The 57010-nt window shown below is 70.0% G+C and carries 51 protein-coding genes, 1 tRNA gene and 1 other RNA gene (2 of these 53 running past the window's edge); 27 read left to right on the top strand and 26 right to left on the bottom strand.

Annotated elements, in window-relative coordinates; genetic code table 11:
- The 4 genes from ACIQH8_RS11090 to ACIQH8_RS11075 all read left to right on the top strand — a co-directional run.
- On the top strand, positions 1 to 1845 hold the 3' portion of the coding sequence (locus tag ACIQH8_RS11090; protein WP_400998451.1) for an ATP-binding cassette domain-containing protein. It extends 540 nt beyond the left edge of the window; the window shows 1845 of its 2385 coding nt (coding positions 541–2385); its start codon lies off the left edge, out of view; the stop codon is at positions 1843 to 1845.
- A gap of 35 nt (positions 1846 to 1880) precedes the next feature.
- Positions 1881 to 2015: a hypothetical protein gene (locus tag ACIQH8_RS11085; RefSeq protein WP_400998449.1), complete on the top strand. Its 135-nt coding sequence runs from the start codon at positions 1881 to 1883 to the stop codon at positions 2013 to 2015.
- Positions 2008 to 2451: an iron chaperone gene (locus ACIQH8_RS11080; RefSeq protein ID WP_400998446.1), complete on the top strand. Its 444-nt coding sequence runs from the start codon at positions 2008 to 2010 to the stop codon at positions 2449 to 2451. The genes ACIQH8_RS11085 and ACIQH8_RS11080 overlap by 8 nt, the downstream gene beginning before the upstream one ends.
- Before the next feature lie 224 nt (positions 2452 to 2675).
- The gene (locus ACIQH8_RS11075; protein ID WP_400998445.1) at positions 2676 to 3395 is read left to right on the top strand and encodes a hypothetical protein; all 720 of its coding nucleotides are present in this window, start codon (positions 2676 to 2678) and stop codon (positions 3393 to 3395) included.
- A gap of 231 nt (positions 3396 to 3626) precedes the next feature.
- On the opposite strand, the gene ACIQH8_RS11070 is transcribed toward ACIQH8_RS11075, so the two are convergent.
- The 4 genes from ACIQH8_RS11070 to dhaK form a co-directional block, all read right to left on the bottom strand.
- The gene (locus ACIQH8_RS11070; RefSeq protein ID WP_400998442.1) at positions 3627 to 3956 is read right to left on the bottom strand and encodes a hypothetical protein; all 330 of its coding nucleotides are present in this window, start codon (positions 3954 to 3956) and stop codon (positions 3627 to 3629) included.
- 140 nt (positions 3957 to 4096) lie between these two features.
- Positions 4097 to 4798 (bottom strand): dihydroxyacetone kinase phosphoryl donor subunit DhaM, encoded by a 702-nt coding sequence (gene dhaM / locus ACIQH8_RS11065; RefSeq protein ID WP_400999794.1) that lies wholly within the window; start codon positions 4796 to 4798, stop codon positions 4097 to 4099.
- Between the two features lies 1 nt (position 4799).
- Positions 4800 to 5447 (bottom strand): dihydroxyacetone kinase subunit DhaL, encoded by a 648-nt coding sequence (gene dhaL, locus ACIQH8_RS11060; protein ID WP_400998440.1) that lies wholly within the window; start codon positions 5445 to 5447, stop codon positions 4800 to 4802.
- An 11-nt stretch (positions 5448 to 5458) separates the two neighbouring features.
- On the bottom strand, positions 5459 to 6460 hold the full coding sequence (dhaK, locus tag ACIQH8_RS11055) for a dihydroxyacetone kinase subunit DhaK (RefSeq protein ID WP_400998437.1): 1002 nt from the start codon (positions 6458 to 6460) through the stop codon (positions 5459 to 5461).
- Between the two features lie 220 nt (positions 6461 to 6680).
- On the opposite strand from dhaK, the gene ACIQH8_RS11050 reads away from it, so the two are divergent.
- The gene (locus tag ACIQH8_RS11050; protein WP_400998434.1) at positions 6681 to 7454 is read left to right on the top strand and encodes an MIP/aquaporin family protein; all 774 of its coding nucleotides are present in this window, start codon (positions 6681 to 6683) and stop codon (positions 7452 to 7454) included.
- A 114-nt stretch (positions 7455 to 7568) separates the two neighbouring features.
- On the top strand, positions 7569 to 9083 hold the full coding sequence (glpK, locus tag ACIQH8_RS11045; protein ID WP_400998431.1) for a glycerol kinase GlpK: 1515 nt from the start codon (positions 7569 to 7571) through the stop codon (positions 9081 to 9083).
- A gap of 54 nt (positions 9084 to 9137) precedes the next feature.
- Here the strand turns inward: glpK and trpD are convergent, their stop codons facing one another.
- Positions 9138 to 10190 (bottom strand): anthranilate phosphoribosyltransferase, encoded by a 1053-nt coding sequence (gene trpD, locus ACIQH8_RS11040; protein WP_400998428.1) that lies wholly within the window; start codon positions 10188 to 10190, stop codon positions 9138 to 9140.
- A gap of 130 nt (positions 10191 to 10320) precedes the next feature.
- Here trpD and ACIQH8_RS11035 point away from each other — a divergent pair, with 130 nt between their 5' ends.
- Genes ACIQH8_RS11035 through ACIQH8_RS11010 form a run of 6 tightly spaced genes read left to right on the top strand, consistent with a single transcriptional unit; the run spans position 10321 to position 16091 of the window.
- A complete protein-coding gene (locus ACIQH8_RS11035) occupies positions 10321 to 10959 on the top strand; it encodes a heme-copper oxidase subunit III (protein WP_129233265.1) in 639 nt (212 codons plus the stop codon).
- Positions 10960 to 11009: 50 nt separating this feature from the next.
- Positions 11010 to 11801 (top strand): c-type cytochrome, encoded by a 792-nt coding sequence (locus ACIQH8_RS11030; RefSeq protein WP_155051251.1) that lies wholly within the window; start codon positions 11010 to 11012, stop codon positions 11799 to 11801.
- Positions 11802 to 11833: 32 nt separating this feature from the next.
- Positions 11834 to 12910 (top strand): ubiquinol-cytochrome c reductase iron-sulfur subunit, encoded by a 1077-nt coding sequence (locus ACIQH8_RS11025; protein WP_155051252.1) that lies wholly within the window; start codon positions 11834 to 11836, stop codon positions 12908 to 12910.
- Positions 12907 to 14511 (top strand): cytochrome bc complex cytochrome b subunit, encoded by a 1605-nt coding sequence (locus ACIQH8_RS11020; protein WP_400998425.1) that lies wholly within the window; start codon positions 12907 to 12909, stop codon positions 14509 to 14511. The genes ACIQH8_RS11025 and ACIQH8_RS11020 overlap by 4 nt, the downstream gene beginning before the upstream one ends.
- 32 nt (positions 14512 to 14543) lie before the next feature.
- Positions 14544 to 15386, top strand: coding sequence for a putative RNA methyltransferase (locus tag ACIQH8_RS11015; protein WP_400998423.1), 843 nt, complete (start codon positions 14544 to 14546; stop codon positions 15384 to 15386).
- Positions 15387 to 15437: 51 nt separating this feature from the next.
- Positions 15438 to 16091 carry a methyltransferase domain-containing protein gene (locus tag ACIQH8_RS11010; protein ID WP_400998419.1) on the top strand — a complete coding sequence of 218 codons (654 nt, stop codon included), beginning with the start codon at positions 15438 to 15440 and terminating at the stop codon, positions 16089 to 16091.
- Between the two features lie 52 nt (positions 16092 to 16143).
- Here the strand turns inward: ACIQH8_RS11010 and ACIQH8_RS11005 are convergent, their stop codons facing one another.
- The 5 genes from ACIQH8_RS11005 to ACIQH8_RS10985 all read right to left on the bottom strand — a co-directional run bounded on the left by ACIQH8_RS11005 (position 16144) and on the right by ACIQH8_RS10985 (position 21322).
- Positions 16144 to 16566, bottom strand: coding sequence for a cytochrome c oxidase subunit 4 (locus ACIQH8_RS11005; protein ID WP_155051255.1), 423 nt, complete (start codon positions 16564 to 16566; stop codon positions 16144 to 16146).
- Positions 16567 to 18303 carry a cytochrome c oxidase subunit I gene (ctaD, locus tag ACIQH8_RS11000; RefSeq protein WP_400998417.1) on the bottom strand — a complete coding sequence of 579 codons (1737 nt, stop codon included), beginning with the start codon at positions 18301 to 18303 and terminating at the stop codon, positions 16567 to 16569.
- Positions 18300 to 19202, bottom strand: a complete 903-nt coding sequence (gene coxB / locus ACIQH8_RS10995) for a cytochrome c oxidase subunit II (protein ID WP_400998415.1) — start codon at positions 19200 to 19202, stop codon at positions 18300 to 18302. Before coxB ends, ctaD begins: the two co-directional genes overlap by 4 nt.
- A gap of 199 nt (positions 19203 to 19401) precedes the next feature.
- Positions 19402 to 19752 carry an iron-sulfur cluster insertion protein ErpA gene (erpA, locus tag ACIQH8_RS10990; protein WP_155051258.1) on the bottom strand — a complete coding sequence of 117 codons (351 nt, stop codon included), beginning with the start codon at positions 19750 to 19752 and terminating at the stop codon, positions 19402 to 19404.
- Between the two features lie 100 nt (positions 19753 to 19852).
- Positions 19853 to 21322 (bottom strand): dipeptidase, encoded by a 1470-nt coding sequence (locus ACIQH8_RS10985; protein WP_400998412.1) that lies wholly within the window; start codon positions 21320 to 21322, stop codon positions 19853 to 19855.
- Between the two features lie 42 nt (positions 21323 to 21364).
- On the opposite strand from ACIQH8_RS10985, the gene ACIQH8_RS10980 reads away from it, so the two are divergent.
- Positions 21365 to 21946, top strand: coding sequence for a DUF3043 domain-containing protein (locus ACIQH8_RS10980; RefSeq protein WP_400998410.1), 582 nt, complete (start codon positions 21365 to 21367; stop codon positions 21944 to 21946).
- Positions 21947 to 22012: 66 nt separating this feature from the next.
- Here the strand turns inward: ACIQH8_RS10980 and ACIQH8_RS10975 are convergent, their stop codons facing one another.
- Positions 22013 to 23158, bottom strand: a complete 1146-nt coding sequence (locus ACIQH8_RS10975) for an alkaline phosphatase family protein (protein WP_400998408.1) — start codon at positions 23156 to 23158, stop codon at positions 22013 to 22015.
- A 77-nt stretch (positions 23159 to 23235) separates the two neighbouring features.
- On the opposite strand from ACIQH8_RS10975, the gene ACIQH8_RS10970 reads away from it, so the two are divergent.
- On the top strand, positions 23236 to 25704 hold the full coding sequence (locus ACIQH8_RS10970; RefSeq protein WP_400998405.1) for a DNA topoisomerase (ATP-hydrolyzing) subunit A: 2469 nt from the start codon (positions 23236 to 23238) through the stop codon (positions 25702 to 25704).
- A gap of 25 nt (positions 25705 to 25729) precedes the next feature.
- Here ACIQH8_RS10970 and ACIQH8_RS10965 read toward each other — a convergent pair whose 3' ends face one another.
- Entirely contained in the window at positions 25730 to 27808 is a 2079-nt protein-coding gene (locus ACIQH8_RS10965) for a type IIA DNA topoisomerase subunit B (RefSeq protein WP_400998402.1), read from the bottom strand.
- A gap of 145 nt (positions 27809 to 27953) precedes the next feature.
- Here ACIQH8_RS10965 and ACIQH8_RS10960 point away from each other — a divergent pair, with 145 nt between their 5' ends.
- Positions 27954 to 28187, top strand: a complete 234-nt coding sequence (locus ACIQH8_RS10960) for a hypothetical protein (RefSeq protein WP_155051263.1) — start codon at positions 27954 to 27956, stop codon at positions 28185 to 28187.
- A gap of 75 nt (positions 28188 to 28262) precedes the next feature.
- On the opposite strand, the gene ACIQH8_RS10955 is transcribed toward ACIQH8_RS10960, so the two are convergent.
- From ACIQH8_RS10955 to ACIQH8_RS10940, 4 genes are all read right to left on the bottom strand, one after another.
- A complete protein-coding gene (locus ACIQH8_RS10955; protein WP_400998398.1) occupies positions 28263 to 29003 on the bottom strand; it encodes a type 1 glutamine amidotransferase in 741 nt (246 codons plus the stop codon).
- Positions 29000 to 30256 (bottom strand): Mur ligase family protein, encoded by a 1257-nt coding sequence (locus ACIQH8_RS10950; protein WP_400998395.1) that lies wholly within the window; start codon positions 30254 to 30256, stop codon positions 29000 to 29002. The genes ACIQH8_RS10955 and ACIQH8_RS10950 overlap by 4 nt, the downstream gene beginning before the upstream one ends.
- 7 nt (positions 30257 to 30263) lie before the next feature.
- Positions 30264 to 31628 (bottom strand): RNA polymerase sigma factor, encoded by a 1365-nt coding sequence (locus ACIQH8_RS10945; protein WP_400998392.1) that lies wholly within the window; start codon positions 31626 to 31628, stop codon positions 30264 to 30266.
- A gap of 284 nt (positions 31629 to 31912) precedes the next feature.
- Positions 31913 to 32830, bottom strand: a complete 918-nt coding sequence (locus ACIQH8_RS10940; protein ID WP_400998389.1) for a proteasome assembly chaperone family protein — start codon at positions 32828 to 32830, stop codon at positions 31913 to 31915.
- 115 nt (positions 32831 to 32945) lie between these two features.
- Here ACIQH8_RS10940 and ACIQH8_RS10935 point away from each other — a divergent pair, with 115 nt between their 5' ends.
- From ACIQH8_RS10935 to sucB, 3 genes are all read left to right on the top strand, one after another.
- A complete protein-coding gene (locus ACIQH8_RS10935) occupies positions 32946 to 34415 on the top strand; it encodes a leucyl aminopeptidase (protein WP_400998386.1) in 1470 nt (489 codons plus the stop codon).
- 94 nt (positions 34416 to 34509) lie between these two features.
- Positions 34510 to 35883 carry a dihydrolipoyl dehydrogenase gene (lpdA, locus tag ACIQH8_RS10930; protein WP_400998383.1) on the top strand — a complete coding sequence of 458 codons (1374 nt, stop codon included), beginning with the start codon at positions 34510 to 34512 and terminating at the stop codon, positions 35881 to 35883.
- A 67-nt stretch (positions 35884 to 35950) separates the two neighbouring features.
- Positions 35951 to 37492, top strand: a complete 1542-nt coding sequence (gene sucB, locus ACIQH8_RS10925; protein ID WP_400998380.1) for a 2-oxoglutarate dehydrogenase, E2 component, dihydrolipoamide succinyltransferase — start codon at positions 35951 to 35953, stop codon at positions 37490 to 37492.
- Here sucB and ACIQH8_RS10920 read toward each other — a convergent pair.
- Positions 37489 to 38982 (bottom strand): hypothetical protein, encoded by a 1494-nt coding sequence (locus tag ACIQH8_RS10920; RefSeq protein ID WP_400998377.1) that lies wholly within the window; start codon positions 38980 to 38982, stop codon positions 37489 to 37491. The genes sucB and ACIQH8_RS10920 overlap by 4 nt on opposite strands.
- A gap of 270 nt (positions 38983 to 39252) precedes the next feature.
- Between ACIQH8_RS10920 and lipB the strand changes: the two genes are divergently transcribed.
- The 3 genes from lipB to ACIQH8_RS10905 all read left to right on the top strand — a co-directional run bounded on the left by lipB (position 39253) and on the right by ACIQH8_RS10905 (position 41692).
- The gene (lipB, locus tag ACIQH8_RS10915; RefSeq protein ID WP_400998374.1) at positions 39253 to 39894 is read left to right on the top strand and encodes a lipoyl(octanoyl) transferase LipB; all 642 of its coding nucleotides are present in this window, start codon (positions 39253 to 39255) and stop codon (positions 39892 to 39894) included.
- Complete coding sequence (gene lipA, locus ACIQH8_RS10910; RefSeq protein WP_400998371.1) at positions 39891 to 40880, top strand: lipoyl synthase; 990 nt, start codon at positions 39891 to 39893, stop codon at positions 40878 to 40880. Before lipB ends, lipA begins: the two co-directional genes overlap by 4 nt.
- Before the next feature lie 89 nt (positions 40881 to 40969).
- Positions 40970 to 41692, top strand: a complete 723-nt coding sequence (locus ACIQH8_RS10905; protein WP_400998368.1) for a DUF4191 domain-containing protein — start codon at positions 40970 to 40972, stop codon at positions 41690 to 41692.
- A 100-nt stretch (positions 41693 to 41792) separates the two neighbouring features.
- On the opposite strand, the gene ACIQH8_RS10900 is transcribed toward ACIQH8_RS10905, so the two are convergent.
- A complete protein-coding gene (locus ACIQH8_RS10900; protein ID WP_400998365.1) occupies positions 41793 to 42224 on the bottom strand; it encodes an RDD family protein in 432 nt (143 codons plus the stop codon).
- 138 nt (positions 42225 to 42362) lie between these two features.
- On the opposite strand from ACIQH8_RS10900, the gene glnA (ACIQH8_RS10895) reads away from it, so the two are divergent.
- Positions 42363 to 43787 (top strand): type I glutamate--ammonia ligase, encoded by a 1425-nt coding sequence (gene glnA / locus ACIQH8_RS10895; protein WP_400998362.1) that lies wholly within the window; start codon positions 42363 to 42365, stop codon positions 43785 to 43787.
- A gap of 84 nt (positions 43788 to 43871) precedes the next feature.
- Here glnA (ACIQH8_RS10895) and ACIQH8_RS10890 read toward each other — a convergent pair whose 3' ends face one another.
- On the bottom strand, positions 43872 to 46886 hold the full coding sequence (locus ACIQH8_RS10890; protein ID WP_400998359.1) for a bifunctional [glutamine synthetase] adenylyltransferase/[glutamine synthetase]-adenylyl-L-tyrosine phosphorylase: 3015 nt from the start codon (positions 46884 to 46886) through the stop codon (positions 43872 to 43874).
- Between the two features lie 13 nt (positions 46887 to 46899).
- On the bottom strand, positions 46900 to 48237 hold the full coding sequence (gene glnA / locus ACIQH8_RS10885) for a type I glutamate--ammonia ligase (RefSeq protein ID WP_400998356.1): 1338 nt from the start codon (positions 48235 to 48237) through the stop codon (positions 46900 to 46902).
- Positions 48238 to 48324: 87 nt separating this feature from the next.
- Here glnA (ACIQH8_RS10885) and panB point away from each other — a divergent pair, with 87 nt between their 5' ends.
- Positions 48325 to 49212, top strand: a complete 888-nt coding sequence (gene panB, locus ACIQH8_RS10880) for a 3-methyl-2-oxobutanoate hydroxymethyltransferase (RefSeq protein ID WP_400998353.1) — start codon at positions 48325 to 48327, stop codon at positions 49210 to 49212.
- Between the two features lie 36 nt (positions 49213 to 49248).
- Here panB and ACIQH8_RS10875 read toward each other — a convergent pair whose 3' ends face one another.
- The gene (locus ACIQH8_RS10875) at positions 49249 to 49434 is read right to left on the bottom strand and encodes an SPOR domain-containing protein (RefSeq protein WP_344368829.1); all 186 of its coding nucleotides are present in this window, start codon (positions 49432 to 49434) and stop codon (positions 49249 to 49251) included.
- Positions 49435 to 49445: 11 nt separating this feature from the next.
- Here ACIQH8_RS10875 and map point away from each other — a divergent pair, with 11 nt between their 5' ends.
- Positions 49446 to 50309 (top strand): type I methionyl aminopeptidase, encoded by an 864-nt coding sequence (map, locus tag ACIQH8_RS10870; protein ID WP_400998348.1) that lies wholly within the window; start codon positions 49446 to 49448, stop codon positions 50307 to 50309.
- Positions 50310 to 50345: 36 nt separating this feature from the next.
- Positions 50346 to 51101: a polyphosphate--glucose phosphotransferase gene (gene ppgK, locus ACIQH8_RS10865; RefSeq protein ID WP_400998346.1), complete on the top strand. Its 756-nt coding sequence runs from the start codon at positions 50346 to 50348 to the stop codon at positions 51099 to 51101.
- A gap of 56 nt (positions 51102 to 51157) precedes the next feature.
- Here the strand turns inward: ppgK and rnpB are convergent.
- From rnpB to ACIQH8_RS10840, 5 genes are all read right to left on the bottom strand, one after another.
- Positions 51158 to 51533: RNase P RNA component class A (gene rnpB / locus ACIQH8_RS10860), an RNA gene on the bottom strand.
- 43 nt (positions 51534 to 51576) lie between these two features.
- Positions 51577 to 52314, bottom strand: coding sequence for a zinc ribbon domain-containing protein (locus ACIQH8_RS10855; RefSeq protein WP_400998343.1), 738 nt, complete (start codon positions 52312 to 52314; stop codon positions 51577 to 51579).
- 64 nt (positions 52315 to 52378) lie between these two features.
- On the bottom strand, positions 52379 to 53200 hold the full coding sequence (locus ACIQH8_RS10850) for a Nif3-like dinuclear metal center hexameric protein (protein ID WP_400998341.1): 822 nt from the start codon (positions 53198 to 53200) through the stop codon (positions 52379 to 52381).
- Between the two features lie 186 nt (positions 53201 to 53386).
- Positions 53387 to 53459, bottom strand: a tRNA-Val gene (locus ACIQH8_RS10845).
- A 64-nt stretch (positions 53460 to 53523) separates the two neighbouring features.
- Positions 53524 to 53985, bottom strand: coding sequence for a peroxiredoxin (locus ACIQH8_RS10840; protein WP_400998338.1), 462 nt, complete (start codon positions 53983 to 53985; stop codon positions 53524 to 53526).
- A 160-nt stretch (positions 53986 to 54145) separates the two neighbouring features.
- Between ACIQH8_RS10840 and aceE the strand changes: the two genes are divergently transcribed.
- Positions 54146 to 56872, top strand: a complete 2727-nt coding sequence (gene aceE / locus ACIQH8_RS10835; RefSeq protein WP_400998335.1) for a pyruvate dehydrogenase (acetyl-transferring), homodimeric type — start codon at positions 54146 to 54148, stop codon at positions 56870 to 56872.
- 14 nt (positions 56873 to 56886) lie between these two features.
- Positions 56887 to 57010 carry the 5' end (the start) of a PucR family transcriptional regulator gene (locus ACIQH8_RS10830; protein ID WP_400998332.1) on the top strand. 1091 nt of this gene lie beyond the right edge of the window, so the window shows 124 of its 1215 coding nt (coding positions 1–124); the start codon lies at positions 56887 to 56889; its stop codon lies off the right edge, out of view.

Below are 57010 nucleotides of genomic sequence, written 5' to 3'. Positions count from 1 at the left end.
TGCGAGGGGCGCGGCTCGGTCTCCGATCTCGACCTCTCGCAGGTGATCGACGAGAGCCGGTCGCTGAACGAGGGCGCCATCATGGTGCCCGGGTACACGGCCGACGGTTGGATGGTGCGCGGGTTCTCCGAATCCGGCTTCTACGACCCCGACAAGCCGATCGCCGAGTTCACGGAGAAGGAACGGCACGCGCTGCTCTACAGCGAGCAGAAGAAGGTCCGGATCCAGAACATCAACATGACCTACGAGGGCCTGATCCCGAAGATCACGAAGTCGATGCTCTCGAAGGACCTCGACGCGTTGCAGCCGCACATCCGCGCGTTCGTCGAGCGCGTGGCGACCTTCGCCCGGTGTCCGGAGTGCGACGGCACGCGCCTGACCGAGGCCGCGCGGTCGTCGCGCATCGACGGAGTGAGCATCGCGGACGCCTGTCGCATGCAGGTGACCGACCTGGCCGAGTGGGTGCGGTCCCTCGACCGTCCCGACGCCGGGCCGCTGCTCGACGCGCTCGGCGCGAACCTCGATGCCTTCGTCACGCTCGGGCTGGGGTACCTGAGCCTGGAGCGGCCGTCGGGCACGCTCTCCGGCGGCGAGGCGCAGCGCATCAAGATGCTGCGGCACCTCGGGTCGTCCTTGACCGATGTCACCTACGTCTTCGACGAGCCGACGATCGGCCTGCACCCGCACGACATCCAGCGCATGAACACCCTGCTCCTTCGGTTGCGCGACAAGGGCAACACGGTGCTCGTCGTCGAGCACAAGCCCGAGACGATCGCCATCGCCGACCATGTCGTCGACCTCGGCCCGGGGGCTGGCCGCGACGGCGGCGAGATCGGCTTCGAGGGCTCGGTGGCCGAGTTGAAGGCGAGTGGCACCATCACCGGCCGGCACCTCGACGATCGCGCATCGATCAGGTCGGAGGTGCGCCGCGGCTCCGGAGCCATCGAAGTGCGCGGTGCCGACGAGAACAACCTCGTCGACGTCGACGTCGACATCCCGCTCGGTGTGTTGACCGTGGTCACCGGCGTGGCGGGGTCGGGCAAGAGTTCGTTGATCCACGGCTCCGTCGCGCCCCGCGACGGCGTGGTCTCGATCGACCAGGGTGCGATCAAGGGCTCTCGTCGCAGCAGCCCGGCGACCTACACCGGCCTGCTCGAGCCCATCCGCAAGGCGTTCGCCAAGGCGAACGGCGTGAAGCCGGCCTTCTTCAGTGCCAACTCCGAGGGCGCATGTCCGACGTGCAAGGGCGCGGGTGTGATCGTGACCGAACTCGGGTTCATGGACACCATCGAGACCCCCTGCGAGGACTGCGGAGGAAAGCGTTTCCAAGCCGGTGTCCTGCAGTACACGCTCGGGGGACTGGACATCACCGAGGTGCTCGACCTGCCCGTCTCGAAGGCGCGCGAGTTCTTCTCGACAGGCGAGGCGAGAATCCCGGCCGCGGCCGCGATCCTGGGACGCCTCGAAGACGTCGGACTCGGCTACCTGAGCCTCGGACAGCCGTTGTCGACCCTGTCGGGCGGCGAGCGGCAGCGCGTGAAGCTCGCGATCGCAATGGGCGAGAACGGCGAGGTGTTCGTCCTCGACGAGCCGACCACCGGCCTCCACCTCGCGGACGTCGACAACCTGCTCCGCCTGCTCGATCGCCTCGTCGACTCCGGGAAGACGGTGATCGTCATCGAGCACCATCAGGCCGTCATGGCCCACGCGGACTGGATCATCGACCTCGGCCCGGGCGCCGGGCACGACGGCGGACGAGTCGTCTTCGAGGGGACGCCCGCCGACCTCGTCGCGAGTCGAGCGACGCTCACGGGGGAGCACCTGGCCGACTACGTCGGCGCCTGATACCCCCACCCGTATTCCTGCGAGAGGGAACCGACATGTGCCTGCATTCGGCGTACGAAGCCGGGGGAGTGGTCTACGCGCGCGACCTCGCGGCCGCCGCGCTCTCCGTCGGCCCGACCTCGTCGACCGAACCCGCATCGACCGAACCGAAGGGAACCGACCATGGCTGAGACGAATCGCACGGCCGCACGCGACGAGGAGCCGGAGGGCTTCACCGACGAGGAACGAGCTGCGATGAAGGATCGCGCCAAGGAGGTGCGCCGCGGCAAGAAGAAGGACGGCACCGCGGACCTGCTCGAGAAGATCGCCGAACTGGAGGGTGCCGATCGAGCGATGGCCGAGCGGCTTCACGAGCTCATCACCGAGCATGCGCCGGAGCTCGCGCCGCGTACGTACTACGGCATGCCCGCCTGGGAGAAGGACGGCAAGGTGCTCTGCTTCTTCCAACCCGCCCTGAAGTTCAAGACGCGCTACGCCACCTTCGGCTTCAACGACAACGCGATGCTCGACGACGGCGAGCTCTGGCCGACTTCATACGCGCTGGTGGAGCTGACGCCGGCGGGGGAGCAGCGCATCGTCGACCTCATAGGGCGCGCCGTCGGGTGACCCGCGCGAGACGGGCGGCGAGGAGCCTGCGCTCCGGCGAGCCGGGCGGCTTCTCGATGCCGGCTCGAAGACGTGCGCGCCGCCAACCCCATCGGTTCCGCCTGCCTCATGTCACAATGGCTAGCCATCCGAAGCTCAACGTATGAGCTCGAAAGGGGATCGCCATGAATGCTCGCCCGTCCCGCACACGAACCGGGATCGCCGGCAGTGCACGACGCCCGAACATGAGGCGGGTCGCGATCGCCGCGGCGAGCATGTTCACGGGCCTGATGCTCGCGATGACCGCCGCGGTGGCGCCGGCGACGGCGGCCAAGCCGGTGAGGGGCGGGGCCACGGCGGGCTCGTATTCGTGCGGGTACTTCGACGGCCTCAGCGTGACATCCCCGAAGGTGGTCGTCGACTCGGTGGCACTCAAGGCCGGCGAAGTCATCGGCGCCACCGTGAGCCCCGCGCGAGTCGGAGACGACATCTTCCTGACCTCCAGCATCGGCCTGAACATCACCTTCTCGGGCGGGCCCGCGACCGAGGGGTTCATGTTCACGGCTCCGGCCGACGCCATCTACCGGCTGTCGTTCTCGCTGGCGGTTCCCGACGGGTCGACCGTTCCTGACGGGCTCACCTGGAGCTTCACCTGTTCCACCGGCGGAGGGGGCGGCCAGACCGCGCCGACGACGGCAGACACGGATAAGGACGGCGTCGCCGACGCCGCTGACATCTGCCCGTCCACCTCGATCCCGGAGTCCGTGCACAGGACTGCCGGGAAGTACTACGCCGCGGCCGGCGGGAGGTTCATCGACGGCGCCGGCGTCGACTCGCGGATCAGCGTCATCGACACCGCCGGATGCAACGCCGCCCAGATCGCCTCCAAGCTCAAGCTGTCCAAGAAGGCGTCACGCGGCGGAATCACGATCTCCCAGCTGACCAACTGGGCGAACGCTCACTGACCAGACTTCGAGGGCCCGGACGGTACCGATCGTCCGGGCCCTCAGCGTGCCGCATCGGGAGGGCGACTCCGGCGACCTCTCGAGTGCACCCGAAGCGCCGATAATGCACATTATGTCGGAACAACGTGGCGTATTACGTCGTCATGAAGCCGCTTCACGATGCAGCGTCTTCATAGTCCATGCAAGATCAGTGATCGCAGGCGTCGACCACTCTCCCGACGACCTGACCGGTCAGGCGCGTTCGTGGCGCCTGAGCTTCTCCACGCGTTCCTCGCTCGCCGGCATGCCGAATTCGTTCAGCGGCCCGCTCGCCGCGGGTTCCGGTAGACGGACGTCGGTCGGGCATTCGAGCAGGACGTTCGACGTCGACTCGTCGATCCGGTGCTCGAACATCGGGTGTCCGCAGAGCGGACACGGCTTCTCCCCCGACTGACTGCGGTCGTCGGGCTCCTCCGGGGCCATCCGCGGCGACTCGAACGCTGGGGTCATGACCCGATCCACCCGGTCGAAGAACCTGGTGAATGCGTTCCCGTCGCCGTGGCCCGCCTCTTCGCGTGCCATGGCGCCGATGGTACTCCCGGCGTCAGGTTCCGCGCGAGGAAGATATGGATAGTCCTACTATCCAATCGAACGAGCGGACGTTCGAACCGTCACCGCCGGCGGACCCGCACACCGACCCGAGGTCGGACCCGCCGGCGCGTTCAGTGCTCGCCGAATCCGCTGGCGGCCAGGTCGGCCAGCGCCTCCACCGCCTCGACGCCTCCGGGATCCTCCGTCGCGATCTCGACTTCGTCGCCCTTGACCAGCCCGAGCGCCATGATGGCGAGCAGGCTCTTCGCGTCGATGCCGTTCACGGTCACGCGGTGCGGAAACGTGCTCGCGAGCTTCACCAGCTCCGCGGCGGGCCTCGCGTGCAGCCCGTCCGAATTGGTGAGCGTGATGCGCCGACTGATCGCTCCCGTCTCACCGGCGCCGGAGGACGCTGCTGGGGAACCTGCCGGGGCCGAGCCTCCCCCGCCAGCCGATTCGGCCGCGCGCGCGACGGCATCGAGCGAGTCGCCCGACTCCGCCGCGACGGATGCCGCGACCGCGCCCTCCACCAGCGGCGCGTCCGCGATTCGCACCCGGTCGCGCTGGTCGTCGTCGAGGAAGTCCATCGCCGTCTCCGCGGTCAGGATGGCGGACCCGAGGTCGCACAGGACGACGACGCCGGTCCCGGCATCCGCAGCGCCGATCGCCGCGGTCACCCGCTCGAAACTCGTGCCGATGCGACCGTCGTCGGTGCCTCCGGCGGGCTCGATCCGGACGTTCGGCGCCATCTGATGCGCGAGTTCGACCACGCCCGATGCGATCCGATCGGAGTGCGAGACGACGACGATCCCGATGCGCTCCCCCTCCGCCATCTCAGGCACTGGTCCCGTTGGAGGCCGCCGCGGCCGCCGCCTCGAGGAGGTATGCGGTGGACTGCGCCCCGGGATCGCGATGTCCGGCCGAACGTTCGCCCAGATAGCTCGCCCGGCCCTTGCGTGCGACGAGCGGGATCGTCGCGTCGGAGCCGGCGGCTGCCGCATCCGCCGCCGCCCGAAGCGTCTCGGCGGCGCTCGCGCCTCCATCGGCCGCGCTGCGCGCCGCCTCGACCGCGGGCGTCCACGCATCCACCATCGTCTTGTCTCCGGACTCGGCCTTGCCCCGCGCGACGATGCCGTCGCGCGAGGCCTCCAGGAGCGACACGATGCCGACGGCATCGATCGAGGACTCGCCGGCGATGGCGCCGGACCCCCGCAGGAACGCCGTTCCGTAGAGCGGTCCCGCTGCGCCGCCGACCGTCGAGATCAACGTGGTCGCCACCATCTTCAGGACGTCGGCCGGTGTCGATCCCGCGGGCAGGTCGTCGAGCTTGGGCAGCACTGCCTGGAATCCGCGATCCATGTTCTCCCCATGGTCGCCGTCACCGATCTCACGGTCGAGCGTGATCAGCTCGACTCGATGCTCCGACATCGATTCCGCGCCACGCCTGACCCAGTCCACCGCCCAGGTGATGTCCAATCCCACCGCGGCCGCCCCTATCGACCCCACCGAAGCGCCGCCGTGTGCACCGGGGCGTCCCACAGGCCGATCATCTCGTCATCGAGTCTCAGGACCGTGAGCGAGAAGCCCTGCATCTCGAGCGAGGTGATGTAGTTGCCCACGAGCGAGCGTTCGATCGTGATGCCCTTCTCGGCGAGGACCTCGGCGGCGCGACGGTACGCGATGTAGAGCTCGATCTGCGGCGTCCCGCCCATACCGTTGACGAAGAGCAGCACCCGGTCGCCGGAGGAGTAAGGCAGGTCCTCGATGATCGGCGTGAGCAGCCGGTCGACGATCGCGTCGGCAGGTTCGAGCTTGATCCGCTCGCGCCCGGGTTCTCCGTGGATGCCGATGCCGATCTCGACCTCGTCCTCCGCGAGGGTGAAGCTCGGTTCTCCGGCGTGCGGGACGATGCACGGCGTCAACGCCATGCCCATCGACCGCACGTTCGCATTGACGCGTTCGGCGATCTCGGCGACCTGGTCGAGGCTGTCGCCGCGCTCGGCGGCCGCCCCGGCGATCTTCTCGACGAGCACCGTGCCGCCGACGCCGCGCCGACCCGCCGTGTACAGGGAGTCCTTGACCGCGACGTCGTCGTTGGTCACGACGGCGCGGACCTCGATGCCGTCGGCGGCCGCGAGGTCGGCGGCCGTCTCGAAGTTCAGCACGTCGCCGGTGTAGTTCTTCACGATGTGGAGCACGCCCTTGCCGCCGTCGACGGCCTTGGTGGCCGCCAGGATCGGGTCCGGCGTCGGCGACGTGAACACGGCGCCGGGCACGGCGGCGTCGAGCATGCCCGGACCGACGAATCCGGCGTGCAACGGCTCGTGGCCGCTGCCTCCCCCGGACACCAGGCCGACCTTGCCCGCCACCGGCGCGTCGGCGCGCACGACGTGGATGGGATCCGTCTCGACCCTCACGAGGTCGGCGTGCGCGAGGCCGAAGCCTGCGACTGACTCGTCGACCACGCGCTTGGGATCGTTGATGATCTTCTTCACGAAAACGTCCCTTCCCCTCGGCCGCGCCCGCCCGGCCCGTCGCCTGTCGACGTTGACGCGGCACTCCCCCGCAAAACTACTCCGGCGGGGCCCGGCGATGAAAGGGCTGTCCCACGATTCCCGCGCGCCCTTCCGCGCGTCTCCGCCACGCGAGTAGGGTGGGCGCTGATCCGCCCTGGGGCGCGGCCCCTCGGGCACGGCGAAAGGATGGAAGGTCAACGTGGACAATCTCGGAGTGCTGTTCCTCTCCGAACTCGTCGGCACGGCGATGCTCGTGCTGCTCGGTTGCGGAGTCGTGGCGAACGTCGCCCTCGTGAAGACGAAGGGTTACAACGGCGGGTTCCTGTTGGTGAACATCGGCTGGGGCCTCGCGGTCTTCTCCGGCGTCGTCGTGGCCTATGCTTCGGGCGCGCACATCAACCCCGCGGTCACCCTCGGGCTCGTCGCCAACGGCGCGACCGAGTTCGGCAATCCCGCATTCGGCACCACTGTTCCGGTGGACGCGGTGTCGGTGCTCACCTTCATCGGCGCGCAGCTGATCGGCGCGATCCTCGGTGCCATCATCGTCTGGCTGGCGTACAAGCAGCACTTCGACGAGGAGCCGCAGGCCGCGAACAAGCTGGGCGTGTTCTCGACCGGTCCCGCCATCCGCTCGTACGGGTGGAACCTCGTTACCGAGATCATCGGCACCTTCGTCCTCGTCTTCGTCGTGATCGGCTTCGGCCGCAACGGCGACGCGTCAGGCCTCGCGGCGCTCGGCGCGCTGCCCGTGGCCCTGCTGGTCATCGGTATCGGCGCCTCCCTCGGTGGCCCGACCGGATACGCGATCAACCCGGCCCGCGACCTGGGTCCGCGCATCGCGCACGCCATCCTCCCGATCGCCGGCAAGGGATCGAGCGACTGGTCCTACTCGTGGGTCCCCGTCGTCGGCCCGATCATCGGCGGCGTGCTCGCCGGCTGGGCGGCGCTCGTCGCGCTCCCCATCCTGGGCTGATCACCGAGGGGCCGGTCGTCGGAACGACCGGCCCCTCGTCCGTCCGCGCGCGACGCGAACCGTCGTCCGCGGGCTGGCACATTCCACCACTGCGACAGAGAGGACGCACCGGACATGGCCGACTACATCCTGGCGATCGACCAGGGAACCACCAGCACTCGAGCGATCATCTTCGACCACAAGGGGTCGATCGTCTCGACCGGGCAGCTCGAGCACGAGCAGATCTTCCCCAGGGCCGGATGGGTCGAGCACGACCCCATGGAGATCTGGAAGAACACCCGCGAGGTGATCGGGCAGGCCCTCGGCAAGGCCGACCTGACCCGCCACGACATCGCCGCGGTCGGCATCACCAACCAGCGCGAGACGGCGGTGGTCTGGGACAGGAACACGGGTCAGCCGGTCTACAACGCGATCGTCTGGCAGGACACGCGCACGCAGCCGATCGTCGACCGCCTCGCGGCCGACGGCGGGGTCGAGCGCTTCAAGCAGGACGTCGGGTTGCCGCTCGCCACCTACTTCTCGGGCACGAAGATCGTCTGGATTCTCGAGAACGTCGAGGGCGCTCGCGAGAAGGCCGAGGCGGGCGACCTGATCTTCGGCACCACCGACTGCTGGGTGCTGTGGAACCTCACCGGCGGCGTCGACGGCGGCGTGCACGCAACGGATGTCACCAACGCGAGCCGCACGATGTTCATGGACCTGGAATCGCTCTCCTGGCGCGACGACATCCTCGAGGCGTTCGGCGTTCCGCGTTCGATGATGCCCGAGATCAAGTCCTCCTCCGAGGTCTACGGCACGGTCGAGTCGTCGAGCCTCCTCCGGGAGGTGCCGGTCGCCGGCATCCTCGGCGACCAGCAGGCCGCGACGTTCGGCCAGGCGGCGTTCGAGGCCGGCGAGTCGAAGAACACGTACGGCACGGGCAACTTCCTGATCTTCAACACGGACACCGAGATCGTCCACTCGAAGAACGGCCTGCTCACGACGCTCGGGTACAAGCTCGGCGACCAGCCGGCCCACTACGCCCTCGAGGGAGCGATCGCGGTGACCGGGTCGCTCGTGCAGTGGCTGCGCGACAACCTCGGCCTCATCTCGTCCGCCCCGGAGATCGAGGAGCTCGCGAAGTCCGTCGAGGACAACGGCGGCGCGTACTTCGTGCCGGCGTTCTCGGGGCTCTTCGCCCCGTACTGGCGTCCGGACGCACGCGGCGCGCTCGTGGGCCTGACCCGCTACGTGAACAAGGGGCACATCGCACGGGCGGCACTCGAGGCGACGGCGTTCCAGACGCGCGAGGTGCTCGACGCGGTGAACGCCGACTCGGGGGTGGAGCTCACGGAGTTGAAGGTGGACGGCGGCATGATCGCCAACAACACCCTCATGCAGTTCCAGGCCGACATTCTCGGCGTGCCCGTCGTGCGCCCGGTCGTCGCCGAGACGACCGCGCTCGGTGCGGCCTACGCCGCGGGACTCGCGACCGGCTTCTGGTCGGGCCTCGACGACCTCCGCTCCAACTGGCAGGAGGACCGCCGCTGGGAGCCGCAGATGGACGCCGACGAGCGGGACCGGCAGCTCCGGCTCTGGAAGAAGGCCGTCACGAAGACCTTCGACTGGGTCGACGACGACGTCACCTGACGCTCGGCCGATCATCGGACGGGGTCCCGCTTCGGCGGGGCCCCGTCCGCCGTCTCAACGCCGGGTGGCGGCGACCCACTCCTCGAGCTTCCGCGCTGCAGCGCCGCTGTCGATCGCGCCCTCTGCGACGGCCATCTTCTCGTGGAACCGTTCGATGATCGTCCGCTGGAACTGGCTCGGGTCATTCGCGAGCTCGAACGCGACGAGACCCGCCGCGGCGTTCAGTACGACGATGTCGCGGATCGGACCGCGCCCGCCGGCGAAGACCTCGTGCACGATGGCGGCGTTGTGCTGCGCGTCCCCTCCCTGCAGCCGGTCGATGCTCGCGCGCGGGATCCCCAGTTCACGCGGGTCGAGGTCGTGCTCCTTGACGGTCCCGCGCGAGACCTCCCAGATGTGGCTGTGCCCGGTCGTCGTGAGTTCGTCGAGCCCGTCGTCGCCGCGGAAGACCAGCGCGGTCGCGCCGCGGGTCTGGAACACGCCGACGATCAGGGGCACTCGGTCGAGGTGTGCGACGCCGACCGCGGATGCTTCGGGGCGCGCCGGGTTGCACAGAGGCCCGAGGAAGTTGAACACCGTCGGCACCCCGAGTTGGGCACGGACCGGGCCGGCATGCTTGAACCCCGGATGGAAGGCGGCGGCGAACGCGAACGTGATGCCCGCCTCGTCGAGCACCTCGGCGACGCGGTGCGCAGGCATCGTCAGGTCGATGCCGAGGGCGCCGAGCACGTCGGAGGAACCCGACGCCGAACTCGCAGCCTTGTTCCCGTGCTTGACGACCGGCACGCCGGCCGCGGCGCAGACGACGGCGGCCATCGTCGAGACGTTGACCGTTCCGAAGCGATCGCCGCCCGTGCCGACGATGTCGAGCGCCATCGCGTCGACGGGAAGCTCGACGGCGTGCTCGAGGATCGCGTCGCGGAATCCGACGATCTCATCGACGGTCTCGCCCTTCACCCGGAGGGCGATGAGGAATGCCGCCAACTGCGCGTCGGTCGCGACGCCCGTCATGACCTGCTCCATGCACCACGCGGCATCCGACACGCTGAGGTCTTCGCCCGCGAGGAGCGAGTTCAGGACATCCGGCCAGGTCTGCATGGAGGGCATGAAGTCGATCCTATCGACGCGATTCGGGGCGTTTTCACGGGAAGCGGCCAGCGGAATCGGCGGCTCGCGCGGGAAGATGTCCGACATCCGGACCCGCCCCGTCCGAAAACACGTCCGAGGATCAGCCATAATGGTGAACGTGACGAGCACCTCAATGACGTTTCAGACGAGTGCGCCTGCGATCAAGCGGCCGAACACCGTCGCGGTCGGTACCATCGTGTGGCTTGGCAGCGAAGTCATGTTCTTCGCGGGCCTGTTCGCGATCTACTTCACGCTGCGTTCGACGTCCCCGGAGCTGTGGGACTTCGAGGCAGGTCGGCTGAACGTCCCGTTCGCGCTCGTCAACACGCTGATCCTCGTCGCGTCGTCCTTCACCTGCCAGTTCGGCGTCTTCGCCGCAGAGCGCATGCAGCCCTACCGCACGAGCTGGAAGCTGCGCGACTGGGGCATGGTCGAGTGGTTCTTCGTCACCTACGTCATGGGCGCCATCTTCGTCGCCGGGCAGTCGCTCGAGTACGCCCAGCTCGTGGCCGAGGGCATCGCGCTCGACTCGAACGCATACGGGTCCGCTTTCTACCTCACCACCGGCTTCCACGCCCTGCACGTCACCGGCGGCCTGATCGCGTTCCTCCTCGTGATCGGTCGCGTGTTCGCCGTCAAGAACTTCGGTCACAAGGAGGCCACCAGCGCGATCGTCGTGTCGTACTACTGGCACTTCGTCGACGTGGTCTGGATCGGCCTCTTCCTCGTCATCTACGTCCTCAAGTAGCCCGAGCCAGGAGCGCCAACCTCGCAATGCCCGTGAACAGGAAGAGATCAATGAACCGCTCGAAGCGACGCACCGGCCGCCGGCATCCGCTCGCCACCGCCGCGCTGCTCGCGCTCGGCCTCGTGTTCACCGGAGGCGCCTACGCCGCCTTCAGCACCACGACCGCACAGGCCGAGCCCTCCCCCACGTCGCAGGAGACGATCGAGGAGGGTGGCAAGCTCTTCCAGGCCAACTGCGCCACCTGCCACGGCCTCGAGGCGCAGGGCACGAATGACGGACCGAGCCTGATCGGCGTCGGCGCGGCCGCCGTCGACTTCCAGGTGGGCACCGGCCGTATGCCGATGCAGATGCAGGGCCCCCAGGCCGAGCAGAAGCCCGTGCAGTTCACCGACGAGCAGGTCAAGCAGCTCGCGTACTACGTCGCGTCGCTCGGGCCCGGGCCCGACATCCCTGCCGACAGCCTCGTCAACGGCGGCGGCGACGCGGCCAACGGCGCCGAGCTCTTCCGCATCAACTGCGCCATGTGCCACAACGTGGCCGGCGCCGGCGGCGCCCTCACCGAGGGCAAGTTCGCACCCCCGCTGACGGATGTCTCGGGCGTGCACATCTACGAGGCGATGGTCACCGGCCCGCAGAACATGCCGGTGTTCAACGACCTGAACATCTCGCCGGAAGACAAGCGCGACATCATCACCTACCTGCAGTACGTGCAGGACAACCGTTCGCCCGGTGGCTTCGAGCTCGGCTCGCTCGGACCGGTCGCGGAGGGTCTGTTCATCTGGATCTTCGGTCTCGGCGCCATCGTCGCGATCACCGTGTGGATCACGGCGAAGTCCAACTAGGGCCCGCACCGAAGAAGCGAAGAAGGAGAACCATGGCACAGGACGACCACAGCGGCACCGAACTCGCCGCTGCCGACTCGTCGCACGCCGAGACCGTTCCCGCCGTGAAGACGGGCACCGCCCTCATCCAGTCCGACGCGTTCGAGAACCCCGGCTTCCCGCCGCACCGTCCGCGCGTCACCGATGAGGACCCGAAGAAGGAGAAGCGTGCTCAGCGCACGGTGTACACGCTCTTCTACCTGTCGATACTCGGCAGCATCTGGGCGATCGCGGCGTACATGCTCTTCCCGATGGAAGGCAACGACGTCGGCGATGTCCGCCTGAACAACCTGTTCATCGGCCTCGGCGCGGCCCTCGCGCTGCTCGGTATCGGCTTCGGTGCCGTGCACTGGGCGAAGGCGGTCATGACGGATGTCGAGATCGCCGACGAGCGCCACAAGGTCGGCGGCAACCAGGTCGCCCGCGAGGGTGCGGTCAAGGTCTTCCAGGACGCCGACCGGGAGTCCGGCTTCAGCCGCCGCGCGGTCATCCGCAACAGCCTCATCGGTGCGCTGCTCGTCTTCCCGCTGCCCGCGGTCGTCCTGTTCCGCGGCCTGGCGCCGCAAGACGAGAACCCGGTCGAACTCCTGAGCCACACGATGTGGAAGGCGGGGACGCGGCTCACGCTCGACCCGTCGGGCGTTCCGATCAAGGCCTCCGACGTCACCATCGGCAGCGCATTCCACGTGATCCCCGAGGGGCTCAGCGAACTGCACCACGGCAAGCTCGAAGAGAAGGCCAAGGCCGCGGTCCTGCTCATGCGCCTCAACCCCGACGAGCTCAATGAGCTCCCCGACCGCGCGTCGTGGTCCTACGACGGCATCGTCGCGTACTCGAAGATCTGCACGCACGTGGGTTGCCCTGTGGCCCTCTACGAGCAGCACACGCACCACCTGCTCTGCCCGTGCCACCAGTCGCAGTTCGACGTGGCGAACCACTGCGAGGTCATCTTCGGCCCGGCCGCACGGCCGCTGCCGCAGCTGCCGATCATGGTCGACGATGAGGGCTACCTCGTCGCGCAGAGCGATTTCACCGAACCCGTGGGCCCGAGCTTCTGGGAGCGTCATTGAGCACCGCAACCGCACGCGAGCCGCAGCGTCGAACCTTCACCGCGGCCGCCTCGAACTACATCGATGAACGGACGAGCGTCTCGACGTTCGTCAAGGAACTCGGTCGCAAGGCGTTCCCCGACCACTGGTCCTTCCTCCTCGGCGAGGTCGCGCTCTTCAGCTTCCTCGTCATCCTGATCACCGGTACGTTCCTGACGTTCTTCTTCCAGGCGTCGATGGCCGAGGTGGAGTACGACGGCTCGTACGTGCCGCTGAAGGGCGTCGAGATGTCCGTGGCCATGGCCTCGACGCTCGACATCTCCTTCGACCTCCGCGGCGGTCTCTTCGTCCGTCAGATGCACCACTGGGCTGCGCTCATGTTCGTGGCCGCCATCGGCCTGCACATGCTGCGCATCTTCTTCACCGGTGCGTTCCGCAAGCCGCGCGAGCTCAACTGGGTCATCGGCTTCGTCATGTTCATCCTGGCGATGGGCGAGGGCTTCACGGGCTACTCGCTCCCCGACGACCTGCTCTCGGGCAACGGCCTCCGGATCATCGACGGCATGATCAAGGGCATCCCGCTGATCGGCACCTGGACCTCCTTCCTGCTCTTCGGCGGGGAGTTCCCGGGGACCGCGATCGTCGGACGCCTCTACACGCTGCACATCCTGCTGTTGCCGGTGATCCTCCTCGCGCTGATCGCGCTCCACCTGCTGTTCGTCGTGGTCCACAAGCACACGCAGTACGCGGCACCCGGCCGCACACAGCAGAACGCGGTGGGCCCGCCCATCCTCCCGATCTACGCCGCCAAGGCCGGCGGGTTCTTCTTCCTCGTGTTCGGCGTGCTCGCGCTCATCGCGTCGCTGTTCACGATCAACCCGATCTGGAACTACGGCCCGTACGACCCGTCGCCCGTCTCCGCCGGTACCCAGCCCGACTGGTACATCGGCTTCGCGGACGGCGCACTGCGCCTCATCCCGCCGGGCTGGGAGTTCGTGCTGTTCGACCGCACGTGGTCGTTCAACATCCTGGTCCCGCTGATCGGCCTCGGCCTGTTCATCGCAACAGTGCTGATCTACCCGTTCATCGAGGCGTGGGTCACGGGCGACAAGCGGGAGCACCACATCGTCGACCGTCCCCGCAACGCGCCCACGCGCACCGCGATCGGCGCCGCCGGCGTAACCTTCTACGCCGTGCTGTGGGCCGCTGCGAGCTCCGACATCATCGCCACGCACTTCAAGCTGACGATGGAGGGCGTGATCCACTCGCTCCAGGCGCTCCTCTTCCTCGGCCCGATCGTCGCGTACTTCGTCGCGAAGCGCGTCTGCATCGCGCTGCAGAAGAAGGACCGTGAGATCGTGCTCCACGGCTACGAGTCCGGGCGCATCGTGAAGCTGCCCGGTGGCGAGTTCATCGAGGTGCACCAGCCGCTCGACGAGTACGACCGGTGGAAGCTCGTGAGCTACGAGTCGTACGAACCCCTGATGATCCGTCCCAATGCTCGGGGCAAGATCACGGTCGGCCAGCGTCTCCGCGCGGGCATGTCGCGCTGGTTCTTCGAGGACCGCATCGCCCCGGTCACCAAGGGCGAGCTCGAGGCCGCGCACCACGATCACCACTGATCGCCGCAGCAGCTGAGTTCGGGCACCGAGCCATGTCGACCGATTCGACCTGGCTCCGGTGCCCGAACTGTTCCTCCGCGCTCGACGCCGTCGATGAGCGGGTCTACGGCTGCGCGAGCGGTCATCGCTTCGATCGGTCGAAGTACGGGTACCTGACACTGCTGCCCCCCAAGGCCCCGCGCACGGTCGGTGACGATCGCGACATGCTGACGGCGCGCGCCCGGCTGCTCGAACGCCAGGTCTTCGCCCCGATCGCGGACGTGCTCAACTCGTTCGTCTCCGACGACCGAGCGACCGCCAGCGCGCCTCGTGTCGCAGATCTGGGCTGCGGCAGCGGTTACTACTCCGCTCGGCTCGTCGACTCGATCCCGTCGGCGCGGATCCTGGTCGCGGACCGCTCCCCCGACGCGGTCAGGATGGCGCTGCGCGCCGTTCCCGTCGCGACTGGCGTGGTGCTCGACATCTGGCGCCCGATTCCGGTGCGAGACGCCACGGCGGACGTGATCCTCAACGTGTTCGCTCCTCGAAATCCCGCCGAGTTCCGCCGCATCCTCCGACCGGAGGGACGCCTGATCGTGGTCGTGCCGACCGCGGCGCACCTCGGCGAGTTGCGCGTGCGGGGTGCTCTGCTCGACATCCCGCCCGAGAAGGATGCGGCGGTGTCCGATCAGCTCCGGTCTGCAGGCTTCGCTCGCCGCGCCGGGCGACGTGTGGAGTACGAGGTCGACGCGGATCCCGAACTGCGCGCACAGCTCGCAGGGATGGGTCCGTCGGCTCACCACTCGGCCGCCCTGGCCGTACCCGACGACGACGACGTCGCGAGGGTCACGGTCTCCGTCGACGTGATCACGTTCGAGGTCGCCCACCCGTCCTGAGGGCCGCAGCGGTCGACGCCGGCGCGGATCGGGCGGGTGCATACTGGGCGCATGGACGAGTGCTGCAGTCCGGGCCAGTCGCGGTACTACGAGCCCTTCGACGCACGCTTCGCGCGCCGGCTCGATCGTCGGTACCGGCGGACGGGTCTCACCGGACCAGAACGTCGCATCGCCGAGCGCATCGAGTCCGACGGCGTCGAGGGAGCGTCCGTGCTCGAGGTGGGAGGCGGCATCGGCGCCATACAGCTGGAGCTGCTCCGGCATGGTGCCTCGAACACGACGAATCTCGAGATGTCCGGCGCGTACGAAGCGACCGCGCGGGCACTTCTGGATGAAGCGGGTCTCACCGCCCGCGTCCGCCGCCTCGTCGGCGTCGACCTGGCCACCGCCGACCGCGACGTGCCGATCGCCGATCACGTCGTGCTGCACCGCGTCGTGTGCTGCTATCCGGATGCGCTCGCCCTGCTCGCCGCGTCGGCGGCGCACGCGCGTCGGACCGTCGTGTTCAGCCACCCGGCACGGACGTGGCCGAGGCGCGCGCTCGTCGGTGCGGCGAATGCCATGATGCGACTGCGCGGAATGGCCTACCGCGGCTACGTCCACTCCCCCGAGGCGATGTACGAGGCGCTGCGATCGGCGGGTTTTGCGCTCGACGGCATCGTCCGCGCAGGACCATGGCGCATCGCGACCGCCCATCGCGCATGAACGACGACGCCCCCGGTGCCGCGGCACCGGGGGCGTCGTGATGCGATCCGCGTCAGCGCGCGAAGTTTCCGCGGTAGTACTCGTACACCCATCCGACGAGGCTGACGAGCGCGGGACCGATCGCGAGGAACGAGATCCACACGCCCACTGCGAGGCCGAGGAAGGCGAGCGCCGCGGAGCCGGCGAGGAGGATCGGCCACCAGCTCCACGGGCTGAAGAAGCCGAGCTCGGCGTCACCGTCGTCGATGTTCGCGTCGAGTCGGTCCTCGGGCAGTTCCCCACCCTGCTCCTTGTGTACGCGGCCGAGGTAGAACGCGATGAAGGCGCTGAGGACGGCGCTGAGCGAGATGGCCACGAGGCCGACCCACTCGACGCCGGGCTCACGTTCGTCGATCGCAGTCCAGAAGATGTAGACCGCGGCCGAGAGGGCGAAGAAGCCGGTCAGGACCCAGAACAGGATGACATTGGCGCGCATCTACTTGACTTCCTTGGTCTCTGCGTCGATGACAGGGGCGTGCGGCGCGTCCTTGGCAGGGCCGATGCCGACCGGGATGCCCGCCTCGGGGTGGTTCAGGTCGAACGCCGGGCGCTCCGAACGGATGCGCGGGATCGACGTGAAGTTGTGCCGCGGCGGCGGGCAGCTCGTGGCCCATTCGAGCGATCCGCCGTAGCCCCAGGGGTCGTTGACCGTCACCTTGGGCGCACGCCGCGCGGTGATGTAGACGTTGAGGAAGAACGGGATCAGCGAGATCGCGAGGATGAACGCACCGATCGTCGACAGCTGGTTCATCCAGGTGATGTTGTCCTCCGGCAGGTACGAGTAGTACCGGCGCGGCATCGCGACGACGCCCAGCCAGTGCTGGATGAGGAACGTCGTGTGGAAGCCGATGAAGAGCAGCCAGAAGTGCCACTTGCCGAGCGTCTCGTTCAGCATCTTGCCCGTCCACTTCGGCCACCAGAAGTAGAAGCCGGCGAACATCGCGAAGACGACCGTTCCGAAGACCACGTAGTGGAAGTGCGCCACGACGAAGTACGTGTCGGACACGTGGAAGTCGAGCGGCGGCGAGGCGAGGATGACGCCCGTGAGTCCGCCGAACACGAACGTGATGAGGAAGCCGAGCGACCAGATCAGCGGTGTCTCGAACGTGATGGAGCCGCGCCACATCGTGCCGATCCAGTTGAAGATCTTCACGCCGGTGGGCACCGCGATGAGCATCGTCATGAGCGCGAACCATGGCAGGAGCACGGACCCGGTGACGTACATGTGGTGCGCCCACACGGTGACCGACAGCGCCGCGATCGCGATCGTCGCGTAGATCAGCGTCTTGTACCCGAAGATCGGCTTCCGGCTGAACACCGGGAAGATCTCGGACACGATGCCGAAGAACGGCAGGGCGATGATGTAGACCTCGGGATGGCCGAAGAACCAGAAGAGGTGCTGCCACAGGATCACGCCCCCGTTCTCGGGGTCGTAGATGTGTGCGTTGAACACGCGGTCGGCGGCGGCCGCGAGGAGCGCGGCGGCGAGGACCGGGAACGCCATCAGCACGAGGATCGAGGTCACCAGGGTGTTCCACGTGAAGATCGGCATGCGGAACATCGTCATGCCGGGCGCGCGCATGGTGACGATCGTGGTGATGAAGTTGACCGCGCCGAGGATCGTGCCGAAACCGGAGAGGCCGAGTCCGAGCATCCAGAGGTTGCCCCCGACGCCCGGTGAGAACGTGGTCGACGCGAGCGGTTGATACGCGAACCAGCCGAACGACGCGGCACCCTGCGGCGTGAAGAATCCGGCGACGGCCATCAGCGATCCGAAGTTGAACGCCCAGTAGGCGAACGCGTTCAGGCGCGGGAAGGCGACGTCGGGTGCCCCGATCTGGAGCGGCATCAGCACGTTCGCGAAGCCCGCGAACAGCGGGGTCGCGAACATCAGCAGCATGATCGTGCCGTGCATCGTGAACAGCTGGTTGTACTGCTCACGGGTCTGGATGACCTCGAGGCCGGGCTCGAACAGCTGCGCGCGGATGATGAGGGCCATCACGCCGCCGATGCAGAAGTAGATGAACGAGGTGATCAGGTAGAGGTACCCGATGACCTTGTGGTCGGTGGAGGTGATCCACTTGACGAGGACATTGCCCTTGCGCTCGACCTTCGCAGCGCCGAACGGCTGCGACGAGGTCCCGGGGCGAGCCGGTGCGGTCGTGGTGCTCATTCGCCTTCGTGCTCCTCATTCAGTTCGGGCGCGCCCGTGCCGGGCAGGTTCTGGTTCCGGTCGTACTCGGTGGAGAGCTGGCCCTCGTTGCCGGAGTCGCGGAGCTCCTCGATGTAGTCCTCGTATTCGGCCTGCGAGACCACCTCGACGTTGAAGAGCATGAGCGAGTGGTACTCGCCGCAGAGCTCGGCGCACTTGCCGGCGTAGGTGCCCTCACGCTCCGGGACGAACGACATGTAGTTCGTCTTGCCCGGGAACATGTCCTTCTTGTAGAGGAAGTCGACGACCCAGAACGAGTGGATCACGTCGCGCGACTCGAGCGCGATCTCGACGTTGGCGCCGACGGGGAGGACCAGCTTGGGCAGTTCGTCCTGCTTGACGGAGCCGGCGGGCCCCTCGTCGTCGAGCTGCGCCTGGATGCCGGCGCTGTACACGTCTTCGTTGACGTAGTTGAAGTCCCACGCCCACTGCTTGGCGATCGCCTCGATCTTGACGTCGACCTCGTCCTCAGCGAATCGCGCCTCGATCACCTGCTGGTCGCGCGCGGTGAAGGCGAAGAAGCCGAGCACCAGGATCAGCGGCACGACGGTGTAGAACACCTCGATCGGCATGTTGTAGCGGAGCTGCACCGGCAGGCCGGTCTGGCCCTTGCGCCGCCGGTACGCCACGACGGCCCAGATCGTGAGACCCCAGGTCACGACGCCGACCACCAGCAACACGATCCACGACGTGACCCACAGTCCGGAGACGCGCTCGGTGTGGTTCGTCACGGGCTCCTCGCCCTCGACGAAGCCGGGGAGGAATCCGTTCAGCTGAGCCTGCGTGCATCCGGCGAGGACGAGGCTGAGCGTCGCTGCGATCGGAACAGCAGCCCATCGGAGACGGCGATTGTGGCGCACCGGTGACCTTTCGGGAGATTCGAAGGCGCTTCTCAGCGAAGCGCATTGATCAGCCCTAGCCTACTCCGAGTCGGCGGCCCGCTCGTGCACCATCAGCGCGCGTTCAGCCCGATGTGCATCGAAACCGTGGTCCGACGGCCGGAAATGCGATGAGGGAGACCGCCGTGGCGGTCTCCCTCATCGCGAGGACGGATGCGACTCAGTGGAACGAGTCGCCGCACGCGCAGCTGCCCTGCGCGTTCGGGTTGTCGATCGTGAAGCCCTGCTTCTGGATCGTGTCCTCGAAGTCGATCGTCGAGCCGTCGAGGTACGGGACGCTCATCTTGTCGACCACGACCTCGACACCCTCGAAGTCCACGACCGCGTCGCCGTCGAGCAGGCGCTCGTCGAAGTACAGCTGGTAGATGAGGCCGGAGCATCCGCCGGGCTGGACGGCCACTCGCAGGCGCAGGTCGTCGCGGCCCTCCTGCGACAGGAGGCTGCGCACCTTGTCGGCAGCCGGATCGCTCAGCTTCACGCCGTGGGCGGCGTCGGTGATCGTGTCGCTCATATCGCTCCTCGATGAAGTACGGTCAGGCCGATTGTACCCGCGCAGGATGCGCGTTGGCCCTGAGGAGTCATCCGCCCCGGTGACGGGCGCAGGGCGCCCGTCACCCTTCCTCGGAACGGGACCGCTCCGCGCCCGCGCGTGCCTGCAGGCGTGCGAGCAGCGCGGCCTCGGCGAGCACCGCGCGGCGGAACACGCCGAGGTGGAGGGACTCGTTCGGGCTGTGGGCGCGCGAGTCGGGGTCCTCGACGCCCGTGACCAGGATCTGCGCCGTCGGGAACTCCTCGACGAGTTCGGCGATGAACGGGATCGAGCCCCCGACGCCGATGTCGACCGGCTCGGAGCCCCACGCCTCGGCCATGGCGGCCTTGGCGTCGGCGACCGCCCAGCCCGACGTGTCGACCAAGAACGGCTGGCCCGTGTCGATGTCGTCGATCTCGATGTGGGCGCCGAACGGCGCGTTGGCGTGCAGGTGGGCGCGCAGCGCCTCGAGCGCCTCCGCGGCGTCCTGTCCGGGCGCGATGCGGGCGCTGACGCGGACCGCGACGCGCGGGATGAGGGTGTTCGACGCGTTCGCCACCGTCGGCGCGTCGATCCCGGTGACCGTGATCGACGGCTGAGCCCAGATGCGCGAGAGGATCGGACCGCGGCCGATCGGCGCCACCCCGTCGAGGAGGCCGGTCTCGGCGCGGAGCTGGGCCTCGTCGTACGGCGGGGTCTCGAGCTCTGCCGAGGACAGCCCGGCGACGGCCACGGCGCCCTCGTCGTCGTGCAGGGTGCCGAGCAACCGGATGGCGGCGAGCATCGCATCCGGGACCGCGCCGCCGAACATGCCCGAGTGCGACGCGTGCGCGAGCGTCGAGACCGTGAGCCGGAAGGTCACGTTGCCGCGGAGGGCGACCGTGAGGGCCGGCGTCTCGACATCCCAGTTGTTCGAGTCGGCGACCACGATCGCGTCGGCCTCGAGCAGTTCGCGGTTCTCGCGGAGGAATGCCGAGAACGACCGCGACCCGAACTCCTCCTCCCCCTCGATGAAGAGGGCGATGCCGAGGTCGAGATCCGTGCCCAGCACGTCGACGAGTGCGCGGATCGCCGCCACGTGGGCCATGACGCCGGCCTTGTCGTCGGCCGCACCGCGGCCGTACAGTCGGTCGCCGCGGAGCGTCGGCTCGAAGGGCGTCGAATCCCAGTCCTCGTCGCGCCCGGGCGGCTGGACGTCGTGGTGCGCGTAGAGCAGGACGGTCGGCCGGCCGTTCCGCGCCTCGCGACGGGCGACCACAGCGGGGTGCCCCAGCTCGACGCCGTCGCCGATCGGCGCACGCCGGACATCCACCACATCGAAGACCCCGAGGCCGCGGACGAGCTCCGCGACGGCGTCGGCGCTGCGGGCCACCTGCTCGGGATCGAACGCCGCCCAGGAGACCGACGGGATCCGCACGAGGTCCGTGAGGTCGGCGACGGTCGACGGGAACCCCGCCTCGACCGCTGCGCGGAGTCGTGCCACGACCTGGGCGTGGTCGGTGTCGTCGGCGGCGAGGGCGCCTGAGGATGCGTCGGGTCGGGTCTGGCTCATGCGGCTAATCTTAAGAGGAACCGATTCGACGAGGACTCCCCCGTGGCCAAGCACCCCAAGACCGAGACGCCCGCTCCAGCACCCGACGACGCCGCACCCGCGACGCCGAAGGTCGGCAAGGGCGCACCCACCCCGACCCGTGCCGAGCGCGAGGCCGCGAACAAGCGCCCGCTCGTGCCGAACGACCGCAAGGAGGCCGCCCGGCAGGCGCGAGCCAAGGCCGCCGAGGCGCGCGAGCGCGCCCGCGTCGGCATGGCCGCCGGCGACGAGAAGTACCTGCCCGCCCGCGACCGCGGACCCCAGAAGAAGTTCGTCCGCGACTACGTCGACGCGCGCTTCAGCATCGGCGAGATCCTCATCCCGGTCATGTTCGTCGTGATCGTCCTCACGTTCGTCCCGAGCTACGAGGTCCAGACCATCGGGATCTTCGCCCTCTGGGGTTTCTTCCTGGTCTCCGTGGTCGACGTGATCATCCTCGGCTTCACGCTGCAGCGGAAGCTCGCGGCCAGGTTCGGCGCCACCAAGGTCGAGCGCTTCCGCTGGTATGCGGCGATGCGCGCGCTGCAGTTGCGCCCGCTCCGACTTCCGAAGCCCCAGGTCAAGCGCGGCCAGTACCCGGCCTGACCTACGACATGACGGATGCCGCGGCCTCGCACCGCGGCATCCGTCATGTTCGCTCGGCTCGCGGCGTCAGTCGCGTCGATACGCGCCGAGCCTGATGAGCGGGATCCGCGTCTCCTCGTCGGTGAGCGACCCGTGCTGGCCGACCATCTCCTCGCCCCGCCGATCCGCCTCGCGCCGGTCGTAGTAGGCGATGCCGGAACGGGCGGCGACGAGCACATCGGCGATGCGGTCGAGATTGCGCGGCTCGACATCGCCGTAGAGGCCCGCGGCGATCGCCTCGTCGCGCGTGACGATCCAGGCGCGGTCGCCCTCGGCGTCGCGCCAGCGATCGGCGACGGCGGCGCGCGCGTCCTCGTCGAGGTCGGGCTCGAGGACGAGCCCCAGGCAGCGGGGCTCGCCGGCGACGTGGCGGACGCCGTCGAGCAGGCCCGGCGCGGCATCGACGAAGACGTGCCGGTGCGGCGGCACGTCGAGCACGCCGTGGTCGGCCGTGACGAGGAGCCCGGTCCCTCGCGGCATCCGCCGTTCGAACTCGGCGACCTCGGCATCGAGGGTCTCGAGCGCCGCGATCCACCGGTCCGATTCCCACCCGTGCGCGTGCGCGACCTGGTCGAGTTCCGAGACGTAGACGTAGACGAGCGCCGGCCCCTCGCCGAGTACGCGGAGGGCCTCGGCGAAGCGGTCGGCGATCCGCGCCCCCGCACGGTACTCCGCGCCGCGCAGCACGGCCCGGGTGAAGCCCGAGGTCGCGTAGCGGGTGCCGCCGATCGCGACGGCGCGCACGCTCCGCTCCCCCGCGCGGTCGAACACGGTGTCGTGCGGCTGCCACGTCTCGGGGACCATGCGGTCGTCCCATCCGCTCAGCTGGTTCACGACGCGATCGTTCGCGCGGTCGGGAACGCGGTAGCCCATGAGGCCGTGCGCGCCCGGCATGAGGCCGGTCGCGAAGCTCGCGATGGCCGCGGCCGTCGTCGAGGGGAACACGGTGCGGATCACGTCGCGCTTCGCCATCGTCCCCGACAGGAATCGGGCATGACCCGCACGCGTGCGCAGATTCGAGGCGCCGAGCCCGTCGACGAGGACGACGACGGCCGAGTCGACGCCGGGGAGGTCGAACGGTCCGGCGCCCCCGCCGATGGAGGCGAGGGCGGCGGGCAGCACCCCGGTGAGCCGCGGGGCTCCGTCGGCGGGCACCGGTAGCATTGCTGGCATCGCGCCCAGTCTGGCACAGGCCGGGCGCGGTCCCGTTCCCCGCGCGTGCACGTGCACGCCCTGCTCAGAGACGACGAATGACCCCAGGCAGTAGCGAACCCTCCTCATCACCCATCGCCGAGCGGATCGACGAGATCGACGTCGCCGAAGAGATGCAGGGGTCCTTCCTGGAGTACGCCTACTCGGTCATCTACTCGCGTGCGCTCCCCGACGCCCGCGACGGCCTGAAGCCCGTCCAGCGCCGGATCCTGTACATGATGAGCGACATGGGGCTCCGCCCGGAGCGCGGCCACGTCAAGTCGGCGCGCGTCGTCGGCGAGGTCATGGGAAAGCTCCACCCGCACGGCGACAGCGCGATCTACGACGCCCTCGTCCGCCTCGCGCAGGCGTTCACGCTGCGCGTGCCGCTCGTCGACGGGCACGGCAACTTCGGCTCGCTCGACGACGGCCCCGCCGCCGCGCGCTACACCGAGGCGCGGATGGCGCCCGCCGCCGTGTCGATGACCGAGCACCTCGACGAGGACGTCGTCGACTTCGTCCCGAACTACGACAACTCGCACCAGCAGCCCGAGGTGCTGCCCGCCGCGATCCCGAACCTCCTCGTCAACGGTGCCAGCGGGATCGCGGTCGGCATGGCGACCAACATGGCGCCGCACAACCTGGTCGAGGTCGTCGCGGCCGCGCGGCACCTGCTTCGGAACCCGGAGGCGACGCTCGACGAGCTCATGGAGTTCGTGCCGGGTCCCGACTTCCCGTCGGGCGGCACGATCGTCGGGCTGTCGGGCGTGCGCGATGCGTACGCGACCGGGCGCGGCTCGTTCAAGACGCGCGCGAAGGTGTCCGTCGAGCAGATCACACCGCGCAAGGCCGGGCTCGTCGTCACCGAGCTGCCGTACCTCGTCGGTCCCGAGAAGGTCATCGAGAAGATCAAGGACGGCGTCAACGCCAAGAAGATCACCGGCATCTCGGATGTCGCCGACCTCACCGATCGCACGAAGGGGCTCCGCCTCGTCATCGGCGTCAAGACGGGCTTCAACCCGCAGGCCGTGCTCGAGCAGCTCTACCGCATGACGCCGCTCGAGGACTCGTTCAACATCAACAACGTCGCCCTGGTCGACGGGCAGCCCCAGACGCTCGGCCTCCGCGAACTGCTGGACGTCTACCTGGCCCACCGCATCCATGTCATCACGCGACGGTCGGAGTTCCGGCTCGCGCGCCGTCGCGAGCGGCTGCATCTCGTCGAGGGCCTGCTCATCGCGATCCTCGACATCGACGAGGTCATCCAGGTGATCCGCTCGAGCGACGATGCCGAAGCCGCCCGCACGCGCCTGGAAGAGGTCTTCGACCTCAGCCGCCTGCAGGCCGAGTACATCCTCGAGCTCCGCCTCCGACGGCTCACGAAGTTCTCCCGCATCGAACTCGAGGCCGAGCGCGACCAGCTGCTCGCCGAGATCGCGGCGCTCGAGGAACTGCTCGCGAGCGACGTGCGCATCCGCGAACAGGTCGCGGAGGAACTGGACCGCGCGGCCGACCTGTTCGGCACCCCGCGGCGCACCATGCTCACCGAGGCGCGCGTCCAGCCGAAGACGCGCAAGGCGGTCGACCCTGCGACGCTCGAGCACGCCGACGTGCCGTGCCGGGTCATCCTCGGTGCGACCGGCCGGATCGCCCGCGTCGACGCGCTCGAGGGCGAGACCGCCGTCACCCTCACTCCCCCGAGCCGGCGATCGAAGCACGACGCCGTGCGTTCCGAGCTCGCGACGACGAGCCGCACCGAGATCGGCGCGGTCACCTCGAAGGGGCGCCTGATCCGCTTCTCGCCGATGGACCTGCCCGCGCTGCCGCCGAACTCGGTGCAGCTCGGGGCGGGCGTGCGCATCGCCGACTACCTGGCGCTGCCCGACCGGAACGAGCAGGTGCTCGCCGTCGTCTCACTCGACTCGCAGCAGCCGATCGTGCTCGGCACCGAGCAGGGCGTCGTCAAGCGCGTCGCGCCCGGCAACTACCCGAACCGACCCGACTTCGAGATCGTCGCCCTGAAGCCGGGCGACCGGGTGGTCGGCGCGTCGCAGGGCGGTGACGACGACGAGCTCGTGTTCGTGACCGACGATGCGCAGCTGCTGCACTTCCCCGCGTCCGCCGTCCGACCTCAGGGCTGCGCGGCCGGCGGCATGGCCGGCATGAAGCTCGACGCCGAGGCGCGCGTGATCACGTTCACGGCACTGCCGCGTGCCGACGTCGAGTCGTCCGTCGTCGTCACCGTGGCGGCAGCCGCCGACACGCTGCTCGGCGCCGACCCGGGCGCGGCGAAGGTCTCCAACTTCGCCGAGTTCCCCGGCAAGGGGCGAGCGACCGGCGGCGTCCGCGCGCACCGGTTCCTCAAGGGCCAGGACGGGCTCTCCGTCGCCTGGGTCGGGCCCGGGCCGGCACGTGCCCTCGGGACGGACGGCTCGCTGCGCACGCTCCCCGAAGGTGGCGCGAAGCGCGACGGTTCGGGCCAGACGCTCGACGCCGTCGTCCAGGTGATCGGTCGCGCCATCCGCTGACGCAGGCCCTCGTTCGCGGGCGCGTTCAGGCGTCGATGCGGTCGCGCGTGAGCGCCGCGGCGCTGTCGACGATGAACTCCTTGCGCGGGGCGACCTCGTTGCCCATGAGGAGCTCGAACACGCGTCCGGCATTCTCGGCGTCGGCCACGCCAACCCGCCGGAGCGTTCGGTGCCGTCGGTCCATCGTGGTCGATGCGAGCTGGTCGGCGTCCATCTCGCCGAGGCCCTTGTAGCGCTGGATCGGGTCCTGGTACCGCTTGCCCTGCTTCCGGAGCGTCGCCAGCACGCCCGCGAGTTCCTTCTCGGAGTACGTGTAGATCACGTCGTTCGGCTTCGAACCGGGGTTCATGACCACGACCCGATGCAGCGGCGGCACCGCCGCGAAGACGCGGCCGTCCTCGATCATCGGGCGCATGTAGCGGAAGAAGAGCGTGAGCAGCAGGGTGCGGATGTGGGCGCCGTCGACGTCGGCGTCGCTCATGATGATGACCTTGCCGTAGCGCGCCGCCGAGAGATCGAAGCTCCGGCCCGAACCCGCCCCGATCACCTGGATGATCGAGGCGCACTCCGCGTTGCCGAGCATGTCGGCGATGGACGCCTTCTGCACGTTGAGGATCTTGCCGCGGATCGGCAGGAGCGCCTGGTGCTCGCTGTCGCGCGCGAGCTTCGCGGTCCCGAGGGCCGAGTCGCCCTCGACGATGAACAGCTCGCTCTGCGCGACATCCGTCGACCGGCAGTCGACCAGCTTCGCCGGAAGCGACGAGGTCTCGAGGGCGTTCTTGCGCCGCTGCGTCTCTTTGTGGGTGCGCGCCGAGATGCGCGCCTTCATCTCGGAGACTACCTTCTCGAGCACCATCGACGTCTGCGCCTTGTCGTCGCGCTTCGTCGACGCGAAGCGCTCGCCGAGCGCCTTCTGCACGACGGAGGCCACGATCGAGCGCACCGCCGGCGTGCCGAGGACCTCTTTCGTCTGCCCCTCGAACTGCGGCTCGGGCAGTCGCACGGTGAGCACCGCGGTGAGACCGGCGAGCACGTCGTCCTTGTCGAGCTTGTCGTTGCCGACCTTCAGGCGCCGGGCGTTCTGTTCGACCTGCTGTCGGATGAACTTCAGCAGCCCCTGCTCGAAGCCGGACTGGTGCGTGCCGCCCTTGGGCGTCGCGATGATGTTCACGAAGCTGCGCATCACCGTGTCGTACCCCGTGCCCCATCGCAGCGCGATGTCGACGTGGCAGTGCCGCTCGACATCGGTCGGGATCATCGCGCCGTGGTCGTTCAACACCGGCACGGTCTCGGTGAAGCGGCCGTCGCCGGTCAGGCGCCAGACGTCGGTGACGGGCCCGTCGACCGAGAGGTGCTCCGCGAACTCGGAGATCCCGCCCTCGAAGTGGAATCGGTGCGTCTCCGGCTCCTCGCCACGCTCGTCTGAGACCGTGATCGCGAGGCCCGGAACGAGGAACGCGGTCTGTCTGGCGCGGTTCAGGAGGTCTTCGAGCTGGAAGCTCGCGCCGCGAGCGAAGATCTGCGGGTCGGCCCAGTAGCGGACGCGCGTGCCCGTCACCGCCTTGGCGACACGCCCGACCTTGCGCAGTTCGCTCGACTGCTCGAACGGGCGGAACACCGCGGCCGGCGACGGCGCTCCCGTGTCGTCGAAGACGCCCGGTTCGCCGCGGTGGAACGACATGGCCCACGTTGCCCCGCCGCGGTCGACCTCGACGTCGAGGCGCTCGGAGAGGGCGTTGACGACCGACGCCCCGACACCGTGGAGCCCGCCCGAGGCGGAGTACGAGCCGGACCCGAACTTGCCGCCGGCGTGCAGCTTCGTGAACACGACCTCGACGCCGGTGAGGCCGGTCTTCGGCTCCACGTCGACCGGGATGCCGCGGGCGCGGTCGCGCACCTCGACGCTGTCGTCGGCATGCAGCACGACGTCGATCTCGGTGCCGTGGCCCGCGAGCGCCTCATCGACCGAGTTGTCGATGATCTCCCAGAGGCAGTGCATCAGCCCGCGCGAGTCGGTCGAGCCGATGTACATGCCCGGTCGCTTGCGGACCGCCTCCAGGCCCTCGAGGACGGAGAGATGGCGGGCGGAATAGTCGGAGCTCACGTCGCACAAGCCTAGTGAGGGCCGCCCCCGTTCCCGCCCAGGCGCTTCGCGCAGAGCGAAATGCAGCGCCGCACGGAAGGTTCGCGGGTGGAGTCGTGTTTTCATTGAGTGACGGAAACGGCTCGTGATCTACGGAGGAGGCGCCATGAACCAGACCACCGACACCGGTGCGGTCGACGAACTCGACACCCCGCACGAGCTCACGGCGCTCGACCGTTGCGACGCCTGCGGCGCTCAGGCCTACATCCGCGTGGTCGTCGCGAGCGGCGAGCTCCTCTTCTGCGCCCACCACGGTCGCAAGCACGAGGAGAAGCTGTCGCAGATCGCCCACAGCTGGCACGACGAGTCGAGCAGGCTCCTCACCGACACGCGCAACTGACGCGCGTCCCACGACGACGAGAACGCCCCCGGAGGAATCCGGGGGCGTTCGTTCGTGATGACGTCGTTCGCGAGCTCAGGTGGCGGAGGCCGCCACGCCCGCGGCGCGCAGCTGCTGTGCGCGGGCGGCGGCGGCGTACCGGTCGACCTCGTGGGCCCGCTCCCCCGGCGCGTACTCGAGCCCCGCGCGCTCGCACGCGCGCACCAGCATCGCGTCGGCGAGCTGCGGGTTCTTGGCGAGCACCGGCCCGTGCAGGTGCGTGCCGATGACGTCGCCCATGCGCACGCCCTCCTGGCCGGAGCCGCGACCGTTGCCCGAACCGGCCCGGACCCGCCCCAGGGGCGAGGCCTCCGCACCGACGTAGTCGCGCGCGTGGTTCTCGAATCCCACGAGGAGGCCGAGGCCGCCGGAGGCCGCGACCACCAGGTCGCCCGCGACACGGCCGTCGCGCGGAACCGCGCGCCCCGCGAGGATGCCGAGGCCCTCGATGCTCCCACCGTCGGGCAGTTCGATGCCCCAGCCGAGCAGCTCCCACCCGGTGCCGACCGCGAGGATCGGAACGCCCTCGGTGCCCCACCGGCGGAGGTCGTCGTGGAGTCCGAGCAGGACCTGACGGCTCCGCTCGAGCGACGAGTCGCTCCCCGAACCGAGCACGACGGCGTCGACCCGCTCGGGCAGGTCCTCGGGCGCCTCGACCGGAACGACCCGCACGTCGAGGCCGGCCCATCGGGCACGCGCGGCGAGGACGGCGGCGTTCTCGGCGTCGCCGTTCGTGTTCTGCAGCGAGGGCAGCAACGAGACGATGGTGAGGGTCATTCCGCTCCAGTGAGGCCGAGGTGCGCACGCGTCCGCCGCATGGCGTCGGCGGTGAAGACGATCGTCTTCACGCCGACCGCCGGGGCGGGCGCAGCCAGGAAGTCGTCGAGTGCGCGGCCGAGGTCGTGCTCGACGCGATCGATCCCGACGCCGTCGTACGCGAGCATCAGGGCGGCCTCGTCGGCCTTCGATCCGCTCACGATCGAGATCCGGCCGAGGGACGAGGCATCCGTCGGCCAGAAGTAGGACGGGTCGCGCACGTCGGACCCGACCGCGAAGAGGATCTGCTCGGTGCCCGGGGCGATGCTGTCGACGTTGAGCTGATAGCTCGCGGGGTTCTGCACGAGCACGAAGTCCACCTCCTGCCCGCGGACGCTCACGCGCTCGCCACGTCCGAAGACGGCCGGGATGGCGCTGAGTGCCCGTGCGGCGATCTCCGGGTCGAACTGCTCCCCGAGGACGGCGCGCGCGGTCGCGTACGCGGCGGCCGCGTCGACGGCGTAGTGCGTGCCACGTGCGGGCAGCCCGATCGCGACGTCGAGACCGGCATCCGCCAGGACGGCCGATGCCCCGTCGACGGATGCCACGACCACGCCGGCGGCCCGGTCGAGGCGCACCGGATTCGTCTCGGTGTGTCCGAGTCCGCGGGGGGCTGCGGCGAGGACCTCCGGCGAGACGCCGAACCGCCGGACCTCGACGCCCTCGCCGAGCCCGGCGGCGATCCGCTCCAGGTAGGCGTCGTCGGCGTTCACGACGACGGAGCCGTGCGCGCGTGCCGCGATCGTCGCGAGCATGTCGGCGACCATCTCGGAGTCGTGGAATCGGTCGATCTGGTCGACCATGACGTTGGTCAGCGTCACGACCCTGGCGTCGACGCCCGCCATGACGCGCGCGCCGTGGCCCTCGTCCATCTCGAGCACCGCGACGTCGCCCGGAACCCGCCCGCGCCAGTCGGCCTGCTCGAGCAGCGCGGACGTGAGACCCTGGCTGATGTTCGCGGTCGAGGGATTCGTGAAGACCGACTCGCCGTGCGCTCGGAGGATCGCGACGAGCATCTTCGTCGTCGTGGACTTGCCGCTCGAGCCGGAGACGACGACGAGGCCGCGGGGGAACCCGGAGAGCGTCGTGCGGAGGTAGCCGGGGGCGATCGTGTTGACGACGAGGCCGGGCACCGCCGAACCGCCGCCCGGCTTGCGCAGCCGGGCGGCGACCCTGGTGAGCCGGCCGACGAGGATCGCCGGCGCGTACTTCACGTGCGGCCTACTCGAGGTAGTCGCGGAGCGACTGGGAGCGCGACGGGTGGCGGAGCTTCGCCATCGTCTTCGACTCGATCTGGCGGATGCGCTCGCGCGTCACGCCGAAGGTGTCGCCGATCTGGTCGAGCGTCTTCGGCATGCCGTCGCCGAGGCCGAAGCGCATGCGGATGACGCCCGCCTCGCGCTCGCTCAGGGAGTCGAGCAGCGACTCCAGCTGCTTCTGCAGCATCGTGAACCCGACCGCGTCGGCCGGGACGACCGCCTCGGTGTCCTCGATGAGGTCGCCGAACTCGCTGTCGCCGTCCTCGCCGAGCGGGGTGTGCAGCGAGATCGGCTCGCGACCGTACTTCTGCACCTCGATGACCTTCTCGGGGGTCATGTCGAGTTCCTTCGACAGCTCCTCCGGGGTGGGCTCGCGGCCCAGGTCCTGGAGCATCTGCCGCTGGACGCGTGCCAGCTTGTTGATGACCTCGACCATGTGCACGGGGATGCGGATGGTGCGGGCCTGGTCGGCCATCGCGCGGGTGATCGCCTGGCGGATCCACCACGTCGCGTAGGTCGAGAACTTGAAGCCCTTCGTGTAGTCGAACTTCTCGACCGCACGGATGAGGCCCAGGTTGCCCTCCTGGATGAGGTCCAGGAACTGCATGCCGCGGCCCGTGTAGCGCTTCGCGAGCGAGACCACGAGGCGGAGGTTCGCGCCGAGCAGGTGGCTCTTGGCCCGCTGGCCGTCGCGGGCCACCCACTGCAGCTCACGACCGAGCTGCGAGCGCTTCTCGGCGTCGGACATGTGCGAGAGCTTCTCCTCGGCGAACAGGCCCGCCTCGATCCGCATCGCCAGCTCGACCTCTTCGGCCGCGTTCAGGAGCGCGACCTTTCCGATCTGCTTGAGGTAGTCCTTGACCGGATCGGCCGTCGCGCCGGTGATGGTCGTGGAGTAGACGGGGATCTCGTCCTCGTCGTCGGACGCACGGAGGACGATCGCGCCGGTCGGGTGGGGCTCGATGGCCGCCGGCTTGGCCTCCTCGTCGTCGCCGGACTCGTCGCTCGACTCCTCGCCGGCCGCCTCGTCGGAGGTGTCCTCGGCCGCGGCGACCTCGATCTCGGCGTCGTCGTCGAGCTCCTCCTCGTCGGTGTTGTCGGCGCCCTTCGCCTTGGCGCTCTTCGCCTTCGCGCCCTTCGCGGTCGACGTTCGAGGCGTCTTCGACGCCGGCGTGGCGCTCTTCTTCGATGCGGTGCTCTTGGACGACGCGGCCTTGGTGGCCGGGGCCTTCGTCGACTTCGACGCCGGCGCCCGCTTGGTCGAGCCCCCGGCGCGGGGCGCCTCGGCCGACTCGTCGGTCGTCGGCGTGGTGGTCTTGGCTGCCATGTGTACTGAACCTCTTCCTCACCGTCGCACGGCGCCTGCCCCTGGGTGGGCCGGCCGTGCGGTCTGACTGCGTCGCGACCCGGTGATTTCGGACACGATGAGGACCCATGTCAAGTCCGCAGCTGCGGCGACGCGAGTCGCACGGCGGACCAGAACGGGTCCTTCCCCCCATTATACAGGCCGCGACGCGTCGACCGCCCGCGACGACACGGGTTCCGGGGCGCGATTCGACCTGCACACACAGCAACGTCCGGCGCGGTGCCGGCATTCCCCGCGCGATGCGGTCAGGCGTCGCCGACGTCGCGGTTGCGCCGCCGGGCGAGGAACTTCTCGAGTTCGGCGCCGATCTCGTCCGCAGACGGGAGCTCGCCGTCCTCGTCCGTGAGGGGCGAGCGCAGGCTCGTGCCCTCCATGTAGTCGTCGTGACGTTCCTCGAGCGTGTGGACCAGCTTCGCGAGTTCGCCGTTCTCGGCGACCTGCTCGTCGATGCGTGCCGTGAACTCGCGCCCCTGCTCGCGCAGCGAATCCGTCGGGAAGATGCGGCCCGTCGATGCGCTCACCGCCTCGAGCGCCGCGACCGCGGCCGACGGGAACTCCGCGTCCGACAGGTAGTGCGGCACCAGGAGCACGAATCCCGTCGTCGGGTGCCCCTGCGTCTGCAGGCGGTACTCGACGAGGTGCAGCGCGTTCGCCGGCACCTGGGTCGTCGGCCGCCACACGGACATCGCCTCGATGAGGTCGGTCCGGTTCCCGCTCACGGTCACGCCGATCGGCCGGGTGTGCGGCACCGGCATCGGGATCGAGTTGATCCATGTGGTCGAGGACACTTCGAAGCGTTCGATGAGGCCGAGCACCGCGGCACCGAAGCGCTCCCACTGGAAGTCGGGTTCGAAGCCCGTGAGCAGCAGGAAGGGCTGACCGAGCTCGTCCCGCGCCAGGTCGAGCGAGAGCCTCGGCGGCCGGTAGTCGGTGAGGTGGTCGCCCTCGAAGAGGATCACCGGGCGCCGCGCACGGTAGTCGAGCAGCTGGTCGGCGTCGAAGGTGGCCACGACCTCGCTGTCGAGCGTCGTCAGCAGGTACTCCGTGGTCTGGGCGACCGCCGATCCGGCGTCGGCGAACCCCGTGAGCCCGGCGACGAGCGGGAGTCCGAGGGGCACCTCGACGTCGGCGTTCAGCTCGTACAGGGATCGGGGATCGCGCATACGTCAAGGGTACCGAGGGCCCCGCCGCACCCGGCCGCGACCACGTCGCGCCGGCAACGCTCGGAGCGAACAGCGGATGCGGGTCCGCTCGTGGGGAACACCTACGATCGATGCCATGTCCGTTCCCTCGATCGAACTCACGACCTCCCCCGCCGACACGTCCGACGCCGATGCCGTCGTCGTGCCCGTCCGCCGCGCCGGCGACGGCCCCGCGCCGCTCGTCGACGGCGCGTTCGAGTGGGTCGGCCCGGCCCTCGCACGGCTGGGCGCCAAGGGCGGGCTCGACGAGGTCACCAAGCTCCCGGCTCCGGAGGGCGACGGCCTCGTGGTCGCGACGGGCGTCGGCGAGACGTCGGATGCCGCATCGCTGCGGCACGCGGGCGGTGCCGCGCTCCGCGCCCTCTCCTCCGCGACGTCGGTCGCGCTCGCCGGCGGCGGTCTCGACGCCGACCTCGCCGAGGCGTTCGTCGAGGGCGCCGCCCTCGGTGCGTACACGTTCACCGAGTACCGCGAGGGGCCGACCGGCCCCGAGGAACTCCTCCTCCACACCGCGCACGACGCCGAGGCCGTCCGCCTCGAGCGCGTCCGCCGCATCGTCGCCGCGGTCGCACGGACGAAGGATCTCGTCAACACCGCCCCCAACGACCTGCCGCCCGCCGTGCTCGCCGACCTCGCCTCGCAGGCCGCCGAATCGGCGGGCGTCATGGTCCGCATCTACGATGAGGCCGCTCTCGCCGAGGGTGGCTTCAACGGCATCCTGGCGGTCGGCGGCGGCTCGTCGCGTCCGCCGCGACTCGTCCGCCTGGAGTACGCGCCGGCCGGGGCATCCGCTCACCTCGCGCTGGTCGGCAAGGGGATCACGTTCGACTCCGGCGGGCTCTCGCTGAAGCCCGGCGCCTCGATGGTCGGCATGAAGTCCGATATGGCGGGCGCCGCCGCCGTCCTCGCCGCGGTCGTCGCGCTCGCCGAGCTCGACGTGCCCGTCCGGGTGACCGGATGGCTGTGCCTGGCCGAGAACATGCCCTCCGGCACCGCGGCACGGCCGAACGACGTGATCCGGATGAAGGGCGGCACGACGGTCGAGGTGCTGAACACCGACGCCGAGGGGCGCCTCGTCATGGCCGACGCGCTCGCCGCGGCGAGCGAGGAGCAGCCCGATGCGATCGTCGACGTCGCGACCCTCACCGGCGCCCAGGTCGTGGCGCTGGGCAACCGCATCACGGGACTCATGGGAGAGGACGACCTCGTCGCCGAGATCCGTGGGGCAGCGGATGTCGCGGGCGAACCCACCTGGCCCATGCCGCTTCCCGACGACCTCCTCCCGCTGCTGAAGTCCGATGTGGCCGACCTCGCGAACACGAAGCTCGGCACCGTGGTGCCGGGCATGCTGCTCGCGGGCGTCTTCCTCCAGCAGTTCGTCGGTCACCGCGACGGCGACGATTCCCCCCGGATCCCGTGGGCGCACCTCGACATCGCCGGGCCCTCGTACAACACCGCCGCGCCCTGGGGATTCACCGGGGCGGGCGGCACCGGCGCGGCCGTGCGCACCCTCATCGCACTGGGCGAACGGGTCTCCGCCAGGTAGTACAGTCGTCTGGGGCGATCCTCGCCCCAGACGTTCCCCGGCCACGAAACCGGGTGACTCGCGCCGCAGATCCGAAGCGCAAGGGAGATTCCGTTTGTCCGAGCAGAACTTTGACCTCGTCATCCTCGGAGGCGGCAGCGGGGGGTACGCGGCGGCGCTGCGCGCCGTCCAGCTCGGCCTCAGCGTGGCCCTCGTCGAGAAGGACAAGCTCGGCGGCACGTGCCTGCACCGGGGCTGCATCCCGACGAAGGCGCTCCTGCATGCGGCAGAGGTGGCCGACAGCTCGCGCGAGTCGGAGAAGTTCGGCGTCAGGTCCAGCTTCGAGGGCATCGACGTGGCGGCGGTGACCCGCTACCGCGAGGGCATCGTCTCGAGCAAGTTCAAGGGCCTCCAGGGCCTCATCAAGGCTCGCGGAATCACGGTCGTGGAGGGCGAGGGCCGCCTCGAGGGACCGAAGACCGTCGTCGTCGGCGACCAGCGTCTCGTCGGCACGAACGTCGTCCTCGCCACGGGATCGTACTCGCGCTCGCTGCCCGGGCTCGAGATCGCAGGTCGCGTCATCACGAGCGAGCAGGCGCTCGAGCTCGACTTCGTCCCGAAGAAGGTGGCGATCCTCGGCGGCGGCGTCATCGGCGTGGAGTTCGCGAGCGTGTGGCGCTCGTTCGGCTCCGAGGTCACGATCATCGAGGCGCTCCCCCACCTCGTCCCCAACGAGGAGGAGTCGATCTCGAAGCAGCTCGAGCGCGCGTTCCGCAAGCGCGGCATCGACTACAAGCTCGGCGTCCGGTTCCAGGGCGTCACGCAGCACGACGACGGCGTCGTCGTGACGCTCGAGAACGGCGACACCGTGGAGGCCGAGCTGCTGCTCGTCGCCGTCGGTCGCGGCCCGGTCACCCAGAACCTCGGATACGAAGAGGCCGGCGTCACTGTCGACCGCGGCTTCGTCATCACGAACGAGCGCCTCGAGACGAGCGTTCCCGGTGTCTACGCCGTGGGCGACATCGTTCCCGGCCTCCAGCTCGCGCACCGCGGATTCCAGCAGGGCATCTTCGTCGCCGAGGAGATCGCGGGCCTGAATCCGATCATCGTCGAGGACGTGAACGTCCCGAAGGTCACGTACTGCGAGCCCGAGGTCGCCTCGGTCGGCTACACCGAGGCGCGCGCTGCCGAGAAGTTCGGCGCCGACCAGGTGTCCTCCTACGAGTACAACCTCGCCGGCAACGGCAAGAGCCACATCCTCGAGACGAGCGGATCGATCAAGGTCGTCCGCGTCAACGACGGCCCGGTGGTGGGCGTGCACATGATCGGCGCCCGCGTGGGCGAGCTCATCGGCGAGGCCCAGCTCGCCGTGAACTGGGAGGCCTACCCCGAGGACATCGCCCCGCTGATCCACGCGCACCCGACGCAGAACGAGGCACTCGGCGAGGCGTTCCTGAAGCTCGCGGGCAAGCCGCTCCACGCGCTCTGACCCCGTCGCGCCGAAATACGACTGCAATAAGCTAGAACGCGTCACACGCTGTGAAGGAGACAAGCGAATGAGCGAATCCGTCAGCCTCCCGGCACTCGGCGAGAGTGTCACCGAGGGCACGGTCACCCGCTGGCTGAAGAACGTGGGAGACCGAGTCGAGGTCGACGAGCCGCTGCTCGAGGTTTCGACCGACAAGGTCGACACCGAGATCCCGTCGCCCGTCGCGGGCGTCATCGAGGCGATCCTCGTCCAGGAGGACGAGACCGTCGAGGTCGGCACTGCGCTCGTGACCATCGGAGACGGGTCGGGCGGCGGAGATGCACCCGCCGAGCAGCCGCAGGCCGAGGCTCAGGCCGAGGCTCCTGCTCCCGAGGCCGCGCCGGCCCAGGCTCCCGCTCCGGCGGAGGCACCGGCGCAGCCCGCTCCCGCTCCCCAGGAGGCTCCGGCCCCCCAGGAGGCGCCGGCGCAGCAGGCTCCGGCCCCCCAGGAGGCACCGGCGCAGCAGGCTCCGGCCCCCCAGGAGGCACCGGCGCAGCAGGCTCCGGCCCCGGCCCCGCAGCAGGCCCCCGCCCAGGAGACTCCGGCTCAGCCGACCGCGCCCGCGGCACCCGAGCAGGCCCCGGCCGCCCAGTCCGCAGCCCCCGCTCAGCAGGCTCCGGCACCCGAGCAGGCCCCGGCCGCCCAGCAGGGCGGCGCGCACGCCGGAACCTCCGGCTACGTGACCCCGATCGTCCGGAAGCTCGCGAACGAGCAGGGCGTCGACCTCGCGTCGGTCACCGGCACGGGAGTCGGCGGCCGCATCCGCAAGCAGGACGTGCTCTCGGCCGGCGCTCCCGCGCCCGCCGCCGAGGCGCCCGCCGCGAAGGCCGAGCGCCAGCCGCTCGAGACGTCCCCGCTGCGCGGTACCACGCAGCCGATGACCCGCCTGCGCAAGGTGGTCGCGGAGCGCGCGGTCGTGTCGATGCAGTCGACGGCGCAGCTCACCTCGGTCGTCGAGGTCGACGTCACCCGCGTGGCACGCCTCCGCGACCGCGTCAAGGGCACGTTCCAGGAGAAGACCGGCACCAAGCTGTCCTTCCTGCCGTTCTTCGCACTGGCCGCGGTCGAGGCGCTCCGCGCGTACCCGATCATCAACTCGACGGTCGACGGCGACGCCATCGTCTACCCGGAGCACGAGAACCTCAGCATCGCGGTCGACACCGAGCGCGGCCTGCTCACGCCGGTCGTGCGCGATGCGGGCGAGCTCGACATCGCCGGACTCGCCGCCCAGATCGCCGACCTGGCCGAGCGCACCCGCAACAACCAGCTCAAGCCCGACGAGCTCGCGGGCGGCACCTTCACGCTGACCAACACCGGGTCGCGCGGCGCGCTGTTCGACACGCCGGTCGTGTTCCTCCCGCAGACCGCGATCCTGGGCACGGGCGTCGTCGTCAAGCGCCCGGTCGTGATCTCCGAGGACGGTTCCGACGCGATCGCGATCCGTTCGATGGTCTACCTCGCCCTGTCGTACGATCACCGCATCATCGACGGTGCCGACGCGGCCCGCTTCCTGACGGCGGTCAAGGCCCGCCTCGAGGAAGGCGACTTCGAGGGCGACCTCGGCATCTAGTCGAACCATTCCCGCAGACGCCAACCGGCCTCGCTCCGCATCATCAGGAGCGAGGCCGGTTCGCGTTCGTCAGCGAACGGCACGCTCAGCACGACCGCGTCGCCGAGTTCGGCGGTGACCGAGATCGCGGAGAGATCGGCCGGCACCGCTGCGACGGGCTCGCTCGACGCGATCGCGGCGAGGTCTCGCGCCTCGATCGGAGCACCGGGTTGCGCGTAGGCGGCGATGCACGCCAGGTCGCGGCCGGCGAGGCATCCCGCTCGGATCTCGAGCAACGTGGCGGCCGCCTCGATCGGGTCGCCGTGGTCCGGCACGATCGCACCACCGTCCGTCGCTCCCCCGTCAGGTTGAGGGTCGGCGTCGTTCGGTGACGCCTCTCCGGCCCCTGCCTCCGGCGACGGCGCCACGGTCGAACTCGTGGGCGACGTCGGCGCGACCACCGATCGATCCGCGACCTCCGGACCGGCGGCAGCGGGCGGCACCGCCGTGAGCAGGAGGACGAGGGCGGCCGCGCCCGCGAATCCCCCCGTCGCGAGGACGGCCGGCCGTCGCCGCATCCACTTCGTGATCCGCTGACGCGCGATCCCGACGACCCCTGCGTCGATCGCCTGCCCCAACCCATCGGCGAGACCCGGCAGTTGCGCCAGTTCGCCGAGTCGGCGTGCCGCGCTCCGTCGTGCCTCGCCTTCTCGGGCCGAGGCCGGATCGACCGGCGACGCGTCCGAGACGGGCGGGAGCGGATGCCCCGGGGCGAGCTCCATTCGGTGGGAAGTGGGGTCGGACCCGACCGGGACCGGAACCACGCGTGACGGCAGGGCTCCGGCGTGCGACGGTCGGATCGGGATCACGAGCGGGGTCGGATCGGCGACGGCGAACAGCGCACGCTCGATCGCTGCGTGGTCGGGGGCGAAGGGGCGGTCGTGCAGCATTCGGTGCGCGAGTTCGAGCGGCGGGCGGAAGCGCCCGGGTTCGCTCGAGGCGTCCACGACCGCCTCCATCAGTGCCAGGAGCGCGGCATGCGCCCGCCGGGCTCGCTCCGTGCGCTCCGGAGCGCTGACGCGTGCGCCGGTGCGCTCGAGCGCACCGAGTCCGATCAGCCGCGGACGGCCGGTCCCGTCGACGAGCACGTCGGACGGCGCGAGGCGGGAATGGACGAGATCACGGCGCGCCAGGTCTCGGGTGGCGACCACCAGCGGCGCAAGCGCGGTCACGACCTGCCCGGGCGAGAGGTCCGCGGCGTCGAGGATCGAGGCGAGCGAACGGCCGTCGATGCGTTCGACGACGACGCAGGCGCGACCGTCGGGGAGCGTCGCGAGGTCGAGGAGCCGAGGCACGGTGCCGGTCGGATCGTGCTCCATGGCCTCGATCTCCGTCGCGATCGCCTCGTCGTCGGCGGCGCGGTCGTAGACGCGCAGGACCACGATCACGGGCGCCGGGTCTCGCTCGTCGGGCGACGCCCCGGCGAATCGCTCCGCGACCGCCAGGTGCACGTCGGCCCGCTCGCCGGACGCGAGCCGCCGAAGCAGCCGATAGCCCGCGAGCGCGGTGGTCGGAGGACTCGGCGGGTCCGCGGTCGGAGGAACTGGAGCGGGGAGGTTGCTGCGACGCCCACCGGAGCGGGCCTCACGTCGCGAACGGAGGGCCATGCGGACCGACGATGCCGCAGGGCTCCGGGCGCCGGAGGCGGCCGAGCCGCACGCGGTGCACGACCGCTCGGCCGACCGGACGGTGGAGGACGGGACGCCGCCTAGACTGGGCGCATGCTCGACTACGTCGACACGGGGCTAAGCGCCAACTCCGTGCCGTACAACGAGGGCCTCGCCCTCCAGCGCGCCGTCCACCAGGCGGTGGTCTCCGGTCAGCGACCGGACACCGTCATCCTCCTCGAACACGAGCCGGTCTACACCGCAGGCAAGCGGACCGCCCCCGACGAACGACCGACCGACGGCACCCCCGTCATCGATGTCGACCGCGGTGGCAAGATCACCTGGCACGGTCCCGGCCAGCTCGTCGGCTACCCGATCCTTCGTCTCGCCGAGCCCATCGACGTCGTCGGCTACGTCCGCCGGCTCGAGGGCGTGCTGATCGACGTCCTCGTCGGGTTCGGCATCGACGGCCGCCGCGTCGACGGCCGGTCGGGGGTCTGGATCGTCCGCGACGGCGTCGAGGAGAAGATCGCCGCGATCGGCATCAGGGTGGCCGAGGGCGTGACCATGCACGGGTTCGCCCTGAACTGCTCGAACTCGCTCGAGCCGTACGCGAAGATCGTCGCCTGCGGCATCCGCGATGCGGGCGTCACGACCATGTCGAACGTGCTCGGACGCACCATCGCGCCCGTCGAGGTCGCCGGCGCGGTCCGCGCCCGCCTCGACGCCGAGTTCGCTCCGGCGGTGGCCGCATGAGCGCCGATCCCGGCGGGCGGCGGATGCTTCGCCTCGAGGTCCGCAACGCCGAGACCCCCATCGAGCGCAAGCCCGAGTGGATCAAGACCCGCGCGAAGATGGGGCCCGAGTACCGCCAGCTCCAGCAGCTCGTGAAGAGCGAGGACCTGCACACGGTCTGCCAGGAGGCGGGCTGCCCGAACATCTACGAGTGCTGGGAGGACCGCGAGGCGACCTTCCTCATCGGCGGTTCGCAGTGCACGCGGCGGTGCGACTTCTGCCAGATCGACACCGGCAGGCCCGCCGACTACGACGTCGACGAACCGCGTCGCGTCGCCGAGTCCGTGGTGCGGATGCAGCTGCGCTATTCGACGGTCACGGGCGTCGCGCGCGACGACCTGCCCGACGAGGGCGCCTGGCTCTATGCCGAGACGATCCGCCAGATCCACGCCCAGTCCCCCGGCACGGGCGTCGAGATCCTCGTGCCCGACTTCTCCGGGAATCCCGAGCTGCTCGGCGAGGTGTTCTCCGCACGCCCCGAGGTCTTCGCGCACAACGTCGAGACGGTCCCGCGCATCTTCAAGCGGATCCGCCCGGCGTTCCGCTACGAGCGTTCGCTCGACGTGATCACGCAGGGCCGCGATGCGGGACTGATCACGAAGTCGAACCTGATCCTCGGCATGGGCGAGGAGCGGGCGGAGGTCTCGCAGGCGCTCCGCGACCTGCACGACGCCGGCACCGACATCATCACCATCACGCAGTACCTCCGACCGAGCCCGCGCCACCTCCCGGTCGCGCGATGGGTGCGTCCGGAGGAGTTCGTCGAGATGAAGGCGGAGGCCGAGGAGATCGGGTTCCTCGGGGTCCTCGCCGGGCCGCTCGTTCGCTCCTCGTACCGCGCCGGGCGCCTCTGGGCGCAGTCGATGCACGCGAAGGGCCGCGAACTCCCGGAAGAGCTCGCTCACCTCGCCGACGCGTCGCTCGGATTCGCCCAGGCGGTCGGCTGAACGAGGCCGTGCACGACGGATGGCACGGGGCCGCTCGGATCCGCGAAGCGCGGTCCGAGCGGCCCCGTCGCCGCCGGTATCCTTGACGCATGGCACGCACCAAGGACGCCGGGTCCGCTCCCAAGCCCCCGAAGGAGCCCGGCCGCATGAAGCAGATGTGGCAGGTCTTCCAGATGACCCGCCGCTACGACTCCAGCGCCCAGTGGCTCATGCTCCTCGGCTTCCTGGCGCCCGTCGCCGTCGGCCTGGGCCTCGCCCTCTGGCTGAGCGGCGGCAACGGCTTCACGATCGCCCTCTGGATCATCGCCGGCGTCCTCGCGGGCCTGCTCATCGCGCTGGTGATCCTCGGTCGCCGAGCGGAGCGCGCCGCCTACTCGCAGATCGACGGCCAGCCCGGTGCGGTCGGTGCGGTGCTCCGCAGCGGGCTCCGAGGCAGCTGGGTCGGCAACGAGATGCCGGTCGCCGTGAACGGCAAGACCCAGGATGCGGTCTATCGCGCCGTCGGGCGCGGTGGGGTCGCCCTCATCAGCGAGGGGCCTCGCTCGCGGACCGAGCGCATGCTCGCCGACGAGAAGCGCAAGGTCGAGCGCGTACTCCCGAACGTCCCCGTCACCACGCTCTCGGTCGGACACGAGGAGGGCTCCGTCGAATTGCACCGCCTCGCCGCGACGCTCCGGAAGACCAAGCGCAGCCTCACCAAGCCCGAGGTCCTCGCGGTCACGAACCGGCTCAACTCGCTGCAGGCCCCGCTGCCCATTCCGAAGGGCGTCGACCCGATGCGGGTGCGTCCGCAGCGCGGTCGCATGCGCTGACCTGCGACGACTCCACGCGGCATCCGTTCACCAGGGCGGATGCCGCGGTCGTCTCCGCCATCCGAAGTACCGGGACGTACCGGTCCGCCGAGGGCGCCGGTCAGGCGCGGATCAGAACCGTGCCGGCGACCTTGTCGTGGAAGCCGCGCTGGTCCGAGTCCCAGACGAGCGCGGGGACGACGACCACGAGCAGGAGGGTGCGGACGACCGGACGCCAGAGCCCGATCCATCCGCCGCGGATCGGCACCACGCGCATGCCGAGCAGGCGATGGCCGACGCTTCCGCCGATGGTCGGGATGAACAGGATCTGCATGAGGGCGAAGATGCCGAGCGTCGCCCAGGACTGCGCCGTCGAGGCGTAGGGGCCGACGAGGAGCGCGATGACGTTCGCGATGAGCCAGTCGATCATGAGCGCCGCGATGCGGCGCCCGACGCGTCCGACCGAACCGATGCCCTCCTCGGGAAGGCCCAGGCGTTCGCCGGGGTAGGTGCTCGGGGGGATGTCGCCGGTCGGCGTCGAGGGGTCTGGCACCGCACGAGTCTACCGAGCGCCGGCCGTGTAACACGGTCGAAACATCGGTGTCACGGCAGGGAAACCCCATCCGGATAGCGTCGCAACCGGTCGAACGACTGCGTCCTCGCCCTCTACCTTCCCTTGGAGCACCGTCACATGTTCAGTGATTCTTCCGAAGTCCTCAAGTTCATCAAGGAGACGGACGTCAAGTTCCTCGACATCCGCTTCACCGACCTTCCGGGTGTGCAGCAGCACTTCAACATCCCGGCCTCCACCGTCGATGAGGACTTCTTCACCGTCGGCCAGCTGTTCGACGGCTCCTCGATCCGCGGGTTCGCGTCGATCCACGAGTCCGACATGCAGCTCATCCCCGACGTCTCGACGGCCTACGTCGACCCGTTCCGCGCCGAACGGACGCTGATCATGGTCTTCGACATCTACAACCCGCGCAACGGCGAGATCTACGGCAAGGACCCGCGTCAGGTCGCCAAGAAGGCCGAGAAGTACCTTGCGTCGACCGGCATCGCCGACACCGCGTTCTTCGCACCGGAGGCGGAGTTCTACATCTTCGACGACGTCCGCTACGAGGTGAAGCAGAACTCCAGCTTCTTCTCGGTCGACTCGAGCGAGGGCGCCTGGAACTCCGGCCGCGAGGAAGAAGGCGGGAACCTCGCCAACAAGACCGCCTACAAGGGCGGCTACTTCCCCGTGTCGCCGGTCGACCAGCACGCCGACCTCCGCGACGACATCGTGCTGAAGCTCATCGAGGCGGGCCTCGAGGTCGAGCGATCGCACCACGAGGTCGGCACCGCGGGCCAGGGCGAGATCAACTACAAGTTCGACACGATGGTCCACGCGGCCGACGACATCCTGAAGTTCAAGTACATCGTCAAGAACACGGCCAACGAGTGGGGCAAGACCGCCACGTTCATGCCGAAGCCGCTCTTCGGCGACAACGGTTCGGGCATGCACACCCACCAGTCGCTCTGGAACGACGGCAAGCCGCTGTTCTACGACGAGGCCGGCTACGGCGGGCTCTCCGACGTGGCGCGCTGGTACATCGGCGGCATCCTCAAGCACGCCCCCGCGATCCTCGCGTTCACGAACCCGACCGTGAACTCCTACCACCGCCTCGTGCCGGGCTTCGAGGCACCGGTCAACCTCGTGTACTCCGCGGGCAACCGCTCGGCGGCGATCCGCATCCCGATCACGGGCACCAACCCGAAGGCCAAGCGCATCGAGTTCCGCGCACCGGATGCCTCGGGCAACCCCTACCTCGCGTTCGCCGCGCAGCTGATGGCGGGCCTCGACGGCATCAAGAACCGCATCGAGCCGCACGAGCCGGTCGACAAGGACCTCTACGAGCTGCCGCCCGAGGAGGCCAAGGCCATCCCGCAGGTCCCCGGTTCGCTCGACGCCGTGCTCGACGCGCTCGAGGCCGACCACGACTTCCTGCTCGAGGGCGGCGTGTTCACCAAGGAGCTCATCGAGACCTGGATCGACTACAAGCGCGAGAAGGAGCTGAAGCCGCTGGCCCAGCGTCCGCACCCGTTCGAGTACGAGCTGTACTACGGCGTCTGATCTCTCTCCCCCATCCCCCCAGAGAGCCGAGGGCCCGTGTCGCATCTGCGGCACGGGCCCTCGTGTCGTTCTCGGCCCGATGGCTCAGCCGACGGTCGGTTCCCGTCGCGGCTCGACGCCGTAGAACCCGCGCTCGAAGACCGCCCGCGCCCGCCGGGTCACGGCGAGGTAGTCGTGCTCGAGTGCGGTGGCCGAGCCGGGCGGATAGCCCATGATGCGTGCGATTCCCTCGAGCTGCGTGCGTTCGACCGGCAGTACGTCGGTGGTCCGGTCGAGCCAGAGCGTGAGCGCCGATCGGGCGCGCGAGGCCATGATCCAGGCGGCCCTGAGGGTCTCGGCATCGGACGCGTCGATCAGTCCAGCCTCGACGGATGCCGAGAGCGCGTCGAGCGTCGAGGTGGTGCGCAGTGCCTGAACCTCGGCGGCGTGCTCGAGCTGGATGAGCTGGACGAACCACTCCACGTCGCTCAGCGACCCCCGTCCGAGCTTCAGGTGGCGCGTCGGATCGGCGCCCTGCGGGAGGCGTTCGTTCTCGACGCGCGCCTTGATCCGCTTGACCTCCCGGACCTCCTGGTCGGCGATGCCGCTCGGATACCGGACCGTGTCCGCCAGCTCCGTGAAGTCGGCGACGAGCGCGGAATCGCCGGCCACTCCGCGCGCCCGGAGCAGCGCCTGCGCCTCCCAGGTGAGCGACCAGCGTGCGTAGTACGCGCGATAGGCCTCGAGCGAGCGAGCGACGACGCCGTTGCGACCCTCGGGGCGAAGGCCGGCATCGAGCTCGAACGGGAGCCGCGCGTCCTCGCTCGTCCGGACGAGCTCGGAGACGATCTTCAGCGCTCGCGTGTGCGCCGCGTCGGGCTCGGCGGTCGTCGCCCGGTACACGTACAGGATGTCGGCGTCGGAGGCGATGCCGAGCTCTCGCCCGCCGAACCGGCCCATGCCGATCACGGCGAACTCGATGCCGTCGTCGCCGCGCCGGATCGCGCGGAGCAGCGATTCGAGGTGGGCCTCGACGACGTCGCTCAGCCCGTGTCCGAGTTCCTCCACGGTGCACACGTCGAGGATCGCCGCGAGGGCGAGCCGGAGGACCTCGCGGCGGCGCATCGCCCGGATCACCTTCGCCGCGGCATCGAGCTCGCCGTGGCGGGCGAGCACCGCGTCGCCCTCCTCCCGCAGCGCCGAGAGCGGCCGCGGGCGCAGTTCGTCGACATCCTCGAGCCAGGCGACCGCCTCGGGGATCCGCTCCAGCAGTTCGCCCGCGAAGCGGGATCCTGAGAGCACGCGCGTGAGCCGCGACGCGGCGTCCGAGGAGTCGCGCAGCAGGCGCAGGTACCAGTGCGTCGTGCCGAGGGCGTCGCTGATCCGGCGGAACGCGAGCAGACCGTAGTCGGGGTCGGCGCCGCCCGCGAACCAGGAGATCAGCACGGGCATGAGGTGGCGTTGGATCGTGGCGCGTCGCGAGACCCCTGCAGTCAGCGCGGCGATGTGCGCGAGCGCTCCGCGCGGATCCTGGAAGCCGATCGCGGCGAGCCGCGCCTCCGCCTGCGCGCTCGTGAGCTCCAGCCCGTCGGCGGGCAGCGCCGCGACCGCGGAGAGCAGCGGGCGGTAGAAGAGGCGCTCGTGCAGGCCTCGAACACGGCGCCGCGTCGCCTGCCAGATCTCGGTGAGCTCGCCCGACGTGCGCGCGAGCCCCGACGCCCGTGCGAGCACGCGGCGCTCCGCGTCGTCGCGCGGCATCAGGTGCGTGCGCCGGAGGCGGGCGAGCTGCAGGCGGTGCTCGAGGACGCGCAGCAGCCGGTAGTCGCGGGAGAACTCGGCGGCTTCCTCGCGGCCGACGTAGCCGTGTTCGGCGAGCGCCGTGAGGGCGGGCAGGGTCCCGGCCTGGCGGATCGCCTCGTCGGTCGCACCGTGCACCAGCTGGAGGAGCTGGACGGTGAACTCGATGTCGCGGAGGCCGCCGGGTCCGAGCTTCAACTGGACGTCGACCTCGTCGGACGGGATGTGGTCGGTGACCCGTTCGCGCATCCGCTGGACGGATTCGACGAACCCTTCGCGCGACGAACTCGACCAGACCTTCGGCGCGACGCCCGCAGCGTACCGTGCGCCGAGGCCGGGGTCGCCGGCGAGCGGCCGGGCCTTGAGCAGCGCCTGGAACTCCCAGCTCTTCGCCCACCGGTCGTAGTACTGAAGGTGCGACTCGAGCGTGCGCACGAGTGCGCCGTCCTTGCCCTCGGGCCGGAGGTTCGGGTCGACCTCCCAGAGCGGCGGCTCGATCCCGGGCTCGCCGATCGCGCGCATCATCGCCATGGCGAGCTTCGTCGCGATCTCGAGGGCCCGAGCCGTCGGAACGACCTCCTCGTCGGCGGATTCCGCGACGAAGATGACGTCGACGTCGCTGACGTAGTTGAGCTCCCGTGCACCGGCCTTGCCCATGCCGATGACGGCGAGGCGGGTCGCGGCGACCTCGGTGGTCGGATACCGGCCAGGAGCGGCCGGCTCGCCCGCCTCGCGGCCCGCGAGCCGACGCGCGAGGTGCAGGGCGGCCTCGATGGCTCCCCCGGCGAGGTCGGCGAGTCCCGCGGCCGCGGTGTCGAGCGCGTCGACCGCATCGCTGCGGGTGAGGTCCCAGATCGCGAGTGCGGCCAGCAATCGTCGATACCGCACCCGGAGCGCGCGCGCTCCGGCGTCCGCCAGTTCGGAGACGGAGGCGTCGACGGATGCCGCGACCGCGACCAGCTCGGATGCGGCCTGCTCCGCGGACGGCGGCGCGGCCGGCGGCGCGTGCAGGAGGTCGAGTTCGTCGAGGTTCCGGAGGAAGAACTCGGCGAATCCGCGGGATGCGCCGAGCAGCCGCGCCGCCCGGTCCAGTGCAGCCGGATCGTGGACGATCGCGGCGACCGACTCGGGCGCACGCTCGTGCAGGCGCCGCAGTTCGAGGAGCGCCTGGTCGGGATCGGCGGCCGCGCCGAGGGCGTCGACGAGGGCCTCCGGCTCGATCCCCGCGGCATCCGCGAGTTCGGCCGAGTTCGTCGCGGCGAGGTCGAGGTCGTCGAATCCGGCGCGCGCGAGCGCTCCGAGGGTCGGGGCGGTGCGCGTCATCCGGTGCCGGCCGTCAGAGGATCTCGAGGTTGCGCTGCAGTTCGAACGGCGTGACCTGCGTGCGGTAGTCGCGCCACTCGGCTCGCTTGTTCGCGAGCACGTAATTGAAGACGTGCTCGCCGAGCGTGTCGGCGACGAGCTCGGAGGTCTCCATGTACTCGATCGCGTGGTCGAGGCTCGCGGGCAGCGGCCGGTAGCCGAGCGCGCGACGCTCGCTGTCGGTCAGCGCCCACACGTCGTCTTCCGCCTCGGAGGGGAGCTCGTAGCCCTCCTCGATGCCCTTGAGCCCGGCGGCGAGGAGCAGCGAGAACGCCAGGTAGGGGTTCGCGGCGGAGTCGATGGCACGGTACTCGACGCGCGCGCTCTGCCCCTTGTTCGGCTTGTAGAGCGGCACGCGGACGAGGGCCGAGCGGTTGTTGTGGCCCCAGCAGATGAAGCTCGGCGCCTCATCACCGCCCCAGAGTCGCTTGTAGGAGTTCACGAACTGGTTCGTGACGGCCGAGATCTCGTTCGCGTGGCGGAGCAGGCCCGCGATGAACTGCCGGCCGATCTTGGAGAGCTGGTACTGCGCACCCGGCTCGTAGAACGCGTTCGCGTCGCCCTCGAAGAGCGAGAGGTGCGTGTGCATGCCCGAGCCGGGCTTGTCGGAGAACGGCTTCGGCATGAACGTGGCGTAGACGCCCTGTTCGATCGCCACCTCCTTCACGACGGTGCGGAAGGTCATGATGTTGTCGGCCGTGGTGAGCGCGTCGGCGTAGCGGAGGTCGATCTCGTTCTGGCCGGGGCCCGCCTCGTGGTGGCTGAACTCGACCGAGATGCCGAGGTCCTCCAGCATCCGCACCGAGCGGCGGCGGAAGTCGTGCGCGGTACCGCCGGGCACGTTGTCGAAGTAGCCCGCCGAGTCGACCGGCTGGGGTCCCTCGGAGCCGTACTTCGAGGACTTGAGCAGGTAGAACTCGATCTCGGGATGCGTGTAGAACGTGAACCCGGCGTCCGCGGCGCGCGCGAGCGTGCGCTTCAGCACGTTGCGCGGGTCGGCGACCGCGGGTTCGCCGTCGGGAGTCGTGATGTCGCAGAACATCCGGGCGGTCGGATCGATGTCGCCGCGCCACGGCAGGGTCTGGAAGGTCGTCGGGTCGGGGAACGCGAGCAGGTCGGATTCGAAGGTCCGGCTGAGGCCCTCGATCGCCGAGCCGTCGAACCCGATGCCCTCGGTGAACGCGCCCTCGACCTCGGCGGGCGCGATGGCGACCGACTTCAGCGTGCCGACGACGTCCGTGAACCAGAGCCTGACGAACTTGACTCCTCGCTCTTCGATGGTCCGGAGAACGAAGTCGCGCTGCTTGTCCATGCACACCCTTCCTCGATGCTCTCAGCGTAGTCGGTCGGGCCCGGCCGTCCCGCCCGGATGACGGCGGTGCTGTGCGAGACTGGCGCCATGTCCGACCACGCATCCGACGGCGCAGCGACCCCATCCGAGGCCCCCGTGGCCGAGAACCCGTACGGCGGCGCGTCGAGCTCGCCGAGCGGCCCGAAGCGCGTCCGGACGCGGCACTTCCAGACCGCCAAGCGCGACGGCATCAAGATCACGGGGCTCACGAGCTACGACCAGCTCACGGCCCGCATCTTCGACGAGGCGGGCATCGACTTCCTCCTCGTGGGCGACTCCGCGGGCAACAACGTCCTCGGCTACGAGACGACCCTGCCGGTCACGGTCGACGAGCTGATCCCGCTCACCCGGGCGGTCGCCGGAGCGGTCGAGCGCGCATTCGTCGTCGCCGACATGCCCTTCGGCTCGTACGAGAACGGCCCCGACGAGGCCCTGCACACCGCCATCCGGTTCATGAAGGAGGCGGGCGCGCACGCGGTGAAGCTCGAGGGCGGCGAACGTAGCCAGAAGCAGATCCGGCGCATCGTCGGCGCGGGCATCCCGGTCATGGCGCACATCGGGTACACGCCGCAGAGCGAGCACGGCCTCGGCGGGCACATCATCCAGGGTCGCGGCGAGGGCGTGAAGCAGTTGCTCGCCGACGCGCAGGCGATCCAGGACGCCGGGGCGTTCGCCGTGGTGCTCGAGATGGTGCCGGCGGATGCCGCGCGGCAGGTCACCGAGCTCCTGCACATCCCGACGATCTCGGTCGGCGGCGGACCGCACTGCGACGGGCAGCTCCTCGTCTGGACCGACTGGGCGGGCCTGACGACCGGTCGCATCCCGCGGTTCGTGAAGCAGTACGCGAACCTGGCCGGCATCCTCGGCGACGCCGCGCGCGAGTGGGCGGCGGATGTCGCGTCGGGCGCCTACCCCACGGAGGAGCACTCGTACTGAGCGCGCGGACCGCGGCGGCCGGCCGCCCGGTGGGGCTCACTCCTCGGCGGCGTCCTCCTCGGCCCACTTCGCGCTGTTCGCACGCAGGATCTCGAGCGCCTGCTCGGCCTCGGCGCGCGTCTCGAACGGACCGACCCGCTCGACCGCCGGGGAGACCAACCCCTCCTCGACCTCACCGGTGTTGAGGTTGTACCAGAACTGATGCTCGACGTCCCTCGACATAGGCTGATCCTATGCCCAAGGACCCCGCCGGCCACCTGATCCCCGGCCGACTGTCGCCGACGCGCGCCGTGCCGTCCTCGATCGCACGACCCGAGTACGTCGGGCGCCCGGCACCCTCCCCGAACACGGGCGGCGACCGCTACTCGCCCGACGAGGTCGAGCGGATCCGCGCCGCCGGGCGGGTCGCTGCGGGCGCCATCGAGGCCGCCGCCGCCGCCATCCGGCCCGGCGTGACGACCGACGAGCTCGACCGCATCGCGCACGAGTACGTCGTCGCGCACGGCGCGTACCCCTCGACGCTCGGCTACCGCGGCTACCCGAAGTCGTCGTGCACGTCGGTCAACGAGGTGATCTGCCACGGCATCCCCGACGACACCGTGCTCGCCGACGGCGACCTCGTGAACCTCGACGTCACCGCGTACCTCGACGGCATGCACGGCGACCTCAACGCGACCCTCCTCGTCGGCGAGGCCGACGAGGAGGCCCGGCTGCTCGTCGAGCGCACGCGCGAGGCACTGGCCCGCGGCATCCGCGCGGTCGCCCCGGGCCGGCAGGTGAACGTCATCGGGCGCGCGATCGAGTCGTACGCGAAGCGGTTCGGCTACGGCGTCGTACGCGACTACACCGGACACGGCGTCGGGCGCGCGTTCCACACGGGGCTCGTGATCCCCCACTTCGACGACCCGAACGCGACGACGGTGATCGAGACCGGCATGGTGTTCACGATCGAGCCGATGCTCACGCTCGGCACGACCGACTGGGACCTCTGGGGCGACGATTGGACGGTCGTCACCCGCGATCGGTCGCTGACGGCGCAGTTCGAGCACACCCTCGTCGTGACCGAGCGGGGTGCGGAGATCCTCACGCTGCCGTGACCGCGTCGGCCTCCGGTCGCGCGGTATCGTGGCGCCATGGCGACTGAACGGGCGATCGGCATCGACATCGGCGGCACGGGCATCAAGGGCGCGGTGGTCGATCTCGGTAGCGGCGAGCTCGTCACCGAGCGGATCAAGGTGAAGACGCCCCCCGGTGGTCGACCGGCCGACATCCTGGAGGCGACCGCCGAGCTGCTCGCCGAGGTCGCAGACCGGGGCCACACCGGCCTGCCGCTCGGCGTCTGCTTCCCCGCCATCGTCAAGCACGGCCGCACGCTGTCGGCGGCGAACGTCTCGGACGAGTGGATCGGCCTGGAGGCGGAGCGACTGTTCGAGAAGGAACTGCGGAGCGACATCCACTTCATCAACGACGCGGATGCCGCCGGCTACGCCGAGGCGCGCTTCGGCGCGGCGAAGGACGAGGACGGCCTCGTGATCCTCACGACGCTCGGCACCGGCATCGGCTCGGCGCTCATCTTCGACGGCGTGGTCGTGCCGAACACCGAGCTCGGGCACCTCGAGCTCGACGGGCACGACGCCGAGTCGCGCGCCGCCTACTCGGCGATGGAGCGCGATGCCCTGTCGTGGGATGCGTGGGCGGAGCGCCTCCAGCGCTACTACGCGCACGTCGAGTTCCTCTTCTCCCCCGACCTGTTCGTCGTCGGCGGCGGTGTGTCGAAGCATCACGAGCAGTTCCTGCCGCTGCTCGACCTGAAGACCCCCATCGTGCCCGCCGTGCACCGCAACAACGCGGGCATCCTCGGCGCTGCGGCCCTCGCCGCGAAGTTCTGACCGGCCGCCGCCGCGGGCGTTCCGCTGCACGCCGCGGAGCGCGGCCGGGCGGGGGGCGAGCGGGCCGGCTGATACGCCGGGTTCTGTTCACCGGGCGCTTGCGCGACACCGGCTGGACGACCATCTCTCTCGGAGACACGTTGCCGTGCCCCTCCAGCGGCCTACCCGAACACGGGACGGGCAGCCCCATGGTGTTCTGTCTGGCCTTGCTCCGGACGAGGTTTACCGAGCCGACCGCGTCACCGCGGCCGCTGGTGGGCTCTTACCCCACCGTTTCACCCTTACCCCGGGCCGAGGCCCGTGGCGGTCTGCTTTCTGTGGCACTGTCTCGCGGGTCACCCCGGGTGGGCGTTACCCACCGTCCTGCCCTGCGGAGCCCGGACGTTCCTCGGCACCCGATCACTCGGGCGACGCGGCCGTCTTGCCGACCCGCTCGCCCGTCAAGGCTACCGCGCCGACACGAGCTCGTGGGTCGTCAGAGACCCGATTCGGCGGTGCGCACGAGGATCCGGTCGCACTCGGGGCACTGCACGACCTCGTCGTCCGCTGCGCGGCGCACGGCCTCGAGGTCGGACCCCGTGAGCGTGATCGTGCAGCCGCCGCACGTGCGCTGGCGCAGCAGCGCCGCGCCGATGCCGCCACCGCGGACCCGCCGGTCCTCGTAGAACCGCAGGAGGTCCTCGGGCACCGTGCCGGCGATGGTCGTCCGGTCGCGCTCGGCCTGCTCGCGCTCGGTCCCGAGCCCGCCGGCGGCCTCATCGCGCGCCGCCTCGACCGCAGCGGTCGACTCCGCGAGCTCCGCGCGCTCGCGATCGATCCCGGCGACGTGCGCCTCGGCGGCCTCCACCTTCTCCATCACGATGAGCTCGGCGTCCTCGAGGTCGCTGAGGCGCTTGCGGAGCGATACGAGCTCGGCCTCGAGCGCCTGCACGTCCTTCATCGACGAGGTGTGCGTCAGCCGGTCGCCGTCGCGCGCGATGCGCTTCTCGACGACCTCGACGTCGGACTCGATGCGCCCGAGCTCGGTGCGCGCGTCCTCGAGCGCACCGATGGCCTCGGCACGTCGGCCGCGGACGGCGGTGTCGCGCTCGCCGAGGGCGGCGAGCTCGGCGGTCTGCGGCAGCGAGCGCAGCCGGTGCGCGAGCTGCTGCAGCCTGGTGTCGATGGCCTGGAGGCGGAGCAGCTGCTCCTGGTCGGCGGGGCTGGCCTTCACGTGGTGCTCCTCGTCGGGGTCTGGTCGGTGGTGCGGGAGGTCGGGAGGATCGTCTCGGGACGGGTCACTGGACGACCTGGAAGTCCCACGGATCGGTACGGAGCTCGCTGACGACGACCTCGAGGTCGGGGTGCGCGTCGCGCAGCTCGCGAGCCGCGGCATCCAGCCACAGCCATTCGCTCGCCCAGTGCGACACGTCGAGCAGTGCCGGACCGCCGCCGAGCATCGCCTGCTCGCGCGCCTCGGACGCCGGGTGATGCCGGAGGTCGGCGGTGACGAACGCGTCCGACGCGCGGACGGCCGGGTGCGCGAGCAGGGAGTCGCCTGCGCCGCCGCAGACGGCGACGGTCTCGACCGGATCGTCGAATCCGCCCGCAGCGCGGACTCCGGTCGCCGTCGGCGGCAGGATCTCGGCGAGCCGGCGGGCGAGCCGGCCCAGCGTGGTCGGTTCGGCGAGGCGCCCCACACGCCCGAGGCCGCGCGCGGCATCCGTCGCACTCGGCATGATCGGCACGGCGTCGACCAGGCCGAGCCGTTCGGCGAGGACCGCGGACGTGCCGGTCTCGACGACGTCGGCGTTCGTGTGCGCGCCGACCAGGGCGCAGTCGGCGCGGATGAGCCGAGCGAGCAGGGCGCCCTTGTAGCGGTCCTCGGCGATGGAGGTGACGCCGCGGAGCAGCAGCGGGTGATGCGCGATCATCAGGTCGGAACCGGATGCCACGGCCTCGTCGACCGTCGCCGAGACCGCATCGACGGCGAGCAGCACGCGCGACACCTCGCGCGACGGATCGCCGGTCACCAGGCCCGGCGCATCCCACGGTTCCGCGCCGGAGGCGGGCCACAGGCGCTCCACGGTCGAGAGGACGTCGGCGAGGCTGGCTGGCACGCGCCCAAGCCTACGCCGAACCGGCGCACCGGCCCGGACCGCGGTTGCCGCGCCGCCGCGGTGGTCGCGGCCCATCCCGTGGAGATCGCCGGGCGCGAGCGGGCCGCCCTCATGGCGGGCGGGCTGCAGTGGTGCATCGTGGCCGCGCCGGATGCTGGATGGGCGTGCGGTCGTGTCCGAATGAGGTGGGCCCTGCCGGGCTCGAACCGACGACATCCACGGTGTAAGCGTGGCGCTCTACCAACTGAGCTAAAGGCCCTCGCCGCGCGCTGCGGCACTTCGATCGTAGCGTCGCGAGCCGGCGGCATCCGCCCGCCCGCGACTCACCCGAGAGACGCGAGCGCCCCGCGGTACGCGGCCAGCGGGCGCGCCTCGCCGGGCGGCGCCTCGAACGACGAGCGGATGACGCCGTCGGCGCCGATCGCGAACGATGCGCGCCGCGCGAATCCGGCGAGCTCGTCGAACGCGCCGTACGCGCTCGCGACGGCGCCGTGCGGCCAGAAGTCGGACAGCAGGGAGAGGCCGACGCCCAGCTCGTCGGCCCAGGCTCGCAGCGCGTGCTTCGAGTCGACCGAGGCGACGAGCAGTTCGGCGCCGGCGGCATCGAACATCGGCCGAGCGGCATCCAGCTCGCCCAGCTCGCGAGTGCAGGTGCGCGAGAACGCGAACGGCACGAAGGCCAGGACGACGGGTCGGACTCCGCGTCGATCGGCGAGGCGCCGGGGCGCGCCATGCTGATCGGGCAGTGCGAACTCGGGGGCGAGCGCCCCGGGACGGAGGATCACGGGCGCCTCCCTCGGGTTCCGGCCGGACGCGGGCCAGCCTAGCCCGCCATGCGTCCCCGTAGACTCACTAGGATGGCGTGGTGCCCCCGGACCGTGACCCGGTCTTCGTCGTGCGCGATGCACGTCACGAGGCACGATCTGCTGAAGAGAGAGGTCGAGTGTGACTGTCAACGACCAGGACCCGTACTCGGTCGAGGCGATGGACTCCGATCCGGAGGAGACCAACGAGTGGGCGGAGTCCCTCGACGCCCTCGTCGCCGAGAAGGGCCACCAGCGCGGGCGCGAGATCATGCTCAGCCTGCTCAAGCGCTCCAAGGAGCTCCACCTCGGCGTCCCGATGGTGCCGACCACGGACTACCTGAACACGATCGCGCCTGAGAACGAGCCCGCCTTCCCGGGCGACGAGGAGCTCGAGCGCCGCTACCGCGCGTGGATCCGCTGGAACGCCGCGATGCTCGTTCACCGCGCCCAGCGCCCCGGCATCGCCGTCGGCGGCCACATCTCGACGTACGCGTCGTCGGCCGCGCTCTACGAGGTCGGCTTCAACCACTTCTTCCGCGGCCAGGACCACCCCGGCGGCGGCGACCAGATCTTCATCCAGGGTCACGCCTCCCCCGGCACCTACGCGCGCGCGTTCCTCGAGGGGCGACTCTCGACCGACCAGCTCGACGGCTTCCGCCAGGAGAAGTCGCACGCCCCGGCGGGCCTCTCGTCGTACCCGCACCCGCGCCTCATGCCGGAGTTCTGGCAGTTCCCGACGGTGTCGATGGGCCTCGGCCCGATCAACGCGATCTACCAGGCGCAGGCCAACAAGTACCTCACCAACCGCGGCATCAAGGACGCCTCCGACCAGCACGTCTGGGCCTTCCTCGGCGACGGCGAGATGGACGAGGTCGAGAGCCGCGGCCAGCTCCAGGTCGCCGCGAACGAGGGCCTCGACAACCTCACCTTCGTCATCAACTGCAACCTGCAGCGACTCGACGGCCCGGTGCGCGGCAACGGCAAGATCATCCAGGAGCTCGAGAGCTTCTTCCGCGGTGCCGGCTGGAACGTCATCAAGGTCGTCTGGGGCCGCGAGTGGGACGACCTGCTCGCGCGCGACCAGGACGGCGCGCTCCGCAACCTGATGAACGTGACGCCCGACGGCGACTACCAGACCTACAAGGCCGAGTCCGGCGCGTACGTCCGCGAGAACTTCTTCGGCCGCGACCCGCGCGCGCTCGAACTCGTCAAGGACCTCTCCGACGAGCAGATCTGGAACCTCAAGCGCGGCGGCCACGACTACCGCAAGGTCTACGCCGCGTTCAAGGCCGCGACCGAGCACACGGGCCAGCCCACCGTCATCCTCGCCAAGACCATCAAGGGCTACGGCCTCGGTCCGGCCTTCGAGGGGCGCAACGCGACGCACCAGATGAAGAAGATGACGCTGGACAACCTCAAGACGTTCCGCGACACCATGCGCATCCCGATCTCCGACGCGCAGCTGGAGGAGAACCCCTACCTCCCGCCCTACTACCACCCCGGCGAGAACGACGAGGCGATCCAGTACCTCCACGAGCGTCGCCGCGAGCTCGGCGGCTACCTGCCGGAGCGCCGGACGAACCACACCGCGATCTCGCTGCCCGACGACTCGGCCTACGCGATCGCGAAGAAGGGCTCGGGCACGCAGGAGGTCGCCACGACGATGGCGTTCGTCCGGCTCCTGAAGGACCTCATGCGGTCGAAGGACTTCGGCAACCGCATCGTCCCGATCATCCCCGACGAGGCCCGCACATTCGGCATGGACGCGTTCTTCCCGAACGCGAAGATCTACAACCCGATGGGCCAGCACTACACGTCGGTCGACCGCGAACTGCTCCTGGCCTACAAGGAGAGCCCGCAGGGCCAGATCGTCCACGTCGGCATCAACGAGGCGGGCGCGCTCGCCGCGTTCACCGCCGTCGGCACGTCGTACTCGACGCAGGGCGAGCCGCTCATCCCGATCTACGTCTTCTACTCGATGTTCGGGTTCCAGCGCACCGGCGACGCGATGTGGGCGGCCGGCGACCAGATGGCGCGCGGCTTCATCATCGGGGCGACGGCCGGCCGGACCACGCTCACGGGCGAGGGCCTGCAGCACGCCGACGGGCACTCGCCGCTCCTCGCGGCGACGAACCCGGCGGTCGTCTCGTACGACCCGGCCTACGGCTACGAGATCGGGCACATCATGCGCTCGGGCCTGGATCGCATGTACGGCGGCACCCACGCCGACCCGAACGTCATGTACTACCTGACGGTCTACAACGAGCCGCTCGTGCAGCCCGCCGAGCCCGAGTCGGTCGACGTGGACGGCATCGTCCGCGGCATCCATCGCATCTCGGAGGGCTCGGGCGACGGGCCGAAGGCCCAGCTGCTCGCCTCGGGCGTCGCGGTGCCGTGGATCATCGAGGCGCAGCACCTGCTCGCCCAGGACTGGGGCATCTCGGCCGACGTCTGGTCGGTGACCAGCTGGTCGGAGCTCGCGCGCGACGGCCTGCGTGCCGACGAGCACAACTTCCTCCACCCGGAGGCCGAGCGCCACGTGCCGTACCTCACGCAGAAGCTCGCGGGCGCCCGCGGCCCGTTCGTCGCCGTGTCCGACTTCATGCACGCGGTGCAGGAGCAGATCCGGCCGTACGTTCCGGGTCAGTACGCGACCCTCGGCGCCGACGGCTTCGGCTTCTCGGACACGCGCCCCGCCGCCCGTCGCTTCTTCAAGATCGACGGTCCGTCGGTCGTGGTCCGGACGCTGCAACTGCTCGCCGAACGCGGCGAGGTCGATCGCTCGCTCCCGGCGCAGGCGATCGAGCGCTATCGGCTCCACGACGTGAACGCGGGCACGACCGGCAACGCCGGCGGCGAGAGCTAGCAGGCGTTCAGACGGTGGCGACGAAGCCCAGGACCAAGGCGGAGACCCTCGCATGGTTGCGCACCATCTCGGGTGAGCTCTCGACGCAGACGCTGAAGCGCCTGGAGGACACGCTGCCCTGGTACGGGGAGATGCCGC

Source organism: Agromyces sp. GXQ0307 (assembly GCF_044769845.1).
Classification (GTDB): domain Bacteria; phylum Actinomycetota; class Actinomycetes; order Actinomycetales; family Microbacteriaceae; genus Agromyces.
Note: the sequence above shows the minus strand (reverse complement) of the source record. Positions and strands in the feature narration are given on the sequence as shown.

Bases quoted from the DNA above. Each gene is read 5' to 3' on its own strand.
- lipB (WP_400998374.1), top strand. From the start codon at position 39,253: ATGCTCGACTACGTCGACACGGGGCTAAGCGCCAACTCCGTGCCGTAC.
- ACIQH8_RS10905 (WP_400998368.1), top strand. From the start codon at position 40,970: ATGGCACGCACCAAGGACGCCGGGTCCGCTCCCAAGCCCCCGAAGGAG.
- dhaM (WP_400999794.1), bottom strand. From the start codon at position 4,798: ATGGCGGAGGGGGAGCGCATCGGGATCGTCGTCGTCTCGCACTCCGAT.
- ACIQH8_RS10945 (WP_400998392.1), bottom strand. From the start codon at position 31,628: ATGGCAGCCAAGACCACCACGCCGACGACCGACGAGTCGGCCGAGGCG.
- ACIQH8_RS11010 (WP_400998419.1), top strand. From the start codon at position 15,438: ATGGACGAGTGCTGCAGTCCGGGCCAGTCGCGGTACTACGAGCCCTTC.
- map (WP_400998348.1), top strand. From the start codon at position 49,446: ATGCCCAAGGACCCCGCCGGCCACCTGATCCCCGGCCGACTGTCGCCG.
- sucB (WP_400998380.1), top strand. From the start codon at position 35,951: ATGAGCGAATCCGTCAGCCTCCCGGCACTCGGCGAGAGTGTCACCGAG.
- ACIQH8_RS11030 (WP_155051251.1), top strand. From the start codon at position 11,010: ATGAACCGCTCGAAGCGACGCACCGGCCGCCGGCATCCGCTCGCCACC.
- ctaD (WP_400998417.1), bottom strand. From the start codon at position 18,303: ATGAGCACCACGACCGCACCGGCTCGCCCCGGGACCTCGTCGCAGCCG.
- glpK (WP_400998431.1), top strand. From the start codon at position 7,569: ATGGCCGACTACATCCTGGCGATCGACCAGGGAACCACCAGCACTCGA.
- panB (WP_400998353.1), top strand. From the start codon at position 48,325: ATGTCCGACCACGCATCCGACGGCGCAGCGACCCCATCCGAGGCCCCC.
- trpD (WP_400998428.1), bottom strand. From the start codon at position 10,190: ATGCCCTCCATGCAGACCTGGCCGGATGTCCTGAACTCGCTCCTCGCG.
- erpA (WP_155051258.1), bottom strand. From the start codon at position 19,752: ATGAGCGACACGATCACCGACGCCGCCCACGGCGTGAAGCTGAGCGAT.
- ACIQH8_RS11005 (WP_155051255.1), bottom strand. From the start codon at position 16,566: ATGCGCGCCAATGTCATCCTGTTCTGGGTCCTGACCGGCTTCTTCGCC.
- ACIQH8_RS11075 (WP_400998445.1), top strand. From the start codon at position 2,676: ATGAGGCGGGTCGCGATCGCCGCGGCGAGCATGTTCACGGGCCTGATG.
- ACIQH8_RS10970 (WP_400998405.1), top strand. From the start codon at position 23,236: ATGACCCCAGGCAGTAGCGAACCCTCCTCATCACCCATCGCCGAGCGG.
- ACIQH8_RS11085 (WP_400998449.1), top strand. From the start codon at position 1,881: ATGTGCCTGCATTCGGCGTACGAAGCCGGGGGAGTGGTCTACGCGCGC.
- ACIQH8_RS10975 (WP_400998408.1), bottom strand. From the start codon at position 23,158: ATGCCAGCAATGCTACCGGTGCCCGCCGACGGAGCCCCGCGGCTCACC.
- ACIQH8_RS10985 (WP_400998412.1), bottom strand. From the start codon at position 21,322: ATGAGCCAGACCCGACCCGACGCATCCTCAGGCGCCCTCGCCGCCGAC.
- ACIQH8_RS10960 (WP_155051263.1), top strand. From the start codon at position 27,954: ATGAACCAGACCACCGACACCGGTGCGGTCGACGAACTCGACACCCCG.
- ACIQH8_RS11035 (WP_129233265.1), top strand. From the start codon at position 10,321: ATGGTGAACGTGACGAGCACCTCAATGACGTTTCAGACGAGTGCGCCT.
- ppgK (WP_400998346.1), top strand. From the start codon at position 50,346: ATGGCGACTGAACGGGCGATCGGCATCGACATCGGCGGCACGGGCATC.
- ACIQH8_RS10875 (WP_344368829.1), bottom strand. From the start codon at position 49,434: ATGTCGAGGGACGTCGAGCATCAGTTCTGGTACAACCTCAACACCGGT.
- ACIQH8_RS10940 (WP_400998389.1), bottom strand. From the start codon at position 32,830: ATGCGCGATCCCCGATCCCTGTACGAGCTGAACGCCGACGTCGAGGTG.
- glnA (WP_400998362.1), top strand. From the start codon at position 42,363: ATGTTCAGTGATTCTTCCGAAGTCCTCAAGTTCATCAAGGAGACGGAC.
- ACIQH8_RS11015 (WP_400998423.1), top strand. From the start codon at position 14,544: ATGTCGACCGATTCGACCTGGCTCCGGTGCCCGAACTGTTCCTCCGCG.
- ACIQH8_RS10955 (WP_400998398.1), bottom strand. From the start codon at position 29,003: ATGACCCTCACCATCGTCTCGTTGCTGCCCTCGCTGCAGAACACGAAC.
- ACIQH8_RS11070 (WP_400998442.1), bottom strand. From the start codon at position 3,956: ATGGCACGCGAAGAGGCGGGCCACGGCGACGGGAACGCATTCACCAGG.
- lipA (WP_400998371.1), top strand. From the start codon at position 39,891: ATGAGCGCCGATCCCGGCGGGCGGCGGATGCTTCGCCTCGAGGTCCGC.
- ACIQH8_RS11080 (WP_400998446.1), top strand. From the start codon at position 2,008: ATGGCTGAGACGAATCGCACGGCCGCACGCGACGAGGAGCCGGAGGGC.
- ACIQH8_RS10935 (WP_400998386.1), top strand. From the start codon at position 32,946: ATGTCCGTTCCCTCGATCGAACTCACGACCTCCCCCGCCGACACGTCC.
- glnA (WP_400998356.1), bottom strand. From the start codon at position 48,237: ATGGACAAGCAGCGCGACTTCGTTCTCCGGACCATCGAAGAGCGAGGA.
- ACIQH8_RS10890 (WP_400998359.1), bottom strand. From the start codon at position 46,886: ATGACGCGCACCGCCCCGACCCTCGGAGCGCTCGCGCGCGCCGGATTC.
- ACIQH8_RS11025 (WP_155051252.1), top strand. From the start codon at position 11,834: ATGGCACAGGACGACCACAGCGGCACCGAACTCGCCGCTGCCGACTCG.